This window comes from Sporanaerobacter sp. PP17-6a, from assembly GCF_900095615.1.
In the GTDB taxonomy this organism is placed as follows: Bacteria; Bacillota; Clostridia; order Tissierellales; family Acidilutibacteraceae; genus Acidilutibacter; species Acidilutibacter cellobiosedens.
The window spans coordinates 1-57,671 of record NZ_FMIF01000013.1 but is presented as its reverse complement, the minus strand read 5'-3'; the positions used below and the strand labels follow the sequence as shown (position 1 = coordinate 57,671).

The 57,671-nt window shown below is 32.4% G+C and carries 53 protein-coding genes and 1 riboswitch (1 of these 54 running past the window's edge); of the genes, 12 read left to right on the top strand and 41 right to left on the bottom strand.

The annotated features are described in order from the left end of the window. The 14 genes from PP176A_RS06550 to PP176A_RS06485 all read right to left on the bottom strand — a co-directional run. Nucleotides 1–426, bottom strand: partial view of a hypothetical protein gene (locus PP176A_RS06550; RefSeq protein WP_071139664.1) — the 5' portion only. The gene continues 483 nt to the left of window position 1, outside the view; the window shows 426 of its 909 coding nt (coding positions 1–426); it begins with the start codon at nucleotides 424–426; its stop codon lies beyond the left edge, outside the window. Further along, nucleotides 423–1,220, bottom strand: coding sequence for a hypothetical protein (locus PP176A_RS06545; protein WP_071139663.1), 798 nt, complete (start codon nucleotides 1,218–1,220; stop codon nucleotides 423–425). Before PP176A_RS06545 ends, PP176A_RS06550 begins: the two co-directional genes overlap by 4 nt. Before the next feature lie 15 nt (nucleotides 1,221–1,235). Further along, nucleotides 1,236–1,709, bottom strand: coding sequence for a hypothetical protein (locus PP176A_RS06540; protein ID WP_071139662.1), 474 nt, complete (start codon nucleotides 1,707–1,709; stop codon nucleotides 1,236–1,238). Next, complete coding sequence (locus tag PP176A_RS06535) at nucleotides 1,696–2,253, bottom strand: RNA polymerase sigma factor (protein WP_083381834.1); 558 nt, start codon at nucleotides 2,251–2,253, stop codon at nucleotides 1,696–1,698. Before PP176A_RS06535 ends, PP176A_RS06540 begins: the two co-directional genes overlap by 14 nt. Before the next feature lie 80 nt (nucleotides 2,254–2,333). Then, nucleotides 2,334–2,981 carry a hypothetical protein gene (locus tag PP176A_RS06530; RefSeq protein WP_071139661.1) on the bottom strand — a complete coding sequence of 216 codons (648 nt, stop codon included), beginning with the start codon at nucleotides 2,979–2,981 and terminating at the stop codon, nucleotides 2,334–2,336. A gap of 325 nt (nucleotides 2,982–3,306) precedes the next feature. Then, on the bottom strand, nucleotides 3,307–4,254 hold the full coding sequence (locus PP176A_RS06525; RefSeq protein ID WP_071139660.1) for a sugar-binding transcriptional regulator: 948 nt from the start codon (nucleotides 4,252–4,254) through the stop codon (nucleotides 3,307–3,309). A gap of 237 nt (nucleotides 4,255–4,491) precedes the next feature. After that, entirely contained in the window at nucleotides 4,492–6,120 is a 1,629-nt protein-coding gene (gene groL, locus PP176A_RS06520) for a chaperonin GroEL (RefSeq protein ID WP_071139659.1), read from the bottom strand. Between the two features lie 33 nt (nucleotides 6,121–6,153). Beyond that, a complete protein-coding gene (locus tag PP176A_RS06515; protein ID WP_071139658.1) occupies nucleotides 6,154–6,435 on the bottom strand; it encodes a co-chaperone GroES in 282 nt (93 codons plus the stop codon). A gap of 317 nt (nucleotides 6,436–6,752) precedes the next feature. Next, nucleotides 6,753–7,451: a DUF554 domain-containing protein gene (locus tag PP176A_RS06510; RefSeq protein ID WP_071139657.1), complete on the bottom strand. Its 699-nt coding sequence runs from the start codon at nucleotides 7,449–7,451 to the stop codon at nucleotides 6,753–6,755. A gap of 20 nt (nucleotides 7,452–7,471) precedes the next feature. Further along, entirely contained in the window at nucleotides 7,472–8,374 is a 903-nt protein-coding gene (locus PP176A_RS06505; RefSeq protein ID WP_071139656.1) for a DNA-3-methyladenine glycosylase family protein, read from the bottom strand. Nucleotides 8,375–8,570: 196 nt separating this feature from the next. Beyond that, nucleotides 8,571–9,617: an electron transfer flavoprotein subunit alpha/FixB family protein gene (locus tag PP176A_RS06500; RefSeq protein WP_071139655.1), complete on the bottom strand. Its 1,047-nt coding sequence runs from the start codon at nucleotides 9,615–9,617 to the stop codon at nucleotides 8,571–8,573. A gap of 17 nt (nucleotides 9,618–9,634) precedes the next feature. Further along, nucleotides 9,635–10,426: an electron transfer flavoprotein subunit beta/FixA family protein gene (locus PP176A_RS06495; protein ID WP_071139654.1), complete on the bottom strand. Its 792-nt coding sequence runs from the start codon at nucleotides 10,424–10,426 to the stop codon at nucleotides 9,635–9,637. An 18-nt stretch (nucleotides 10,427–10,444) separates the two neighbouring features. Then, on the bottom strand, nucleotides 10,445–11,584 hold the full coding sequence (locus tag PP176A_RS06490; protein WP_071139653.1) for an acyl-CoA dehydrogenase: 1,140 nt from the start codon (nucleotides 11,582–11,584) through the stop codon (nucleotides 10,445–10,447). A 190-nt stretch (nucleotides 11,585–11,774) separates the two neighbouring features. Continuing rightward, on the bottom strand, nucleotides 11,775–12,416 hold the full coding sequence (locus tag PP176A_RS06485) for a redox-sensing transcriptional repressor Rex (RefSeq protein WP_071139652.1): 642 nt from the start codon (nucleotides 12,414–12,416) through the stop codon (nucleotides 11,775–11,777). Nucleotides 12,417–12,644: 228 nt separating this feature from the next. On the opposite strand from PP176A_RS06485, the gene PP176A_RS06480 reads away from it, so the two are divergent. Together PP176A_RS06480 and PP176A_RS06475 are read left to right on the top strand one after the other, a co-directional pair. After that, nucleotides 12,645–12,857, top strand: coding sequence for a hypothetical protein (locus tag PP176A_RS06480; protein ID WP_071139651.1), 213 nt, complete (start codon nucleotides 12,645–12,647; stop codon nucleotides 12,855–12,857). Nucleotides 12,858–12,921: 64 nt separating this feature from the next. After that, nucleotides 12,922–14,835 carry an ABC-F family ATP-binding cassette domain-containing protein gene (locus tag PP176A_RS06475; RefSeq protein WP_071139650.1) on the top strand — a complete coding sequence of 638 codons (1,914 nt, stop codon included), beginning with the start codon at nucleotides 12,922–12,924 and terminating at the stop codon, nucleotides 14,833–14,835. 169 nt (nucleotides 14,836–15,004) lie between these two features. Here PP176A_RS06475 and tsaD read toward each other — a convergent pair whose 3' ends face one another. The 17 genes from tsaD to PP176A_RS06390 all read right to left on the bottom strand — a co-directional run bounded on the left by tsaD (nucleotide 15,005) and on the right by PP176A_RS06390 (nucleotide 35,851). Continuing rightward, on the bottom strand, nucleotides 15,005–16,027 hold the full coding sequence (tsaD, locus tag PP176A_RS06470) for a tRNA (adenosine(37)-N6)-threonylcarbamoyltransferase complex transferase subunit TsaD (RefSeq protein WP_071139649.1): 1,023 nt from the start codon (nucleotides 16,025–16,027) through the stop codon (nucleotides 15,005–15,007). A 14-nt stretch (nucleotides 16,028–16,041) separates the two neighbouring features. Beyond that, a complete protein-coding gene (gene rimI, locus PP176A_RS16390) occupies nucleotides 16,042–16,491 on the bottom strand; it encodes a ribosomal protein S18-alanine N-acetyltransferase (protein ID WP_071139765.1) in 450 nt (149 codons plus the stop codon). Between the two features lie 5 nt (nucleotides 16,492–16,496). Continuing rightward, on the bottom strand, nucleotides 16,497–17,195 hold the full coding sequence (gene tsaB / locus PP176A_RS06460) for a tRNA (adenosine(37)-N6)-threonylcarbamoyltransferase complex dimerization subunit type 1 TsaB (protein WP_071139648.1): 699 nt from the start codon (nucleotides 17,193–17,195) through the stop codon (nucleotides 16,497–16,499). Beyond that, nucleotides 17,176–17,652: a tRNA (adenosine(37)-N6)-threonylcarbamoyltransferase complex ATPase subunit type 1 TsaE gene (gene tsaE / locus PP176A_RS06455; protein ID WP_071139647.1), complete on the bottom strand. Its 477-nt coding sequence runs from the start codon at nucleotides 17,650–17,652 to the stop codon at nucleotides 17,176–17,178. The genes tsaB and tsaE overlap by 20 nt, the downstream gene beginning before the upstream one ends. Before the next feature lie 116 nt (nucleotides 17,653–17,768). Beyond that, nucleotides 17,769–18,371: an ECF transporter S component gene (locus PP176A_RS06450; RefSeq protein WP_071139646.1), complete on the bottom strand. Its 603-nt coding sequence runs from the start codon at nucleotides 18,369–18,371 to the stop codon at nucleotides 17,769–17,771. Nucleotides 18,372–18,469: 98 nt separating this feature from the next. Beyond that, nucleotides 18,470–18,591, bottom strand: a riboswitch (FMN riboswitch). A 47-nt stretch (nucleotides 18,592–18,638) separates the two neighbouring features. Beyond that, nucleotides 18,639–20,102 (bottom strand): aminotransferase class I/II-fold pyridoxal phosphate-dependent enzyme, encoded by a 1,464-nt coding sequence (locus PP176A_RS06445; protein WP_071139645.1) that lies wholly within the window; start codon nucleotides 20,100–20,102, stop codon nucleotides 18,639–18,641. 300 nt (nucleotides 20,103–20,402) lie between these two features. After that, nucleotides 20,403–22,151 carry an ATP-binding response regulator gene (locus PP176A_RS06440; protein WP_071139644.1) on the bottom strand — a complete coding sequence of 583 codons (1,749 nt, stop codon included), beginning with the start codon at nucleotides 22,149–22,151 and terminating at the stop codon, nucleotides 20,403–20,405. Nucleotides 22,152–22,654: 503 nt separating this feature from the next. Then, entirely contained in the window at nucleotides 22,655–24,739 is a 2,085-nt protein-coding gene (locus PP176A_RS06435; RefSeq protein WP_071139643.1) for a methyl-accepting chemotaxis protein, read from the bottom strand. A gap of 175 nt (nucleotides 24,740–24,914) precedes the next feature. Next, nucleotides 24,915–26,022, bottom strand: a protein-coding gene (gene prfB, locus PP176A_RS06430) for a peptide chain release factor 2 (protein WP_200796063.1) whose coding sequence is annotated in 2 segments (ribosomal slippage) — nucleotides 24,915–25,946 and nucleotides 25,948–26,022 — 1,107 coding nt in all. Because the reading frame shifts where the segments join, the coding sequence is not laid out codon by codon here. Nucleotides 26,023–26,038: 16 nt separating this feature from the next. After that, nucleotides 26,039–28,777: a preprotein translocase subunit SecA gene (secA, locus tag PP176A_RS06425; protein ID WP_071139642.1), complete on the bottom strand. Its 2,739-nt coding sequence runs from the start codon at nucleotides 28,775–28,777 to the stop codon at nucleotides 26,039–26,041. Nucleotides 28,778–28,997: 220 nt separating this feature from the next. Then, complete coding sequence (gene hpf, locus PP176A_RS06420; RefSeq protein ID WP_071139641.1) at nucleotides 28,998–29,525, bottom strand: ribosome hibernation-promoting factor, HPF/YfiA family; 528 nt, start codon at nucleotides 29,523–29,525, stop codon at nucleotides 28,998–29,000. 544 nt (nucleotides 29,526–30,069) lie between these two features. After that, nucleotides 30,070–30,540, bottom strand: coding sequence for a flagellar export chaperone FlgN (flgN, locus tag PP176A_RS06415; protein WP_071139640.1), 471 nt, complete (start codon nucleotides 30,538–30,540; stop codon nucleotides 30,070–30,072). Further along, complete coding sequence (fliS, locus tag PP176A_RS06410; protein ID WP_071139639.1) at nucleotides 30,537–30,938, bottom strand: flagellar export chaperone FliS; 402 nt, start codon at nucleotides 30,936–30,938, stop codon at nucleotides 30,537–30,539. Before fliS ends, flgN begins: the two co-directional genes overlap by 4 nt. Nucleotides 30,939–30,953: 15 nt before the next feature. After that, a complete protein-coding gene (fliD, locus tag PP176A_RS06405; RefSeq protein WP_071139638.1) occupies nucleotides 30,954–32,807 on the bottom strand; it encodes a flagellar filament capping protein FliD in 1,854 nt (617 codons plus the stop codon). A gap of 12 nt (nucleotides 32,808–32,819) precedes the next feature. After that, the gene (locus tag PP176A_RS06400) at nucleotides 32,820–33,185 is read right to left on the bottom strand and encodes a flagellar protein FlaG (protein WP_071139637.1); all 366 of its coding nucleotides are present in this window, start codon (nucleotides 33,183–33,185) and stop codon (nucleotides 32,820–32,822) included. Between the two features lie 48 nt (nucleotides 33,186–33,233). Beyond that, nucleotides 33,234–33,914, bottom strand: coding sequence for a TVP38/TMEM64 family protein (locus tag PP176A_RS06395; protein WP_071139636.1), 681 nt, complete (start codon nucleotides 33,912–33,914; stop codon nucleotides 33,234–33,236). A 242-nt stretch (nucleotides 33,915–34,156) separates the two neighbouring features. Continuing rightward, complete coding sequence (locus tag PP176A_RS06390) at nucleotides 34,157–35,851, bottom strand: M3 family oligoendopeptidase (RefSeq protein ID WP_071139635.1); 1,695 nt, start codon at nucleotides 35,849–35,851, stop codon at nucleotides 34,157–34,159. A gap of 151 nt (nucleotides 35,852–36,002) precedes the next feature. Between PP176A_RS06390 and PP176A_RS06385 the strand changes: the two genes are divergently transcribed. Continuing rightward, entirely contained in the window at nucleotides 36,003–37,700 is a 1,698-nt protein-coding gene (locus tag PP176A_RS06385; RefSeq protein ID WP_071139634.1) for a hypothetical protein, read from the top strand. 89 nt (nucleotides 37,701–37,789) lie between these two features. Here the strand turns inward: PP176A_RS06385 and PP176A_RS06380 are convergent, their stop codons facing one another. From PP176A_RS06380 to PP176A_RS06370, 3 genes are read right to left on the bottom strand one after another with little or no spacing between them, the layout of a single operon-like run. Next, nucleotides 37,790–38,545: an ABC transporter permease gene (locus PP176A_RS06380; RefSeq protein ID WP_071139633.1), complete on the bottom strand. Its 756-nt coding sequence runs from the start codon at nucleotides 38,543–38,545 to the stop codon at nucleotides 37,790–37,792. Further along, nucleotides 38,545–39,495, bottom strand: coding sequence for an ABC transporter ATP-binding protein (locus PP176A_RS06375; protein ID WP_071139632.1), 951 nt, complete (start codon nucleotides 39,493–39,495; stop codon nucleotides 38,545–38,547). The genes PP176A_RS06380 and PP176A_RS06375 overlap by 1 nt, the downstream gene beginning before the upstream one ends. An 18-nt stretch (nucleotides 39,496–39,513) precedes the next feature. Continuing rightward, complete coding sequence (locus PP176A_RS06370; RefSeq protein WP_071139631.1) at nucleotides 39,514–40,374, bottom strand: AraC family transcriptional regulator; 861 nt, start codon at nucleotides 40,372–40,374, stop codon at nucleotides 39,514–39,516. 440 nt (nucleotides 40,375–40,814) lie between these two features. Between PP176A_RS06370 and PP176A_RS06365 the strand changes: the two genes are divergently transcribed. From PP176A_RS06365 to PP176A_RS06355, 3 genes are all read left to right on the top strand, one after another. After that, complete coding sequence (locus PP176A_RS06365) at nucleotides 40,815–41,246, top strand: Fur family transcriptional regulator (protein ID WP_071139630.1); 432 nt, start codon at nucleotides 40,815–40,817, stop codon at nucleotides 41,244–41,246. A 47-nt stretch (nucleotides 41,247–41,293) separates the two neighbouring features. Further along, on the top strand, nucleotides 41,294–41,839 hold the full coding sequence (locus PP176A_RS06360) for a rubrerythrin family protein (protein WP_071139629.1): 546 nt from the start codon (nucleotides 41,294–41,296) through the stop codon (nucleotides 41,837–41,839). A gap of 351 nt (nucleotides 41,840–42,190) precedes the next feature. Beyond that, nucleotides 42,191–42,742, top strand: a complete 552-nt coding sequence (locus tag PP176A_RS06355) for a helix-turn-helix domain-containing protein (protein WP_200796061.1) — start codon at nucleotides 42,191–42,193, stop codon at nucleotides 42,740–42,742. A 48-nt stretch (nucleotides 42,743–42,790) separates the two neighbouring features. Here the strand turns inward: PP176A_RS06355 and PP176A_RS06350 are convergent, their stop codons facing one another. From PP176A_RS06350 to PP176A_RS06325, 6 genes are all read right to left on the bottom strand, one after another. After that, entirely contained in the window at nucleotides 42,791–44,005 is a 1,215-nt protein-coding gene (locus PP176A_RS06350; protein ID WP_071139628.1) for a serine hydrolase, read from the bottom strand. Between the two features lie 15 nt (nucleotides 44,006–44,020). After that, nucleotides 44,021–44,587: a Fe-S-containing hydro-lyase gene (locus PP176A_RS06345; protein ID WP_071139627.1), complete on the bottom strand. Its 567-nt coding sequence runs from the start codon at nucleotides 44,585–44,587 to the stop codon at nucleotides 44,021–44,023. 14 nt (nucleotides 44,588–44,601) lie between these two features. Beyond that, a complete protein-coding gene (locus PP176A_RS06340) occupies nucleotides 44,602–45,444 on the bottom strand; it encodes a fumarate hydratase (protein WP_071139626.1) in 843 nt (280 codons plus the stop codon). A 22-nt stretch (nucleotides 45,445–45,466) separates the two neighbouring features. Beyond that, nucleotides 45,467–46,693, bottom strand: a complete 1,227-nt coding sequence (locus tag PP176A_RS06335) for an NAD(P)-dependent malic enzyme (protein WP_200796088.1) — start codon at nucleotides 46,691–46,693, stop codon at nucleotides 45,467–45,469. Between the two features lie 92 nt (nucleotides 46,694–46,785). After that, complete coding sequence (nagA, locus tag PP176A_RS06330) at nucleotides 46,786–47,949, bottom strand: N-acetylglucosamine-6-phosphate deacetylase (RefSeq protein ID WP_071139624.1); 1,164 nt, start codon at nucleotides 47,947–47,949, stop codon at nucleotides 46,786–46,788. 45 nt (nucleotides 47,950–47,994) lie between these two features. After that, the gene (locus PP176A_RS06325; RefSeq protein WP_071139623.1) at nucleotides 47,995–50,658 is read right to left on the bottom strand and encodes a sigma 54-interacting transcriptional regulator; all 2,664 of its coding nucleotides are present in this window, start codon (nucleotides 50,656–50,658) and stop codon (nucleotides 47,995–47,997) included. A gap of 330 nt (nucleotides 50,659–50,988) precedes the next feature. Between PP176A_RS06325 and PP176A_RS06320 the strand changes: the two genes are divergently transcribed. The 6 genes from PP176A_RS06320 to PP176A_RS06295 all read left to right on the top strand — a co-directional run bounded on the left by PP176A_RS06320 (nucleotide 50,989) and on the right by PP176A_RS06295 (nucleotide 56,282). Then, nucleotides 50,989–51,366 (top strand): PTS lactose/cellobiose transporter subunit IIA, encoded by a 378-nt coding sequence (locus PP176A_RS06320; protein ID WP_071139622.1) that lies wholly within the window; start codon nucleotides 50,989–50,991, stop codon nucleotides 51,364–51,366. Next, a complete protein-coding gene (locus tag PP176A_RS06315; protein WP_071139621.1) occupies nucleotides 51,366–51,896 on the top strand; it encodes a glycine/betaine/sarcosine/D-proline family reductase selenoprotein B in 531 nt (176 codons plus the stop codon). The genes PP176A_RS06320 and PP176A_RS06315 overlap by 1 nt, the downstream gene beginning before the upstream one ends. 69 nt (nucleotides 51,897–51,965) lie before the next feature. Continuing rightward, nucleotides 51,966–52,277, top strand: coding sequence for a PTS sugar transporter subunit IIB (locus tag PP176A_RS06310; protein ID WP_071139620.1), 312 nt, complete (start codon nucleotides 51,966–51,968; stop codon nucleotides 52,275–52,277). An 18-nt stretch (nucleotides 52,278–52,295) separates the two neighbouring features. After that, complete coding sequence (gene celB, locus PP176A_RS06305) at nucleotides 52,296–53,627, top strand: PTS cellobiose transporter subunit IIC (RefSeq protein ID WP_071139619.1); 1,332 nt, start codon at nucleotides 52,296–52,298, stop codon at nucleotides 53,625–53,627. A 137-nt stretch (nucleotides 53,628–53,764) separates the two neighbouring features. Beyond that, a complete protein-coding gene (locus PP176A_RS06300) occupies nucleotides 53,765–54,847 on the top strand; it encodes a DUF871 domain-containing protein (protein WP_071139618.1) in 1,083 nt (360 codons plus the stop codon). A 37-nt stretch (nucleotides 54,848–54,884) separates the two neighbouring features. Beyond that, nucleotides 54,885–56,282 (top strand): glycoside hydrolase family 1 protein, encoded by a 1,398-nt coding sequence (locus tag PP176A_RS06295; protein ID WP_071139617.1) that lies wholly within the window; start codon nucleotides 54,885–54,887, stop codon nucleotides 56,280–56,282. Between the two features lie 44 nt (nucleotides 56,283–56,326). On the opposite strand, the gene PP176A_RS06290 is transcribed toward PP176A_RS06295, so the two are convergent. Further along, nucleotides 56,327–57,358, bottom strand: a complete 1,032-nt coding sequence (locus tag PP176A_RS06290; RefSeq protein WP_071139616.1) for a D-alanine--D-alanine ligase family protein — start codon at nucleotides 57,356–57,358, stop codon at nucleotides 56,327–56,329. Between the last annotated feature and the right edge of the window lie 313 nt (nucleotides 57,359–57,671).

Genomic DNA, 57,671 nt, shown 5'->3' with positions numbered 1-57,671 from the left:
CCCTTCATCTGTTCGTATATTTAAATTATAATAAGGCCCAGGACCGCTTATAACTATTTTTCTAATTTCGTCCTTTACATTGGCTCCATCCTTAGAAATATCAAAACTATAATTTTCGTTTAAAATCATCCTGTTAACCTTAGACATAGCTCCTGATTCAATAAATCCATAAATACCTAAATTTACAATAACTATAACAAAAATCATTAGTATACTGAAAACATCATATTTAACATTCCCATCTTCCTTGTTGCCCTTATAGCTGTACCACAATATTTCTCCTCCCAAAAGGAAAAGTATGGCAGGCCAAAACTTCATCGCTAATTCTACTGCCGAAAGCTTATTCACCTGAGCAACGAATATTATAATTCCAAGGCCAATCAAAACAATTGCCAAGGAAATAACTCCAACCTTTCTCTTTTTCATTTCTGGTCTTCCCCCTTATTGCCATCATCAATTTCTTCATCGGATTTATCTTCCATTCTCTTTTCTCCGATTAATAATTTTATTCCTACTACAATAAATATTAACGATACAATTCCCGTCTGGACATAATTTTTGACTTGATAGGATATGTTTAAAATAGGATATAATACACGTTCAATAACTACCAATACGCCCATTACTATAAGGCACCATCCTATCCATTCAGGTTTTATCTTAGGAAGGGCAAAAGAAATTTCTTCATCTTCAACATTTTTTCCGTCAACGGAATGAAGAGCGTCGAAAAAACTGTAAAACCATAATACAGGAAGTACGAATAAAAACATATTTAAATTCGTCCAGCCTATAAAAAACAGCACAAAGAAAAAAGCAGTCATCATAATGAGTCCCTTTTTCTGATATCCTAAATACATATGTCCTGCACCGGGCACGATTGAAAATGCCAATGCAATAGCTTTTTTATTTGATTCTTTCATATCCCCAATATTCTCCTCCTTCTCATCCATCGATATATTAGCTTGTTCTTCCATAAAATATTTCTTTCTTATGGAAAAAGCATCTATTAACGCTACTAACCATATTATACATAGCATAAAAAATAATATTGCCGCAAATCCATCATTGTTGAAGACAACAGTCAAACCAACCATGGATAAAATCGAACCTAAAAATACTATAAGAAATATTGTTCCTCTTTCCTTAAATCCCAAATAAAAATGGGACAATCCGGGAATAAAGGATAATATAAATGTTATAAAACCACTTTTGCCCTTCATTCTAACTCCTCCTCGCTATTTTAATATCTGAAAATTTTTAATAAAATCGGATGTTCTCCCCGCTATTTTTTCCGACAGATTAAATATCACATTTGGAAGATTACTTTGCTTTCTTTCAACAGTAAAGTTTGCAACTTGAGGTAGCATATCCACCAGCTCTCCATAAAATCCTCCAAAGGTTAAAATAATTGCTACCGCCGCTGCAGCTACATAATAACCGAACATAGTTCTAAATTCGCTTCTGTATTTCTTCTTCTTTTTTTTCTGTACTCCATATTTTAAACTTCTCACATTATTAACCACATTCTCAGTAAAATTTTTAGAAATCATTTTCTCTGAATTCGTTACTTCTTTTTCATCTATGAGAGAAAGAAAAATGTCCATACACTTCTCGCATTTATAAAGATGCTCTTCCATCTCTCTGTTTTTTTCTTCAGAAAAAACTTTTTCTTTATAAAAGAACCATTCTAAATAATCATAATGTTTCATTTTCCTCCCTCCATTTCTCTTTTAATATATTTCTTCCTCTATAAAGCCGAGAAGCTATTGTCTTTACGGTGGTTCCTTCCTCGTGGGCAATTTCTTCATAGCTTTTTTCTTCAAAATAGAATTTTATAATTACATCTTTATAAATACTGGGGATGCTATTGCATAATTTATAAATTATCTCTCTGCTCTCCTTTTGTATCAACATATCCTCGGGGGTTTTACAATAATTAAGTTCCTTTATGTTATCCATTTCTTCACTATTTCCTATTCTTTCCTCAATATATATTTTAGCATTTTTTCTTTTCCAATCTATTGATTTATTTACTGCAATTCTGCCAATCCACCCTTTAAAATTTTCAATCTTAAAATCAGGAAGAGAAATATAAACCTGTAAGAAAACCTCCTGTGCTACATTCTCTACTTCATCATAATCTTTTATAAAATTTAAAATAATGGCAAATACATAATTTTTATACTCGTCTACAACTTGGGAAAATGCATTATCATCTCCGGATAAGATCTTCTTTATCAGTTTTTTATTCAAGTCATAATCCCCCCTCCTTTCCTCCGTACATTAATTATAACGAAATAAATGTTAAAAATACTGCATAAAAATATAATTATTTAAGAAATTTTTTTATCTAATGATTCCCCTATCCTAATATCGGAAAGTTCCTCATAATTTACTTTATAATCATTCAATCTTCCTTCATAAATTAATGTCATCTTCGAGCAGTATCTAAAATCCTTAGGAGATACAAGAGAGGCAGGTTTATTAAAAATATGTATTCCGCTATAATCCAATAATGTAGCTACAAATTGAGAACAAAAAAATTTATATTTTCTCTTTATGGGAGTGTTTAAAATTACTCCTAATAACCCCAATAAATTATAGCCATATCTCTCTCTATTTATTTCGAATTTATAAAGTAAATTCCTTAAATTGTTATATTGTATCTCATTTATCTTAAGAGAATATACGGCACATGTCGTATTTTTAAATTTCCCATACACCCCTTTATTAATACTTTCTTCAACAAATCCCCCGATAAAAGGATTTTTATAATATTTTCTTCCAAAACTATACATATTATTTAACTTAACATTTAATGAAACAGATACGTGACTATACGGTTCCCCTGTATAAGTCTTTATACATCTTGAAAGAAATGTCCCACTATAAGTAAGAACTATATATATTTTATAACTTTCCTGCCTGTAAAATTTGCTACTTTTTATATTATTCCAATCTTTTTTTCTAATTTTTCTCATCTCCTATCATCAGTTAAATCTTTAATATAATAGTAAATATCAATAAGTGCCATATAAAAATTAAAATATCATATCTAAATTAGAACACCATTAAAGCACTATTAAAGCTACATTAATTTTATATAAGTACTAATAATAACGAACAAGAAATTAATAGTACTGCAAAATAAATCAAGGAGGTCTTTTTTGAATCAAGAAAAATTAGAATTTTCCTCTGGTGGGCTATAAAATATATTTAGTTAAATATTAAAAAGCATGATATTTCAACATTAATATTGAAATATCATGCTTTTGACGATTACATGAAATTATCGCATAGGTTGTCCTAATCATTTTCCAACAAATATCTGCATACGTTTTCATCGGTTATTAATACATCAACCCAATTACCTTTAAGTGCTGATTTAATCACATTTTCCTTCTTTTCAGTTCCCGCTATTAATACTATTTTGGATTTTCTCCTCAGTTTATCAAAACTTACTCCAACTATCCTTTTATTTATATCCACATCAGGAAATTTCCCGTTTTCATCAAAAAACCAACTTCCTATATCTCCTACTATCCCTTTTTTCTTTAAATTTTCTGCTTCTTCTTTTTTTATATTTCCAATCCTTACAAGGGTAGACGAATTTACATTTCCGGTTCCTACAAAGATGATATCCGCTTCCAAAGTTTTTTCAAATACCCTTTTTACTAAGAGATCTTTCATAAATGCTTTCTTGTTATCTTCATTTTCTGCTATCGCCGGAGCATATATAGGATAAGAAACCCCTCCGTAAGCTTCCGCTACTTTTCTGCATATCTCATTTGAGTGAAACTGAGGTTCAATATACCCGGTTCCTCCAACTATAGGCACAACACTGTATTTAAACCTTTTATTCAAATTCTGATCACTTAATGCTTTTGCCATTTCGTTTAACGTTTTCCCAATTGATAATCCAATGATCATTCCGTCTTTAATATTCTCATAAAAATAATTTGCTCCAGCCTCTCCCAACTTTTTGGTTATACTCTCTTCCTGAGTGGAAAATACAGGAATAACGATTGCCTCCTCCAGATTATACCTGTTCAATAATTTCTTTTCCAAATCATAGTTCCTGGAAACAGGAGAATTAACTGTAATTTCTATAATTCCTTTATCTCTTGCTTCAGCTAATGCCCGAGAAATAGTCGGCCTGGAAATATCCAACATATCAGCAATCTCTTGTTGAGATAAATCATCCATATAATACATAGAAGCTACCTTAGCTAAAAAAATTGATCTTCCCTTCATATTTCTACCTCCATTACCAATTCTGTATTAGAAATTATGTTCATATTCTTTTATAAAAGTTAATTTAAATAAATTATAACAGAAAAAATTTTATTTGTATAGAATTTTAAGAAATAATACCGTAAATAATGAGATATAAAATCATTTAAATAAAAAAATTGTCAACGAAAATTACCTATAATGGCAAACCGTTGACAATTTTTATTAACTTATCATAGGGATAACATATAAAAGGATTTACATCATTGGCATTCCGCCGCCTGCTCCTGCCGGCATCTGATTATCTTTTTCTTCCTCTATATCTGCTACAGAAGCTTCAGTAGTCAAAACCATTGCAGCTACTGATGCAGCATTTTGTAATGCTGAACGAGTAACTTTTGTCGGGTCAACTATTCCTGCTTCTATCATATCTACATATCTTTCTTTTGCAGCATCAAATCCAACTCCGATTTTTTGCTCTTTTATCTTTTCTACTATTACGGAACCTTCAAGACCTGCATTTATAGCTATTTGTCTTACCGGTTCCTCTAAAGCTCTAAGTACTATTCTGACTCCTGTCTTTTCGTCTCCATCTACTTTATCCACTAATTTTTGAACTACAGGTATGCAATTAATAAGTACTGTTCCTCCTCCAGGAATTATACCTTCTTCTACTGCAGCTCTTGTAGCGGATAATGCATCTTCTATTCTCAATTTTCTTTCTTTAAGTTCTGTTTCAGTAGCAGCTCCAACTTGAATTACTGCAACTCCTCCTGATAGTTTTGCAAGTCTTTCCTGCAATTTTTCTTTATCAAAATCTGAAGTAGTGTCTTCAATCTGAACTTTTATCTGTTTGATTCTGTTCTTAATTTCCGATTGACTTCCTTCTCCGTCAACAATAGTTGTATTTTCCTTATCAACTTTAACTTTCTTTGCTCTTCCAAGCATATCAAGTGTAGCATCTTTTAACTCATATCCTAATTCTGAGGATATTACCTTTCCTCCCGTCAATATTGCAATATCCTGAAGCATTTCTTTCCTTCTGTCTCCAAATCCAGGAGCTTTTACAGCTACACAATTAATTGTCCCTCTCAATTTATTAAGAACTAAAGTTGTAAGAGCTTCCCCTTCTACATCTTCAGCAATAATTAAAAGAGGCCTTCCTTGTTGTACTATCTTTTCAAGAATTGGAAGCAATTCTTGGATATTGGAAATTTTCTTATCCGTAATTAAAATATATGGTTCCTCTAATTCCGCTTGCATTTTATCAGTATCTGTTACCATATAAGCAGATACATATCCTCTGTCAAATTGCATACCTTCAACTACATCTAAAACTGTCCCCATTGATTTTGATTCTTCAACAGTTATAACTCCATCATTTCCTACTTTTTCCATAGCTTCAGATATTAGTTTACCTATTTCTTCATCGCCTGCTGATACTGACGCAACCTGAGCTATTGCATCCTTTGATTCAACTTTCTTTGAAAATCTTCTGATTTCCTCAACGGCAGCATCTACAGCTTTACGTATACCTTTTTGAACAATCATTGGATTTGCTCCTGCTGCAACATTTTTAAGTCCTTCTCTGATAATCGCTTGAGCTAATAATGTTGCTGTAGTAGTTCCGTCTCCAGCTACATCATTTGTTTTAGTTGCTACTTCCTTAACAAGCTGAGCGCCCATATTTTCATAAGGATCTTTAAACTCAATTTCGCGAGCAATAGTTACTCCATCATTTGTAATTAACGGAGAACCAAATTTTTTATCTAATACAACATTTCTTCCCTTTGGTCCTAATGTTACTTTAACAGTATTAGCAAGTTTATTTATGCCTTTTTCCATTGAGCGTCGAGCTTCTTCGCCAAATTTAATTTCTTTTGCCATATTGTTTCACTCTCCTTTATAATCATTCAATAATTATTCAACTACAGCTAAAACATCACTAAATTTAAGAATGGTATATTCTATTCCATCTTCTTTTATTTCTGTTCCTGCATACTTAGAGAATATAACCTTATCTCCAACTTTAAGTTGATCTTTTTTCTTTTCATCTTTGTCAATTTCAGATCCAATAGCCACAACTTCAGCCATTTGAGGTTGTTCTTTAGCTGTACTTGGAAGAACTATCCCACTTTTGGTTTTTTCTTCATTTTCAATTTTCTTAATAACTACTCTGTCACCTAATGGTTTAATACTCATATATTAGCCCTCCTTATATATAATAATATATTGATTATTTTTTTCAATTTATTAGCACTCGGTAATGACGAGTGCTAATATCTACAATTAATATGTTACTTAATATGTTTTGGGTTTTCAAGGTTTAAAATAACATATTTTAAACTCATATTTAAGCTATTTATAACATATATCAATAATATAAAAATATTGCATTAAATTTCGCAGTTTATCTTAATTTTTCTTAATATATCATAATTCTCTTAACTTCTCATATCCTTTAAACTCCTTTAAATAGCCAATATCTATAATTTCTTTTCTAATAATGTCAATCTCGGCTAAAACCTTAGTCCTGTAAATATAATGGATAAAATATGATATATAAGAGGGACAAATATTGCAGGAAGCATATTTCCAACTCGTATCTTTTTAATTTCCATCATATTTAAACCTATGGCAAATACAAGTAATCCTCCCACTGCAGACATCTCCCTTATAACATCGTTAGTAAGGTACCCTTTGATTCCGGAAGCAAGAACTGTTATTATACCTTGATACAGAAATACACAGACAGATGAAAAAGCAACCCCTATACCCATAGTAGATGCAAATATTATGGAAGAGATACCATCTATAACTGATTTAGCAAAGAGAGTCTTATAATTGCCTTGAAGTCCGCTTTCTAAAGCTCCTACTATTGCCATAGCACCTATACAAAACACCAGAGAAGAAGTAACAAAACCTTCGGCAAAAGATGAATTGTTTTTCCCAAGTTTATTTTCTAATATAGACCCCAACTTGTCCAATTTTTCTTCTATATTTACTTTCTCTCCGATTATACTTCCTAATGCCAGACTTATTATAACCAGTAAAATATTCTTTGATTCCACTGCTCCCATTATTCCTATGAGCATTACTACCAAACTCATTCCTTGCATGATTGTTTCCTTGTATCTTCCTTTAATCCCTTCCTTAAGAAATACCCCTAAGACACTTCCTACGATAATTGATACGGAATTTACTACAGTCCCTAACATTTTTTACCTCCTAATATCTGTTATTTCCTGTTGTTTTGTTTCTTCTCTTTCCCTATCCCCAATTCTCTGGCATAATAAAATAAATACTGTTGTGCAAAACCCTTATATCGTCCAAATTTATTATCAGCGAATGAAAGAATTTCCTTAGGTTTTGTATCCTTCCTTAAATAAAAATATTCCATTACTCTTTTTACCCACACATCTATGGGAAAAGCATCTCCTTTTCTCATAGAAAAAAGTGCTATGCAGCTTGAAACCTTATCTCCGATACCTTTAATCTTCATCAGTTTTTCTTTTACATTCTCAGTAGGAAGAGATTTTATTTCGTCAAGATCAATTTGTCTATTTAATATATTGTCAGTTCCATCAAGAATATATTTCCCTCTGAATCCCACTTTACATTCTTTTAATTCTTCTACAGTCGCAACGGATAATTCTGCTGGAGAAGGGAAAGCGAAATATTTTTTCCCACGAAATTCTTCAATATATTTTCCATATCTCTGACTGATAAGTTCAATAGATCTTTTAATTCTTGGTATTGCATTATTTGCAGATATGATAAATGAAATAAGTGTTTCAAAAGGATCTTGATTAAGAATTCTGATTCCTTCTCCAAATTTAATTCCTTCACGAAGTACAGGATCTTTTGACAATACATCTTTGATTTCTCCATAATCTCTTTCTAAATCAAAATAATCAAACCATACATTATTAAAGTCTTCCATATTGGTATTAGTGAATATTATTCTACCTTCCTCTTCTTTTACATTTAACACTTTACCAAAAGCTACTCCTGTGTAGCTTCTGTCCTCTTCTCTGTTCCACCTGAAACACTGACCGCAATCAAATATGTGAACGGGATTAAAATCCTTCAAATTATCAATTATTATTCCGTCTTCGTATTCTTTTATATTACATTTCATATAATAAACTCTCCTTTATTTTGACTAAATAAAATATAACAATATTATAATACCCAAAATAAAATAATAAAAGTAATTTTAAAAAAATACTTCCCTATTATAAGCAGATCTTTATCATTTAATCTGCTTATAATAGGGAGGCATATCATTCCTAAATAAATATTCAGTTCTTTCTAATATATTTACGTTTTTTCATTTAAGCTCTAAAGGCATCCATTATATCATCCACATGATCCAATGCATCAATTAACTCTGGTAATATTTCGTAAATATCTCCAACTATACCATAGTCTGCAATTTTAAATATAGGAGCATCCGGATTTTTATTTATAGCTACAATACAGTCGGATTCCTGCATACCTGCTAAATGCTGAATAGCTCCGGAAATTCCACATGCTATATAGAGTTTCGGTCTCACGGTTTTCCCTGTCTGACCTACTTGATGAGCTTGCTCAATCCAACCCGCATCTACCGTCGCACGGCTTGCTCCCACTTCGGCTCCAAGTTTCTTAGCCAACTTTTCTATAAGTTTAAATCCTTCGGGAGTCCCCAATCCTCTTCCTCCTGATACTATTATAGGAGCCTCTTCCAATGGTACTTCCGCTTTGCTGCTTTTAACAAATTCTATAACCTTAGCTTTAATATCTTCTTCTTTTAGATAGGGATGGATCTTTTCAACGATTCCCTTATGGTTTTCATTGTATTTTGCTTTTTCCATAACTCCAGGTCTAACGGTTGACATTTGAGGTCTGTAATTAGGACACACAATTGTCGCCATAAGATTTCCCCCGAAAGCCGGACGAGTCATCATAAGTCTCCTATTCTCCAAGTCGACATTAAGCCTTGTACAGTCAGCAGTAAGACCTGTATGAATTCTTGCAGATAATCTTGGCCCTAAATCTCTTCCTATATTAGTGGCACCTATTAAAAATATCTCCGGTTTTCTTTCTTCTACCAGTTCATAAATAACTTTACTATAAGCATCTGTTGTATAAGTACTTAACAAATCATCTTCGACATACAATACCTTATCAGCACCATATTTAATTAATTTTTCCGCTATATCGTCTATATTCTTTCCAAGAAGTACTGCAGTCAATTCAGTATTTAATTCATCAGATATTTTTCTTCCTTCGCCTAATAGTTCAATTGCAACATTAAGAAGATTTCCATCTCTTTGTTCTGCGAAGGTCCAAACTCCCCTGTATTCATCTACATTTACAACAGCATTTTTATCTGCCATGATTAACCCTCCTTCTATTAAATGATATTCTTCTCTTTCAATCTAACTATTAAGGCTCTGACCGAATCCTTAGTTGAACCCTCTAAGATTTCTCCTACGGACTTTCTTTTGTCTGGAGTAAAGGATTTATTAACCTGAGTCGGAGAAGCTTTAAGTCCTACGTCTTCTTGTGTCAATCCCACATCTTTTCCACTCCATACTTTAACTTTTTCTTCTTTATAAGCTTTATATATGCCCTTTATAGATGGATACCTTGGAGCATTTAATTCCTTTATTGCCGTAAGCAATACAGGCATATCGGATTCTACTACAAAATATCCATTTTCTAACGCTCTTCTTGCTCTTACTTTTCCGTCCAATATCTCAAGTTTTTCCACATAAGTAATCTGAGGAATTCCTAAATGCTCGGCAATTTGAGGTCCAACTTGAGCAGTATCCCCATCTATTGCCTGCCTTCCACAGAATATAATATCAAAATCTCCTATAGTTTTAATGCCCGCAGCAACTGCCGTCGAAGTAGCCCAGGTATCTGAACCTGCAAATATTCTATCACTTAAAAGTATTCCTTCATCTGCTCCCATGGCTACTGCTTCTTTTAACGCGACATCTGCCTGAGGTGGTCCCATGCTTAATACAGTTACCTTTGTATCCGGAAATTGATCTTTTATTTTTAATGATTCCTCCAATGCATTCCTATCATCAGGATTTATAATACTTGGCACCCCTTCTCTGATTAGAGTCCCTTTTACAGGATCAATTCTTACTTCATTTGTATCGGGCACTTGCTTTAAACATACTATAATATTCATGATTTCATCCTCCTTCTATTACTTTAATAAGTTAGCCGCAATAACCATTTGTTGTACTTGAGAAGTACCCTCATATATTTCAGTAATTTTAGCATCTCTCATCATTCTTTCTAAAGGATAATCCTTAGTATATCCGTAACCGCCATGTAACTGAACACATTTAGTTGTTACATTCATAGCTGTAGTTGCTGCAAATAATTTAGCTATAGCTGCTTCCTTATTATAAGGGAGTCCATTTGCTTTATTAAAAGCTGCCCTATAGACCAACAGCCTCGATGCTTCTATTGCCGTTTCAATATCTGCTATTATCCATTGAAGTCCTTGAAACTTAGACAAGGGTCTTCCAAATTGTTCTCTTTCTTTAACATATTTAACTGTTTCATCTAATGCTCCTTGAGCAATACCAAGAGCCTGAGCAGCGATACCTATTCTGCCTCCATCTAATGTAGACATAGCAATTCCAAACCCTTTTCCTTCTTTTCCAAGTAAATTTTCCTTTGGTACTATACAATCTTGAAAAATAAGTTCGGCAGTAGAAGAACCTCTGATACCCATTTTATCTTCAATTTTACCAATACTAAATCCTGGAAAATCTTTTTCCACTATAAAGGAACTTATTCCTCTTGTCCCTTGAGATTTATCAGTCATTGCAAATATTATATAAACGTCCGCTTGTCCGCCATTAGTTATAAATATTTTAGAACCGTTGACTATATAATTATCTCCATCCAGCACAGCCGTCGTCTGTTGTCCTGCTGCATCAGTACCAGCTCCGGGTTCGGTCAGACCAAAGGCTCCCAGCTTTTCTCCTTTTACTAATGGAACTAAGTATTTTTGTTTTTGCTCTTCTGTACCATATTTATATATTGGCCAACAACCTAATGATGTATGGGCTGAAAGTATAACCCCTGTAGTCGCACACACCCTCGAAATTTCTTCGACTGCTATTGCATAAGCAATTTCATCTCCGCCGGCTCCTCCATATTGTTCTGGAAAAGGTATCCCTAACATATTATACTTAGCCATTTTTTCCACAGTTTCTCTCGGGAATCTTTCCGTCTCATCAATCTCTGCCGCAAGAGGCTTAACTTCATTTTCTGCAAATTCTTTCATTACATTTCTTACCATTTCTTGCTCTTTAGTCAAAGTAAAATCCATATTATTTTCCCTCCTTATATTATCAAGTCATATTATAATTTATTTATAAATTAACTGCTATAGTGTTTGTGAAAATTTTATCTTTTATTTTTACCTTCTTAAACCATTTTTCTGTCTATTATCTCCTTAAATGTCAAAATTGCAAAAAATAATAAACTACTATATATAGTTACTATTTAAAATGCCTAAATTAATGAGAATTTCCGCCTAAATTTCTTTTCAAAAAATATGAAAGTATAAACAAACTTTCATTCAAATGAACATTTTCTACAACAATATTTTCCGGTACTTTCAAATCTGCAGGTGCAAAATTCCAGATTCCTCTCAATCCACTCTTTGCATAGGTATTTGCAATATCCTGTGCATTCTCCTTAGGAGTAGTTATTATACCTATTTCCACATTATTTTCCTTGATAAAATTCTCCATCAGATCTACATCTCTTATTTCAATATCTCTTATTTTTAAACCTATAATTTTAGGGTTTTTATCAAATAATGATAATACCTTAAACCCAGCATCCTCAAATCCTCTATAGTTTGCCACTGCCTGGCCTAAATTTCCGGCTCCCGCTATTACTGCGTTATAAACTTTATCCAACCCTAATATTTTTCCGAGTTCCCTATAAAGTTCACTAACATTGTATCCATAGCCTTGTTGCCCAAATCCGCCAAAATTATTTAAATCCTGTCTAATTTGGGATGCTGTAAAACCTGTTAAAGTACTTAATTCTTGAGATGATATTCTTGCAATTCCTTTATTTAATAATTCACCTAAATATCTATAATATTTTGGAAGTCTTCTAATTACCGTAATTGATACTTTATTACCCATACAGATCCCTCTCTTATAATTCTTTTTATACCAATTTATAAATATTATAGCATCTTGTTATTTATATGTCAAACTTCTAATCCTCATTCCATCAAAAATCCTTGCAACACGCGGGGACGGTTCTTTTGTGCTGCAGCACAAAAGAACCGTCCCCGCGTGTTATGCATATTTTGTTTATATAATAGAAATAATAATTTTAAAATATACGATTATGAAAGGAGTATTTAAATGGCAAATAATGAACAATTGCAAAAAGTTGCACTCTATTGTGATGAATATAGACAAAATGAAAATCCTTCCTTTCAGTCTTCTGTCGATGCTTTTGGAGGAGAGATTAAAAGCTGTAAAAATTGTGCTCATTTTACTTCAGATGAAAAATGCGATATTGATTTAGTTGATAAAGTACTTTCCAGTATGGCAATGGAATTAGACCTCAAATAGCCCTGTTTATGGGCTGTTTTTTTTTGATAAAATAATATATAGTAATAAGGTAGGAGGAATTCATATGATAGTATTATCCTGTAAAGATATACAAAAAACTTATGGTATTAAAAAAGTCCTTGAAAATATCACATTTACAGTAGAAGACGGAGAAAAAATAGGAATAGTCGGGCTTAATGGTTCCGGTAAATCTACTCTTTTTAATATATTGTCCGGTGAAACTTCCAAAGATATAGGAGATATATATATTCAGAAGGGTTTAAGAATAGGATATTTAAAACAAAATATAAATATTAATAGCAATAAAACATTATTTGATGAATGCAGCAGTGTATTTGAAGATTTAATTCAGACAGAAAAAAAATTAAGAATGATGGAAGAAGAAATAAGTAATAATAGCCAAAATAAGGAGTCAAATTATCTTCATAAATTAATGGAAGAATATTCTTTTTTGTTGGAAGAATTCTCAAATCACAATGGCTATGGCTTTAAAAATGAAATCCGAAGAGTTTTAGACGGGCTGGGATTTTCCCATGAAGATATGGATAAAGAGGTCAATAAATTAAGCGGAGGACAAAAGGCAAGGCTTTCCCTTGCTAAACTTCTCCTTGAAAAACCTGATATTTTATTATTAGATGAACCGACCAATCATTTGGATATAGAAGCGATAGATTGGTTGGAAAAATTTCTAAAGGAATATAAAGGCGCTGCTCTCATCATATCTCATGATAGATATTTTCTTGATAATGTGATAGATAAAATATTTCTTCTTGAAAACTTAAAGATAGATATTTATAAGGGTAATTATACGGAATTTATGAAAAAAAGAATTAAGGATTTAGAACTGCTTAAAAAGAATTATGAAGATCAGAAAAAGGAAATAGAAAGGCAGGAAGAAATTATACGGAGATTTATGAGTTATGGAGGAAAAAGATATATAAGGCAGGCTCAAAGCAGACAAAAAATATTAGAGAAAATTAAAAAAATGCCTAAACCCAAAACAGATGCAAAAAAAGCAAGGATTACTTTTGTGCCGAAGATAATTAGCGGAAGAGAAGTGCTAAAAGTAGAGAATTTAAAAAAATCTTTTAGCGAAAATGTTATCTTTGAAAATATAAACTTTAATGTTTACAGAGGAGAAAAGGTAGGCCTTATCGGTCCCAACGGAGTCGGGAAAACCACCTTATTTAAAACAATCCTTGGAGAAATTCCCCACGACGAAGGAGAAATCATTCTTGGACATCATGTAAATATCGGTTATTTTGATCAAGAACAACAAAAATTAAATACAGAAAAAAGTATAATAGATGAAATATGGGATGAACATCCGGATTTAGATCATTGGCAGATAAGAACTCTCTTAGGTCAATTCTTATTTATAGGGGACGATATTTTTAAAGAAATCAACGAATTAAGCGGGGGAGAAAGAAGCAGATTGGCAATATTAAAACTTATGTTATCTAAATCCAACTTCTTGATGATGGACGAGCCTACAAATCATTTGGATATTGATTCAAAGGAAGTTTTGGAAGAAGCATTAATAAATTATGAAGGAACTTTGTTTGTTATATCCCATGACAGATATTTTCTAAATAAAACCGTCAACAAAATATTGCAATTATCCGAAAAAGGCATTGCCGAATATTTAGGAAACTTTGATTACTATATTCAAAAGAAAAAAGAAAAAAACACTGATGAGGACAAATATAATATTATCAACAAAACACAAATTAAAATCCAAAGGAAAAAAGAAAGAGGAAAAAAAGAAAGAGAAAGAGAAAAAAAGTGTCAGCTCCTGCAAATTGAAGAGATGATTAGCAATGAGGAAGAAAAAATCAATCTAATAGATCAAGAGATGTGTAAAGTTGAAATATATGAAAACCCCAACAAAATTGTAGAATTAACTAAAGCAAGAGAAGCTGCAAAACTAAAATCAGAAAAATTATATGAACAATTGATAAATTTAACAGAGGAATAAAATAAAAATATATTTTCCCCAAATAATCCACAAGTTATTCACATTATCCACAACATTATCCACAATTATTTTTGGTTAAAATAAATATATTTTTATCATTTCCACATTGTCCACAGTAAGTAAAATTTTTTTTGTCAAACTATGTGGAAAAAACGCATTTTTTTGTTGATTATTTATATCCCAATTCCAAATTCGGAACTACGTTCATATCTAAAGGAGACAAATGTCCCTCAATATAATTAAAATATGCAGCAGATCCTATCATTGCACCATTATCTGTACACAATATTTTAGAAGGATATTTCAATTCTATTCCCTCTTCTTTACATCTTTTTCCCATCAAACTTCTGAGGCCTTCATTAGCTGCCACTCCCCCTGCCATAACTATAGTTGAACTTTTTCTTTCCTTTGCTAATCTTATGGATTTTTTCACAAGGACTTCAATTACAGCTTGCTGAAAACTTGCGGCCACATCTTCAATTACTATTTCTTCCTCAAGTTGCTCTTTATGGTGTAAATAATTAATTACCGCTGTTTTTAATCCGCTAAAACTAAAGTCATAAGTTTTATCATCTAAATAAACTCTCGGAAAATCACAAGCGGCTTTATCTCCTTTCATTGCAAGTTTATCTATTAAAGGTCCTCCCGGATAATCAAGACCCAATGCTCTCGCCACTTTGTCGAACGCTTCTCCGGCAGCATCATCTCTTGTTCTTCCTACTATTTCATATTCCGTATAAGAATCAGCCTGAGCCAAATAAGTGTGCCCTCCCGAGACTACCAAACAAGTAAAAGGAGGCTCTAAATCTTTATGTTCTATATAGTTAGCACATATATGCCCTTCTATATGATTAACACCTATGAAAGGTTTGTCCAACGCATATGCTATTGCTTTTGCACTCGATATGCCCACAAGCAATGCTCCTACAAGACCCGGACCTTTAGTCACTCCAACTAAATCCACATCTTCAAAACCGATTCTGGCTTCATTTAACGCTTCTTCTACAATAATATCTATATTTTCAATATGTTTTCTTGATGCAATCTCCGGTACTACTCCCCCAAAAGGTCTATGAATTTCTATCTGGGATGATATGATATTGGAAAGAACTTCCCTACCATTTTTAACAACTGCACATGACGTTTCGTCACATGACGTTTCTATGGATAATGTAATAATATCTTTTGTCATTTCTTCACCTCTAATTAATCTTCTATGCTTTTCCACATTATTATCGCATCTTCATTATTATCTGAATAATATCTGGAACGAATGCCATAACCTTTAAATCCGTATTTTTTATATAAATTTTGCGCTATATTATTAGATTTTCTCACTTCCAAAGTTATTGATCTTATATTTCTGTCTGCACATATTTTTATAATACCTTCTACTATTTTATTCCCTATTCCCAATCCTCTGTAATCCTTAGCAACGGCTATATTTGTCACATGTCCTTCATCTATTATAAGCCATATTCCTCCATACCCTACTGTTTTTCCATCTAATTCAGCTACTATATACTTTGCAAGCATATTCTTTGTAACTTCCAAAACAAAAGAATCTCTTGACCAAGGAACAGAAAAAGACTCTTTTTCTATTTTCAGTACACTGTCTATATCCTTCTCTTCCATATTTCTAACCTTTATATCCATATCATTCAATACCCTCTTTTAATAAGATCCATTTGAGCCTGAGCTTCTCTTAAATATTTAGGAACTAAACTATAACAATCAACCGCTTTTCCTTCATTTATTTTAACCATTGCCAATTCTCCTATTCCGGAAGCTCTCGGCATATTCAAATTTATTGGAGAAAAAATTGCTCTCTCCTTAAGTATATTCATTATTTTTTCTTTATATTTTAAAGCACCATCTCCATTAAAAACTATTTTTTCAAAACCTATATCAAGATTTCTTAAAAAATCATCAATATCTATAATTGTTTCATTTCCCATACTTAAAAGTTTACCCTTTTCCCAACCATATATACCTGTATATACCCTGTTTCTTCTTCCATCTATCATCGGAATAATTATCTTTGCATAGGGAACATTAAAGGCCAAGCCTTCTAAAGTGGATACTCCTATTACTTTTTTTTTCGTCACATGAGCAAAGCCCTTAATAGTTGCAATTCCTATTCTAATCCCGGTAAAGGAACCTGGTCCTACCGCACCTGCAAAAAAATCTATATCCTTAATATTTAAATTCAAACCATCCATCATTTCTTTAATCATAGGAATAAGATTTTCAGAATGGGTTACTTGCTGATTTAAAGAAAACTCTCCCAATACTTTTTCTTCATCTAATATAGCACAAGTAGCTACTACAGTGGATGTATCAATAGATAATATTTTCAATTCTTTTCAGCTCCTCTTCCATTTCAATATACCTTTTCCCTTTCCCGTTAATAAATATTTTTCTTTCATTATCATTTATTCCTACATCCATATATATATCAAGCCTTTCTTTAGGGAGCATATCTACTATATTATTTCCCCATTCTATTATGGTGACTCCATCGGAATAAAAATATTCTTCATATCCAAGATCAAACATTTCTTCAGGACTTTTAAGCCTGTATACATCAAAATGGTATAATCGAAGTCTTCCATTATACTCATTAATTAAATTAAAAGTAGGACTTGTAATATACTCTGATACTCCAAGACCTTTACCTATACTTTTAGTTAAAGTTGTTTTTCCTGTCCCCAAGTCTCCGGAAAGATTTATAAAATCTCCCTTTTTAAGTATCTTACCTAATTTTAACCCTAATTTTTCTGTATCCTTCAAATCATGTGATATATATTTAATCATAATACCAGCCTTTCTACTATAATAAACCATAATAATTATAACATTAACTATTTTTTTAAGCTATATAAAAAAAATAATAGAGATAGTTTTAATATCTCCATTATTTTCTAAGCCACCTATTTATGAAGTATCGGCGACACTCGTTTATACAAGAGTACAGTTATAAGTGTAACTACAGCCCCTTTGAATAAATTAAAGGGAACTATAGAATATGCAATAAGAGATTTAAAATCGGTTATGTTGCTATTTAATGCGGTGCCCATAGATACAATACTATCTAAATTCATTCCATATAATTTAGCATAGAAAGGTATCATCACATAATAATTTGCTATGGACATAAAAACAGTCATAGCTATTGTCCCCAAAATCATGCCTATTATTGCATTCTTTCTACTTTTATTTTTAACATATACGATTCCGGATATATAAACAAATATACTCCCTACCATAAAATTTGCAATTTCTCCTACCATCATGCTGTTACTTCCTCTGATAGCAATAAATAGGACATTCTTCATAAATTCTATCAGGATTCCTGCCACAGGACCCAGAGCAAAGGCTCCCAACAAAGCAGGAATTTCACTTAGATCCATTTTCAAAAATCCAGGCGCAAACCACAAGGGGAATTCCGCTATCATTAACAAAAAAGAAATCGCCGATAGTATCCCGACTTTTACTAAAACCTTCGTATTGATTTTTTGTTTTTTAATCTCCATAATTAAATTCCTCCATAGATTTATATTTCTTCAGGAATTTAAAAAACCCTGAAGATAAATCCTCAGGGTAAATAAATCTAATTAAAATATTAGATAAAATTGATCTTCTTCCATCCAGACTCTAACTGTCGGCCTCGGACTTTCACCAAGTCAGCCAAAAAATTTCGGCGCGTGGGCTGTAACCACCGGTAAGGACTCACACCTTGCCCTGAAGACTAATATCCAATTCAAGAAACATTATATATCCAATTATAATCAGTGTCAATATCAAACATTCAATATTCTTATATAATTAACATCCGGATCTTCCGTTCCCTGTACATAAAGTCCGGCATCTTTCATATCCTCTACATAGTCTATAATATCAGGTGTTATCACTTCTCCTGGGCAAAGTACCGGTATCCCAGGAGGATAAGCCATTAAGAATTCCCCGCTTATACAGCCTATACTTTCACGTAATGGCAGCGGAGTCTTATCTCCCATAAAAGCTTCTCTCGGAGCAACTATCTGTTTAGGAATGTCTGGTATATCCAGCATTCTTCTGTTCTCCTTAGGTAAATCCTTGTATTCATCGCTAATTTCTTTTAAAGCGGAAATCAATGCATCAAAACCTTCCTTTGAATCCCCAAAACTTCCTACAGCCAAGGCGTTGAACAAATTTGAAAGCTCCAGTTGAATATGGTATTTTTCCGCTAATATTCTTTCCAATTTATTCCCGGTTATCCCCATTTCTCTACAAGAAATAGTAAGTTTTGTCGGATCAAGAGCATAAACTCCCTTCTTTTTAAGTATTTCATCTCCAAAACAATAAAGTCCCGGAATTTTGTTTATTTCCCTTCGTGCATATTCTGCTAAATCTATAGCCCTATCCAAAAGTTCTTTGCCCTTAGTTGCAATTTGCATCCTTGCCACATCCAAAGAAGCCATAAGTATATATGAAGGACTTGTAGTTTGCAGAAGGTTCATAACTTGTTGAACCTTATTCACATCAACCCTTTTTTCCATGACTTGAAGTAGAGAACTTTGGGTTAAAGAACCTATTATCTTATGAGTACTTTGAGCACTCATATCTGCACCTGCCGATATTGCAGACATCGGCAATCTATTATTAAAGCCTAAATGTGCTCCGTGAGCTTCATCTACTATTAAAGGTATATCATAAGAATGGACTATGTCTGCTATCCTTTTAATATCAGCTGCTACCCCATAATAGGTGGGATTTATAATCAATACTGCCTTAGCATCCGGATTATTCTTTAAAGCTTCCTCAACAGTTTCAGGAGTAACCCCTAAAGCTAATCCGACTTTTCTATCAACTTCCGGTTTAATATAAATGGGTACAGCACCACTCAAGATTATCCCTGCCGTTACTGATTTATGGACGTTTCTTGGTATTATAATCTTATCTCCATGGGACACTACACTTAAAATCATAGCCTGTATTGCACCTGAAGTACCATTAATCGAAAAAAATGCTCTGTCTGCGCCATATGCATCGGCTGCAAGCTCTTGAGCTTTTTTTATAGGCCCTTCGGGGTGATGAAGACTATCAACCAATTTAAATACAGTAACATCAATAGACAATACATTGTTCCCCACAAAATTTTTAAACTTATTATCCATTCCCATTCCTTTTTTATGTCCGGGTACATGAAATGGAATTGTCTTATTATTTACATATTCCATAAGGGCATCAAATAAAGGAGTTTGAGTTTGATCTAATTTATACACCTTGATAAACACCTTCTTTCAACTATTTTCAGATAAAAAGCCTGAAACTTCGTTGCATTAGTTTCAGGCTTTTGCAAAGCGATTCAAGCTTTTTTATTCATTCAAATAAACAATTTTATTATAGTAGATATAATTACAAAATACAATAATAAATTATATTTTTTTTTAATTATTTAAAATCCAGCTTTTATTAATTTTTCCAATTTAATATTTCTTTATTCAGCAATATATTAATTGTTGATTGTTAATATACTTTCAGCCTTTAATCTTATACACTGTAAGTAGTACAAACATAATATTCTATGAAATGTTACAAATATTATGTTCGTTATGTTCATTATTTTTATTGGTTTTTAAACATTTTCTGATAATTTCGGCTAATTCTTCCGTAGTAAAAGGCCTACGCAGAATAAAATCCACCGTTCTCAAATATTTTTCATTTATTATTTCAGAATTTTCCATTAATAATACAAATGGAATGTCGGGAAATTTTTCTTTAATTTCTTCTGAAATCTCTAAAGGATTTAAATTAGATAAATTAAAATTACATATTACCAGTTCATACTTATTTTCTGATAATTCTTTTAATATTAAGTTTTTGTCGATTTCAATCTTTCCATTTATATTAAGTATAGATAAATATTTTAACAATTCTCTCCCTATAATATCGGAATCCTCTATTATCAAAACTTTTGTGTTCCCTTTATAGAAAGCATTACTTTCAGCTAACATTTGGCCTGCTTCCTGTGTGAAGGTTATAGTAAACCTACTTCCATTCCCTAATTTACTTTCAACTTTAATTGTAGCATCGTGTTCTTCTAATATTTGTTTTGATATATTCAATCCCAATCCATTTCCCTTATCTCCTTTTGTAGTAAAATAAGGTTCGAATATTCTGCCCAATGTTAATTTATCCATTCCAACTCCCGTATCTTCTACTCTTAGACATGTGTTACCTCCACTGTTATAGGTGCTTACCGTAACTACTCCTTCTTCCTCTATGGAATCTATAGAATTGAGAAGAAGATTTAAAACCACCTGCCTTATTTCATGTTCATTACAATATACTAAATTGTCCGAATTTAACCTTGATTTTATCACTATTTTTTTAGATTTAATCCTATACCTTGCCATGGATATACTGGTTTCAACTATATTATTTATATTGTAAAAACCTTTTCTGTTATCCGTAATACCTCTTATATAGCTTTGTACTTTATTTAGTATTGCTTTTCCGTCTAATGAAGTTTTATATATAGTATTAAAATACTCATTCAAACCTTCCTTCGGACTCTTTAACATACATATCTGAGACACGCCGATAATTGTAGAGAGTAAATTATTAAAATCATGAATTATTCCCTGAAAAAGTTGCCCCATATTTTTTAAATTTTCTACTTTTTTCAATTCCTTTATATTTTGTTCCTCATAGTTTTGTTTTATAAACAAATTTTCTAAAGCATTTTTAATTAGTTCAGAATAATTATAAACTTTTAAATCATTACGCCCATCTATTATAAAATAATCGCTTAAAGATATTAAGTTAATAAAAATCCTTTCAGAAAGATCATCTACTATATATTTAACCAATGCCATTACTCTTTCTTTATTAATTATTGTTTTTAATATATTCAGAATATTATAAGTTTCTTCTTCCGATATCTTGAAGGCACAATATCTGTCTTGCATCATATAAACAATTATTTTTTCAAAGTTAGATTTTTTTAAGGCTTTTACTTTATTGCTATAAAACTTTTCAATCATTTCCATATTTACAGTCTTATTACATAATAATTGATCCTCAAGACATAAAAAAATTAGCTGCCCTTTTTTCTCATACAATTCCGAATTAATTTCCCAATATCTTTCAAAATATTCTTTATCGGGTTTTTTATTTGTCTTATTATAAACATATATAAGGGCCCCACCACTTTTTAAATATTTTTCTATAAAATTTCCGAAAGGAGCACAATACCCATTAGCAAGGTTGGAACTCATTATCCCACAAAGTATTCCTTCCTCATACTGAAGTTCTCTTAAACCATACATAATCCCACCCCTTTTCTTTATTATGGTTTTATATATACTTATACTTAAAAAATTCTACTTCTTTCTAAATTTCTAAATCATTACAGACCATTTCACTTTAATAACCGAAATTTGCCATTTCCCACTTCACTGTTAAAATATCCTCTATCATTGTTTCTACTTGTTAACTCCCCATCTCCTTTCCAATATATAATTTATGTCAAATCTCAAATAGTATTTTCTTTAACAATGATAGATGTACTCATCCCCCTGTTCCCTGAATTATTTTAAAAGTGAACTATTCCCATTTTACAGGAAATTTACACTAAGGTATATTATGTTCCCTATGGGTTATAAAAGACGGGAGAACTCTTGCTAAAAAGTTAAATATTCTGTTTTCACTTTCCAAGTAAGTTCTCCCTATACTTTATAATCTTAATTACTCTTTCTGACCGTTTTTTAATGTTTTAAATAATTAAGTTCTTTATATAATTTTTCACCACATCAATTAACATTTCCGTTCTTTACTCCATTTTGAATTTTAAGAGTATCTGAGCCAAGTCCTCACTCATGGACTTAAGGTTTTCCACAGATTCCTTAATTGAATGAAGATATGCTTCTTGTTCTTCCGTACTTGCCAAAACAGTTTCCGTTCCTGCAGAAGTTTCTTCAGCAATTTTGCTTACTTCTCTAATTGATGAATTTACATTCTCAATTCCTTCGGAAAGTTTTTCCAATATCTTCTTAAAATTCTCCACTGTAACAGTAACATACTCCGTTCCTTTCATAATTGATTCAAAGGTAGAGGAAGTTCTCTTTATAATTTTGTTTCCTTTTTCTACTTCCGTTACTCCATCCACCATAGACTTAATTACATTGTCAGTTTCATATTGTATTTTATTTGTCACATTTACTATATTCTTTGACGCTTTATCCGTTTCTTCCGAAAGTTTTCTAACTTCTTCAGCCACAACTGTAAACCCCTTTCCGGCTTCTCCTGCCCTTGCGGCTTCTATTGCTGCATTCAAAGCAAGTAAGTTGGTTTGCTTCGAAATATTATTTATAAGTGATACAGTGTTATTGATATCATTGGTATATTCTTTTAAAACATTCATTTTTTGGGCAGAGTCAACTACTTTTTGGGATATTGAGTTCATGGAAGTTATAGTCTCCTGGACATCCGAAGAACCTTTCTTAGCATTTCCGTAGGCATTATTTGAACTATTCAATATATATGAAAAGTTCTTTTCAATATCCTTTACTATTGAAGATATTTCTAAAAACTCCTTTGTAGTGTTATCTACTTTCTTAATCTGATCTTCCGTACCTTTTGATACTTCCTCTATAACCCCTGTTATTTCCGATGCTGCGGATATAACCATATCCGCATTTTCTAAAAGCTCATTGGATGATGTTTTCACATTCTGAGAAGTATCCATAGCACTTAATACTACGTCATATAAGGAATCTACCATCGCATTAAATGATCTTTCAAGCTGTCCGATTTCGTTTTCGGAATCCACCTTAACTTTTTCTCTTAGATCCCCTTCTCCTATTTTGCCTGCCACCACTGCAAGTTTTTCTACTGGATCGGAAAGTTTTTTTGCCTCATAGGCGGATATCGCTATTACTATAAATAATATTATTATAGTTGAATAAATCGTACCTTTGAACCCGCTCATAACAATTCCGTTTATTTCTTCCTTGTCTTGTTCCAATATAATTCCCCAGCCTGTTGAAGAAATTTTTGTAAAACATCCCAGAACCTCTTTTCCCTTTTCATTTAAATAAAAATCATTATTTTTATTTTTTTCGTTTAAAACATCTATTGCTCCTTGAAGTTTATGACTTATTCCGTTATATCTCTCTATAACTTTTTCTTTATAATCTGGATGAGCTATGATTGTTCCTTTACTGTCTACTATATATGTAATTCCCGTTTCTCCGATTTTCTGCTTTTGAACTATGTCCGTAAGTCCTTTAAGATTTATATTAGCTATTATAATTCCGTCTTGGACATTTACTGAATTTTTTAAAGGTGATACTAAAGATACTACCGGAACTTTACCTTCAAGATAAGAATCAGTAACACACCTTTTCCCATTTTTAGCCGTATCAAACCATGATTCACCTTTTATATTTTTAACCTTGTCTACTCCTAATGTAGACATTATTGGGTTTCCGTCCATATCATAAATATGAATACTAAGTATATTTTCCGTTCTTTTTATTATAGAATTAAGTTTTATTTCCCCCTCTGTTTTATCCATACTAATGAAGTCATTTGTTTCTGCACTGCTCTCGATTACATTAAAAGTATTTTCTATAAAACTATCAATCTGATCTGACAAGGAAGATACAAGTCTGACATTAGAATCTTTTATATTTTCTATAACATTATTACTTATAAAATAATAGCTTAAAATTGCATTCATAATTACCGGTACTATTGTAAATATTAAAAACAAAAATACAATCTGATTTTTTATACTTTTTTTCCTTAAATTTTTAAATTTTTTTCCCATTCCTCCAGCCAGTTTAATATTATTATTTTTATGATTTGTTTTTATCTTTTTTGTTTCTTCTTTCCTCCTCATCCTTATTTTCAAAAATCATCACTCCCTTTTCAAAAAATCACGTATGATTAAATATTCTACAAATTTTATATAATTCCTCTAAATAAATTTATTTAAAGCCTATATTCGGTAAATTATTTTATATTAAAAAGTACTCTCACCGCAGATTATATGCAGTTCAAGTACTTAATATATTCTTTGAAATATTTTATTTAATGACTTTCATTTTCAAATACTCATTCATAAAAAAATCCAAATCTCCATCCATTACTCTGCTTGCATCTCCCACTTCTGCATTTGTTCTGTGATCCTTTACAAGAGTATATGGATGAAATATATAAGATCTTATTTGAGAACCCCAGGCTATTTGAGTATATTTCCCCTGTAAATCCTCAATTTTTTCTTTCTGTTCTTCCTTTGCCAATTGAGTAAGTTTGGCCTTTAACATTTTCATAGCGGTTAATCTATTGCTATGTTGAGACCTCTCATTTTGACACTGAACTGTAATTCCAGTAGGTATATGGGTGATCCTAACGGCAGAATCCGTTGTATTTACATATTGACCTCCTGCTCCGCTGGATCTATAGGTATCAATTTTTAAATCATCAGGATTTATATCTATGGAAATACTTTCATCTATATCGGGAAAAACATCTACGCTGGCAAAAGAAGTATGCCTTCTTCCTGATGAATCAAAGGGAGAAATCCTTACAAGCCTGTGAACTCCTTTTTCTGATTTCAAATATCCGTAAACATTAAAACCTCTCACCATCAAAGTAACACTTTTTATTCCTCCTTCTGTATCCGGAAGAATATCAAGTATATCTACCTTAAATTCCTTTCTTTCTGCCCATCTTTTATACATCCTCAAAAGCATCTCAGCCCAATCCTGAGCTTCCAATCCTCCTGCCCCCGGATGTATAGACATAATAGCATCATTTTTATCAAATTCACCATTGAAGAAAGTTGAAAGCTTCAGGTCCTCTATTCCTTTTTCCGATGTTTTCAAAAATTCTTCTGCTTCCTTTATCAGACTTTCATCCTCTTCCTCATTATAGAGCTCCAGCAATACTGAAATATCTTCCAATCCTTTTTTTAACTTTTCATATTCCTCTATTTTGTTTTTAATGTTTTTTAATTCTTGAAGTATTCTCTGAGCCTTATCGGTGTCTTCCCAAAAATTTCCACCGTAAGTTTTACTTTGAAGCTCCTTTTCTTTATTTTTTAAATTTTCCAAGTCAAAGAGAAACACTCAGTTCTTTTAAAGTCTTTGTTAATTTATCTAATTTTTCTACGTATAAATAAATATCTTCCATTAAATCACTCCTTCAATTATTCGTTTCTTCCACAACATTTTTTATACTTCTTGCCACTGCCGCAGGGACATGGATCATTTCTTCCGATTTTCTTCCCTTTTACTATGGTCTTTCCTTTTTTATCTCCTCCGTCAATATTAGTCGAAGTAGCTTTCGCTATTCTCTTCCTCTCCATCTTGTCGGGAGATTCAATATGGAATAAAAATTTAACAGTATCCTCCTGAATATTCTTAGTCATTTCTTCAAACATATCAAATCCCTCTGTCTGATATGCCATTACAGGATCCTGCTGACCATAAGCTCTAAGACCTATCCCCTGTTTTAATTGATCCATGGCGTCTATATGATCCATCCATCTTCTGTCCACTACTTGAAGGAGAATTATTCTTTCAATTTCTCTGAATCTTTCCTCTCCTATTTCTTTTTCCTTCTTATTATATAATTCCTCAGCGGTATTATATAGTTTTTCAACGAACTTTTCCTTATCCAATTCTAAAGTTTCCGATTCATCAGCTATCTTTAGAGGAAATATAGTTTCAAGGTAATTTTTCATACCTTCCAAATTCCAATCCTTTGCCAATTTATTCCCATCGGAATACATATCTACAGAACTTTCTATTATAGTTTTAATCATAGATAAGATATAACTTTTAAGATTTTCTCCATACAAAACCTTTCTTCTTTCTCCATACATCACTTCTCTTTGTTTATTCATAACATCATCATATTGAAGAACATGCTTTCTTATTCCAAAATTGTTTCCTTCCACTTTCTTCTGAGCATTTTCTATGGACTTTGTAAGAATTTTGTGTTCAAGAGGTTCATCATCAGGCATATTTAAGCTTTCTACCATGCTTTTTATCCTCTCGCCTCCGAATAGCCTCATAAGATCATCTTCAAGAGAAATATAAAATCTTGATGAACCTGGGTCCCCTTGCCTTCCTGAACGACCTCTCAACTGATTATCAATTCTTCTTGACTCATGTCTTTCCGTTCCTATAATATGAAGCCCTCCGACTTTAACTACCTCCTGATGTTCCTTATCCGTTTGTTCTTTATATTTCTTCAAAATATCATTATATGCCTTCTTAGCTTCTATTATTTCTGGATCATCCGTTTCCGCAAAGCTGTCAACCAAGGATATAACGTGATCGCTGTACCCCTTCTTTTTCATCTCGATTTTCGAAAGATATTCAGGATTACCGCCTAAAACAATATCAGTACCACGCCCTGCCATATTTGTTGCAATAGTAACCGAATTCAATCTTCCTGCTTGAGATACTATTTCCGCTTCTTTTTCATGATATTTAGCATTTAATACTTGATGAGGAATTCTTTCCTTAGCCAACATTTTGCTAAGGCGCTCACTCTTCTCTATTGATATGGTTCCCACCAGCACAGGTTGACCTTTGGAATGTCTTTCTTCTATATCTTTTACTACAGCATTAAATTTAGCCTCTTCAGTTTTATATATAACATCATGAAGATCTTCTCTTATAACAGGCATATTAGTAGGTATCTCCACTACATCAATATTATATATTTCTCTAAATTCGTCCTCTTCGGTTTTAGCGGTACCTGTCATACCTGCAAGTTTTTTATACATTCTAAAATAATTCTGAAATGTAATGGTGGCAAGAGTTTTTGACTCGCTTTTTACTTCCAGTTTTTCTTTTGCTTCAATTGCTTGGTGAAGGCCATCGCTATATCTTCTCCCATACATAAGCCTTCCTGTAAACTCATCTACGATTATAACTTCTCCGTCTTTAACTACATAGTCGATATCCCTCTTCATTAAATATTTTGCCTTTAAAGCCTGATTTATATGATGAGCAATTTCCATATTTTCAACATCCGCTAAATTTTCCAGCCCGAAGAAATTTTCAGCTTTTTTAGTTCCCTTTTCCGTCAGATTTACTGTCCTTGATTTTTCATCTACAACATAGTCTACTGTCTCTTCCTTTATCTCTCTCTCAAAGATATCCGTTCTGCCCTCATCAGGACTTATTATCCTGCCTTCAAGGAGACCGACAAAATTATCCGCTACATAATACAATTTCGTGGATTTATCTCCAGTTCCCGAAATAATCAACGGTGTTCTTGCTTCATCTATAAGTATGCTGTCCACTTCATCCACTATAGAATAATTTAGTCCTCTTTGAACCATCTCTTCTTTATATATGACCATGTTATCTCTTAAATAATCAAACCCAAATTCATTGTTGGTTCCGTAAGTAATATCACAATTATAAGCATTTCTTCTTTCTTTATTGTCCATATCATGGAGAATACATCCCACAGAAAGTCCTAAAAATTCATAAACCTTTCCCATCCACTGTCTGTCTCTTTTTGCCAAATAATCATTTACTGTCACGATATGAACCCCTTCACCGGTCAACCCATTTAAATAAGCAGGAAGAGTGGCAACAAGAGTTTTTCCTTCACCGGTTTTCATCTCAGCTATTCTACCTTGATGAAGAATAATTCCTCCATACAGCTGTACTCTAAAATGTTTCAATCCAAGAACTCTCTTAGAAGCTTCCCTTACTACAGCAAAAGCTTCAGGTAACAAACTATCAATACTTTCTCCCTTTTTATATCTATCTTTAAATTCTTCTGTTTTCCCTTTAAGTTCTCCATCCGAAAGTCTTTCCGTATCTTTATCGAAAGATTCTATTTTGTCTACTATAGGTGTAATCTTTTTCAGTTCCTTGTCGCTATAAAAATTAGCAATTTTTTTAAAAAAACTTGTCATGTTTTTAATCACCTCTTAAAATTAACTGTTGCCTATTTTCTAATTTTATCACTTATGTGATTTCTTATCAATACAAATAAGTATTATGTCTAAATCAGTAAATTTAACGATTTCACTATTATATCTTTTTTAAAAAATATTGTTTTCCAAATATATATAAATAGACTAAAAATTGCAAGATTTAAATCTTGCAATTTTTAGTCTATTTTAATTAACATTATTAAATCTCTGGCTCAATTAAGCCATAATCGCCGTCTTTCCTTTTATAAACAACATTTACTTCATCTGTTTCCGAATTCCTAAACATAAAGAAATTGTGTCTCAGAAGCTCCATTTGAAGTACAGCCTCTTCCTCATCCATAGGCTTCATAGGAAATTTTTTAGTCTTCACTATTTTAGGTTTGTTCTCCTCATGGTTTAATGGTTGAATATTTTCAAATCTAATAGTAGCACCATTCTGATATCTCTTTTGGAGTTTAGTTTTATATTTTCTGATTTGCCCATCTAAAATATCTACGGCCCTATCAATCGATACGTACATATCATCGCCTGATTCTTCGGCTCTAAGAATATTTCCGGGAAGATTTATTGTTACCTCAATTATTTTCCTATTTTTTTCTACGCTATAAGTAACAAAAACTTCCACATCTTTTTGAAAATACTTATCTAATCTTCCTATTTTTTTCAAGGTAGTATCCCTTAAAGATTCGGTTACATCGATATTCTTGCCTTTAATATTTATCTTCATAAACTCCAACTCCCTTCCACACAAGATAAATTCTCTTATGTTTAATGTATTTATTTTATTATACCCACAAAAAATCTAATATTAACAACTAATATATTTTTTTTAATAAAATATTATGCATCATCTCTGTATAAATATTTATTACTCTTTTTTTTAAAAAATGTGGATAAAATAATAAAATTTCTGTGGATAATGTGCATAATTCTGTGGAAAACTGTTTATACTATAAAATTTATGTGGATAAGTTTCTTAATAAAAGGTGGACAATTATATCAATATATTTTTTATACAATTTATTATATAATCTGTAATTATTTTATAATAATACTTATGCTTTTAATTGCGCAATCAGATGTATCATGATACTACATATTGAATGTAAAAATGTTTCTGCTAAAACATTAATATATTAAGGTAAATCAGGGCTTTTCTTGAAACTCATTTACGGAAAGTTCTTTTTACCAATATTTATAAGTAAGAATTTTCCTATTCGTTATAAAAAAAATATTTATATAGGATTTCAAAATCCTATATAAATATTTTTCTATCTCTTTTCGTCAATTAGTATACTTCCTTTAACCTTTTTGTTATATCCCTTATATGCTCTGTATCCATCTTTAACCTTCTTTAAATTTTCTTTAACATCTTCCAGCTTATCCTTTATTTCTAAATTATTTTCTTTATCTATTATGGAAATAGCCATAAGGGTAGAAGTAATTTTAGTTATAACATCCTTCAAATTTTTCAATTCAGGCTTATCTCGTACATCTATCTTATCTATACTTTCAACTTTGTTTTCCAATTTGTATCTGGAAAACTTAAGAATAAAGATTTTATCCAGTTTGTCAATTTCATCTATTATTTTGTCTTTCTTGTCAATTATCTCATTTAAATTGCCTTGTTTTTCTTGAGATATTACAGTTCTTTGTTTCTTTGTAAGAAGAAGCATCTCATCTAATAAGCCTAATTTTTTTTCACTTATTTCAATAAGTTCTGAAACTAAATCTTCCTTCATATCTTCACCTGCTTATTTCCATACCTCATCTTTTTTATTTCCCTTGTAAGTTCTTTCCAAGTGTCCCTAATTTCATTTAAAAGCTCTAAAGACTCGTCTAACGGAGCAATATCCTTTTTTAGATTCGCTGCAATAAGTCGGTTCAAAATAAACTTATATATCTCATCTAAATTTTTCGATATTTCGTATTTCATATCCAAAGAAGAATCCAATTCCACAATTATATCTTGAGCTCTTAATATTGCAGAATTTGCTTTTTCTATTTCTCCATTTTCAATATGAATTTTCCCAAGGTTGACAAATTTAATCGCTCCGTCAAAAAGCATCAAAGTTAATTCTTCCGGAGCTGCCGTTAAGATGGAATTTTGTTTATATTGATTGAGCACACTTAATGACATTCTTCCCCATCCTTTCTATTGTTGGCTAAATTGTTGTGTAAGCCAACTGCTTTGACTGCTCATACTTGCAATGGCCTTCTCCATAGCCGTAAATTTCGTATAATAGCTTTCCTCCTTATCCGACAAGTATTGATTTAAGTCATAAATCTTTTGATCCAAGTCCAATACATCTTCATCAATAGTGCTTATACTTCCATACTTCGTTACAAAATCTATAAGCATATTTGATTTTACCTTTCTGTAAAGGTCCGCTTCATCTCCTGTACCTGATTTAAGGACAATATCTCCCATTCCTTGAATCAAGCTGTCATAAACTCTTGTAACTATACCGCTTTGTTTTCTCTTAGCCTCAATCTGTTCTTTCGTCATTTGGCTTTCCTGCATATAGGCATTTGTCCCCTTCAATGCTTCCGAAGAATAATCGGGCTCCTTAAACAATACCTCCAATACTCCGTTGGTATCTTTTCTTAAGGCATCTTTCAGCTTTGTTTCATCAATAGTAAGCTTGCCTCCTACGCTGCCCTGAGAATAACTTTCTGTGGTTATTCCTATATCAGCTATGAAATCAAAACTTCCCGATACCCCTTCTATTGTATTATATAACCAGCCTCTCATATTGCTCATTGTGCTCTCAAGGGTTCCATCGCTGCGCAATAATCCGCTTTTAGCCTTGTCTTCCCACAGTTTTATATCATCCTCTTTCATATCACTCTTCTGATCATCAGTAAGAGGTTGATAATCCCTGTATTTTTTTTCAGTAAGAAGGTTACTTGTCTTTTCTACTAATTCATTATAACTGTCCACAAATTTTTGAATCTTTTCATATACGCTGTCCACATCTGTATCAACGGTTACAGTAAATGAACCTTCATCAATTAAATTAAAATCTATACCATTTATGGTAAATTGGTTGGATGACAATAAAATATTCTCTGCACCGTTAAAACTTATCTCTGCATCTTTACCCTCTCTTTTAATTCCATTACTAAGATAAAATGTTTGATTATCTTCATCTTTTCCGGCTACTTTAAGAAGATTTTCGCTTCCTACGAAAAGATTTTTGCCTGTCCCATCTACAACTGTGATTTTTCCATCTTCTCCAACTTCTACTGTTGCCTCTTCTACCTTTAAAAAATTTTTGCTTCCCGTATCGGAAGTTTGAAAGAAAAACCTGTCTATAGTGGAATCATAATTTGCTTTCACTCCCAAAGATTTCTGATCTTTTCCATCTTCACTATAAACCTTGGCATCACTTACGGCCTTTGCCAAATCACTTAAATTGGCCTCGTTTATATTTATGGACACAATATTATTATCTTTATCAACTTTTACCTTTTCTCCCGAATTAACAAATTTAAAAGTCACCGACCCATTACTTGTCGTAACTGTTACTCTTTTCTCTTCATTCTCTCCTATATTCACTCCAAGCTGTTTTAAATTCGTCACATCTCTCTTAATGCCATTTTCATCCTTTGAAATTTCTCCCGTACTTACTAAGCTTACTCCTTCGGCAAGATTTTTCACATTTACATTATAAATCCCATTCACTGATTTTGCCGTAGCAGAAACTTTGGCAATATTTTCATTTGAAGAAATTGCTTTCTTCACCCATGTTAAATTATCATAGGAATTTGAAACATAAGAACCCGTTGATGTAGTACTTACAAGACCCAAGTCTTTTTTAGTATTTAATATAAAATTGGCATAATCTTTATTTAAACTATTATATATTTCCTGCTTCCATACCAATAACTGTTTTTCTTGTTGTACTTCATCAAGTTTTACCCTCTCTGCTTTCATCAGATCGTTAATTATGGTTTCAGTATCTATTCCTGATGCCAAACCTGTTATTCTTGAACTACTGTTCATACAATCACCACCTTAAATTTTTTCATCTACTATAATTCCGGCAATTTCCCATATAGCAGCTACCAAGTCTAATATCTTTTCAGGAGGTATTTCCCGTATTACTTCATTTGTATTTACATCTATTACTTTAACCATTATTTCTTTGGTTTTTTCATGAATCGAAAATTCAAACTTTCTATCATAAGCAATAAATTTTTTATTTGCAGATTCTACAGCGTCAATTATTTCTCCCTCGGGCTTTTCCTCAATCTCCGTTTTTTCTCTCTCTATAACGGTATTATTTTTCCCCAATTCAATATTACGATTTCCCTCCCTTTGATTATTAACAAAAACAAAATCATTATTTACGGAATAAGTTGATAAACTGCTTATTTCCATGCATATCCCCCCTTAGATATTCTACGTAATATATCGGCTTTTAAAAAATTATTCTTTAGTTCTATATTTACTTTTCTTATACCACATAATCACCGCGAAGACATAGATAAGTTTTATTCCCACTCCCCATACTGCTCCCATAGGGTTATATTTTATATTTACCGCTTTTACTAAGAAATAAGATGTAGTAAAAAGCCCCGGCCCCATTCCGAAAATGGTTCCCAAAATGTAATCCTTAAATTTAACAGATGTAACCCCGGATATGCAATTAACTACGCTGTAGGGTATAAAGGGCATACTCCTTAAAAAAAATATATATCCTATTCCAAATTTATTTATTTTTTTTGAAATTTCATCTAAATTTACCTTTCTGGGCTTTCTGTCATAAACCTTATGTACAATTTTCATCACATCATCTCGAAATATTTTAGAAATATAAAAAACTCCTATTGATCCAATTATACAAGCTAAAAAAACATATATAAATCCCTTCAGGCCAAAGAAAAAGCTGCCGAGAACGCTGAACCATGTCACAGGCACAAAGAATGTTATAAATAAAGTAGTCAGTAAAATAAAAAACAGAGTAAAATTCCGATTTTTATCAGCGTTTGAAAAAAAATCAGTTATACTTTCTTTATTATAAATATCTAAATTTTTTACTAAATAAATCATAACAATAAGAAAGCCAAGTATAATTAAAACTTTAAGCATCTTTCTGTTTTTCTTCAAATTAAGCACCTCTACATTATTTAAATATAAATTACATTTATAGTTTTACCCGATTGAATTAAAAAAAATCATTCTCTATTGCCGTATCAATAAACTATTTCCTTCAAATTTTAAAAAATTTTCCAAAACCATCTGCATCAGGTAAAGAACATTCCTTTTCTCTCTAAAATAAAATTATCTCCTATCATAGCTTTATTTTTCTGCAATGGGAGATAATTTCATTTTAAACTCATTCCTTAATTTTAAAATTTACTGTCGTCTATTCCATCTAACCATTCCTTTATAGGTTTTACCACTTCTTTTATGCATCCATCCTCAAAAGGATTTCTGATATTTCCAATCTTTACAAGCTCCAGGAAGGATTTGCTTCCCCCGGCTTTGCATAGCTTCAGATAATCATTCCATGCTTTGTTCCTATCTTCTCTATATTTTATCCAGAACTGAAATGCACAAACTTGAGCTAAAGTATAATCGATATAATAAAATGGAACCTCAAATATATGGCTTTGTTTGAACCAAAATCCTCCCCTGTTTAGAAAATCATTATCTTCATAATCTCTGAAGGGAAGATATTTCTTTTCAATCTCTCTCCATTTGGATTTTCTTTCTCTGGGAGTAGCCTCCGGATTTTCATAGACAAAATGTTGAAATTCATCTACAGTCACTCCGTAAGGAATGAAATTTACCGCACCGCTTAAATGGCTGAATTTATATTTATCCTCTTCATCTTCAAAGAAGAGGTTCATCCAAGGCCATGTCAGAAATTCCATACTCATTGAATGTATCTCCGCTGCTTCAGACGTCGGAAATACATATTCCGGCACATCCATGTCCTTACTTTCATAGCACTGAAAGGCATGACCTCCTTCATGAGTTAAAACATCCACATCTCCGCTTGTTCCGTTAAAATTGGAAAAGATAAACGGAGATTTATATTTGTTAATATAGGTACAATATCCTCCGCTCATTTTCCCTTTTTTGCTTACTAAATCCATAAGTTCTCTATCTATCATAAAGTTAAAAAATTCTTTTGTTTCTTCTGAAAGTTCCCCGAACATCTTTTTGCCGTTTTTTAATATCCAGTCGGGGTCTCCCTTTGGAGTAGCATTCCCCGTTACAAATTCCAAAGGTTCATCATAATATTTTAATGACGGAAGTCCCAATCTCTTCCTCTGTCTCTCTTTTAATTCTGCAACGATGGGAACTAAATACTTCTTTACTTGTTCTCTGTAATTTGCAACCATTTCCGCATTATAATCTGTTCTCGACATCCTGGCATATCCTAATTCCACAAAATTCTTGTATCCCAATTTTTTAGCCATCTTATCTCTAAGTTTAACTAATTCATCATATATCTGATCAAATTTTTCTTCATTTTCCTTAAAGAAATTAGAATGGGCTTCATAAGCTCTTTTTCTTACTTCTCTATCTTTTGATTCCATAAAAGGCTGCAGTTGAGACAGGTTTCTTTCTTCTCCTTCAAACACTATCTTTGCTGAAGAAATAAGTTTTTCATATTCTGTAATAAGTTTATTCTCCTTTACCATATCTTCTATGATTTCAGGAGAAAAAGTTTTAAGCTGAATTTCCGCCAGCTCAAATAAATGAGTTCCCCATTTTCTCTCTAATTCTTTCCTGAATTTTGAATTAACCAATGCTCTGTAATAATTAATTACCACATCTTGATATTCGGGAACCTTTTCATCAAAAAAGCTTTTTTCATCCGCATAGAATTTATCCGTTGTATCTATGGAGTTCCTTATGCTAACAAGAGTTGACATTGTTTCCACTTCTGACCTTAAAGAGTTGATTTCTTGGATAATACTATTTTGTTCTTCAACTTCAACGGATTTGTTAAACTTTTCAATTAAAGAAGAAAAATCCTTCTTTATTTTTTCCATGTCCGGCCTTATGTACTTATAATCTTTAAATTTCATTTTTTGCTCCCCCTTACTATTATATTAAATAATAACAAATTTTATAAAAAAACTCCAGTTAAAAAATATTAATATATATTTCTATGAGAAACTATCCATTTAGTGTATAATATATTATACTACTTATATATTTAAATTGTCGGAGGAAATTATGGATAAATTAGAATATGGAAAAATAATGGCTATACAAGAAAGTGCTACAAAGAAACTTTTAAATTATATAGGAAACTTTTTAAAAAAAGAAAAATTTCTTACCAATATTGATTTTGATTATCCTGAAATTGATGAAGAAAGAACTATGATAGCCTTCAATATATGGTTAAGCCTTGATTATAAAACCAAAGACGGTAAGAATTTTATAGAACACCTTTTGGAAGAAAAATCCGATACTCTGACAAACCTTGAAAAGGAAGTACTCATAGAAAGAAATAAATGCCACATAAGTATATATAAAATTAACAGCATAAAGGGAGATCTAATATATATAGAAGATGTTATTCTTAAAGAAAAATGCGTATTAGACGAACCTGAACTGTCAAAATTGGTGAATCCGTCAGATTTAGTATTTGGAAGAGTAGCAACAGTATTATCCTATAAAAAATTTATAGGTGACATAAGTTTTCTTCCAAAGTTTGTAGAAGATGATATAGTTGAAGATATATATAATGATTATTATAAAATGAAAATACATGATAAAAAACTTTCAATGGAAAAATATTTAAAAAAATACAGCAGTAATGTATACAAAATATATACTGATTATATATACAATATCATAGACCAAGATGACGAAGACGATATTCTTTCGGAGGAATTAGACGATTTTGAAGAATACCTATATGACCATTTCTCTGAGAAATATACTGAAAGGCATATTAATAATCTCGTCGATATATACGATTATTATCTCTCGGGTAAAAATATGACAATATCGGATTTAAAAGACGTTGATATGAATTTATTCATTAAAGATGCAATTAAGGATGGCTTTATAAGAACAAAGACCGAATTAAATTCATATATATCAACACTAAAAAAATATTTTGGATTTCTAAAAGGTATGGACCCTAATTTTAATAATTCTTATGAAAACATATTAAAAATTCAAAATAAAAAAAATGATTATATGAAGGATGAAAACACACTGACTTTTCCTTTACAATGGAATAATGAAATTCAATTGGTATTAAAAGATAATATAAGTGAAAAAAGTACGATTTTCATAAAAGATTATGAGATATTTTTAGATTATATAAAAAATAACGATGTAAAATTAACCTCCGTAAGAAAACATATAAACAGAGATAATCTATTTAAGTTAAACCTTCTATTTAAAAACAAACGTTCAATGAATCCTCTGTTCAATCAAACAGATTATCCTCTCATAAACTTATATTACTACTTTTCTTTGTGCTATAATTTTGCCAAAATAGAAAAAAACAGGATATATCCAACCAAAGATGTAAAGAGGTTTCATAGCTTAAAGCAAGAAGAAAAACTCGCATTATTTATAGAATATCTATGGAATATATTCCCTTGGGATCGTGAATATGAAACTAAAAATTTTGTATTAGAAACAATTTCTAAATACAAAGCGGGAATTACTTACGATTTCGACAAATTTCTTAAAGATGTTTTATATGATTTTCCTTTTATAAGAAATACAATAATGGCCTGTTTTGATTATATGGGATTAGTAAAAATAAATAGGGGAATCCACACCATCGTCATTCTTCCTCAGGGAAAACAAATATTTTCTTTATTGGAATATGAAAGTAAAAAATTAAATAATGTTAAGAATATAGGAAAATTAATATATATAAAAAAATATGAAGAAAAAAATAAATAAGGAGCTTTAATTTCTGCAACGCTGTAGTCTCCATCTCTACAAGTCAATGTAATTCTTTGCTGCAGTAATAAAGCTCTTAATGTTAACCTTTACTGTACTGTTTCCTTTTTCAGCCTCCAAAGTGCTAATCCAAAGCTACCACAGCACATTATAATGAATAATATAGTCACGGGGAGAATATCTTTTGACAAAATTATTTCGTCAAATAACAGGCTACGCATGGCATTAATAATATGAGTAAAAGGGTTAAGGTTCACTGCTACTGCCAATCTCCCCGATAAACTTTCGACAGGAAATAAGGCTGTACTCAAAAAAAATATAGGTAATACAATGGCATTCATAGCCGTTTCATAAACAGCTTCATTTGGTAAGGAAAGACTAATAGCATAAGTCAATCCAGCCATAAAGAATGCTGTCATAAATACAAACAAAGCCATTAAAATCAACCCTATAAATCCCGAAGATATTTTAACCGAGAAGATCATGCTGATAATGCACATAATGGCAACTTCAAAAAAAGTACACAAAACTGCTTCTAATATCTGACCGAGTATAATGGAGCTTCTTTGAATCGGAGCAATTAATATTCGGTAAAAGCTGCCATCCCTTTTCATGATATAATTCATAATGCCGCTACTGCTGCAAGCTCCAAAACTTACCAATACAATAAGCCCAGGAAGAATAAATGCCGTATAGTTTTCAATTCCTATATCCTTCATGGACTGTCCGGCAACAGCACTATATAAAACCAACCAAAGCATAGGCTGTAAAATGGTAATCATAATTGTAAAAGCATTGTGGAATCGCCACTTTATATTGCGCCAAAGAATAATAAAAACGTTCATTAACATACCTCCCTTCCATTTTCACCTGTCAGTCTGATAAAAACATCTTCTAAGGTAGGCTGTATAATTTCTATACCCAAGAAAGGAATATCATGATCTAACAACCAACGATTTACCTCTTCCAAATCAGCATGACCATTTTTTAAATTGGTAATAATCCTATCATGATGTAAATCCGTCTCTTTCAAGGCAATAACAGCTTTTAACGGTTCAAAACATTTTCTTGCTGTTTCTTCTGATGTAAAGTTAATCTTTAGCATATCCTGTCTCAGATATTCACGGAGAACATAGGGTGTCCCTTGAATAACTTCTTTACCGTTTTTCATAATACAGATGGTATCACTCAATTGGTCAATTTCTTCTAAATGGTGGGTTGTTAAAAAAATAGTCGTTCCAAACTCATTTTTGATCTTCTTCATCATATTCCACATCACCATGCGGGATTGAATATCCATGCCAATGGTGGGTTCGTCTAAAAACAATATTTTAGGATTTGACATCATATTAAGCGCAATATCAAGCCGCCTTTTTACCCCACCTGAATAGGAGGAAACAGGATATTTCAAATATTGTTTTAATTCAAAACTATCAATTAACATTTCCATGCGTTTTTGTGCTTCAACTTTTGGTACTTTGTAGAGCTTACTTTGAAACATCATATTTTCCGTAACTGACAGATACATATCAATAGATGTATTCTGTGCAACGCAAGAGATATGAGGACGTATTGCAGCGGCTTCATGATAAATATCTTTGCCCAGCATAATTACACTACCAGATGTTGGGTACAGATAAGTAGTCAATACCTTAATAAGGGTTGATTTTCCTGCTCCATTTTGTCCTAAGAGAGAAAATATCTCTCCCTCATTTACAGTTAAAGAAAGACCATCCAAGGCCTGCACACCATTCTTATATTTTTTTACTAATTTTTCAACGCAGATAGAAACCATCTTATCTCTCCTTAAAGTTCAACTTTCTTTTTTTATTGCAATCCATACTTCTGAATAACCCTCCTGCGGTCTCTCTTTGCTGATTGGATAAACCTCAATATCCGGTAGCTCAGCATAAGTATATCCGGAAAATGGGAGCCATTCTGTTAGAAACCGTTTAAAAACGTTCTGTACAGACTCTTTGAAATGTCCATTACACTCAAATATTACCCATGTAGCAGCAGGAATTTCATACTCAAACATCTTCTCAGGAACAGGTTTATCTGTTGCAACTGCAATATAATAATAAATTTCATTGGAACTTTGATAAGCAGTAATCCCTAATACTCCATGAGGAAATTGATTTGACAGCTCACAGATTTCCGGAAATTTACCGTCTTGTAATACCCTATTCCAAAATGGAGGAACAAGTTTTTTATTTTCTTCCATATCCCCTGTTAAAGGAATACGAGTACCTACAATCCGCATAACTTCTTTCTCTTCAATCCGATATGGCAGAGCACTACCTCCTGTAACTTGTATTGAAAATTTAATGGGGGGATACGCATTAAGTACTCTCCCTTGGGACTTTGCAGCAGCCGGTGAAATTCCATGAACGTTCTGAAACGCCCGATTAAATGATGTGGGAGAAGTATAACCATATTTTAATGCAACATCTAATACTCTTGTATCTGTGGACTGTAATTCAAAGGCAGCTTGTGTCATTCTCCGACGGCGAATATATTCAGACAATGAAATACCGGCCACGTAGGAAAACATCCGCTGAAAATAATAGGTCGAACAACACGCAATTTTAGCAGCTTCTTCATAGGAAATCTCTCCATCTAAGTTACTTTCGATATAATCAATAGCATTGCTTAATTTTTTCAACCACTCCATTTCCTCATCTCCTTGTAAAAATTATACTATATAAAATAAATTCGTTCCTCTCTTTTGATGCTCGGTTTTGTAAACTTCACTTATATCATTTACCAATTTTTAAAGGAACTCTTATTTAAAAATTCATACATTCTTTGATATCTATAAAATTGTAAATTATAACGTTCGTTAGAAACAAATTATAAGAAAAGCTTTTATTAAAATATTATAAGGTAGATTTTCTTGAAACTCATTTACGGAAAGCTCTTTTAATCAATATTTCTTAAGTGAAAACTTTTCTATTCACTATAAAAAATAATATTCTTTAAAAAAATTTTAAAAATGGTATTGACAATTTTGTTTTTCAACACTATAATAATATTGTAATCAATACAAATTTGAAATCAGTTCAATATTAAAAGATTCCACGAATAATTTTCCCAAGAAGGGAGATTGTCCAAATGAAACAAAATACGGAACAAATAAAAAAATATTTAAAAGAGCATAATATTAAACCTTCTACAATTAGAATTAAGGTTTTTGACTTTTTATTAAACAACAGAATTCATCCGACTATTGACGAAATTTATAATAATCTTATTAATGAAATACCTACTTTATCAAAAACAAGCATATATAACACAATGGAATTGTTTTTAAAAAACAATATAGTAAAACTTATAAAAATTGACGAAAAGGAAACAAGATATGATATAGATACTTCTCTTCACGGCCATTTCAAATGCGAAAGTTGTGGAAAAATATATGATTTTAAAATTGAAGGGAAGGATTTAAATGAAAAGGGAATTGAAGGATTTAAAATAAATAGCAAAAATATTTATTACTATGGATTATGCAATAAATGCATTGAAGAAAAAAATAACAATAATTAGCCTATTCACTAAAATTTATATAAATAAAATTTAAGGGGGAATTTTAAATGCATGATATGACAGCTAAAAATTTAAGATCAGCCTTTGGCGGAGAAAGCCAGGCTCACATGAGATATTTAATTTGGGGTGAAAAAGCCGAAAAAGACGGATTCCCAAATGTAGCAAGGCTGTTCAGAGCAGTAGCTTCGGCAGAACAAATCCATGCCACTGCACATTTCAAAGCTTTAAAAAATGTAAAGGGTGACTTTGATGTAACTTCAGGAGCAGGCTTCGGATTTGGAACTACATCGGAAAATCTTGAAGCAGCAAAGAATGGAGAATTATTTGAAGTAAACGAAATGTATCCTGCTTACATTAATGTAGCAGAAATGCAGGAAGAAAAAGAAGCCATTAACTCTATGAAGTTTGCTATAGCAGCAGAAAAAGTTCATGCAAAATTATTCGAAGAGGCTAAAAAGGCAGTAGACTCTGGAAAAGATATTGAAGCAGATAAAATATATGTTTGTCCGTTCTGTGGTTTTGTGGAAATAGGCGGACCTGTTGACAAATGTCCAATCTGTGGTGCACCAAATAGCAAATTTAAAATATTTTAATGCCATCTAATATATATTAGGACTGTTATACTAATTATGATATGTTCCTCCTTTTGTTAAACAGTTTCATCTGTCTGCCACATTAAGGAGAGCATATTATTAATTAGTATACAGTCCTTTTTATTACATAAAAAATAAAAACCAATGGTTAGTTCGTTTCTAATACAACAACCCAAAAACATTATATATCTGGTTTAATAATTATAACAATTCAATAAGACGTTTTTCTCCTTAATATTCTATATTTTTTCACTTTTCTACTTATTTTAGCAAATTTTGTTGTATTTTTTTTCATTTCCTGATAATATAGAATATGTAAAATATTTTATGTTAATTTTGGGAGTGAATATTTTGGATATTGATATTGGAAAAAAAATAAAAAAACTAAGAAAAGAACAGAATATGAGTATTGCCGACCTGTCAGAAAAATCAGGAATAAGTTGCGGGCTTATAAGTCAGATCGAAAGAAATATGGGTAATCCTTCTATCTCATCTCTTTGGAGTATTGCCCAAAGTTTAGGTGTTCCCATAAGCTATTTCTTTCAAGAAAATAACGCAGTGCAGGCAAATCCAGTAGTTAAAAAGTCCAACAGAAAAAAAATTCTCATATCAAATTCCAATGCTATATATGAACTATTATCTTCTGATTTAAATCGAAAAATAGAATTTCTGTATATTACTATAAAGCCAGAGGACTGTTCAACCGAAAATTTAACTGCCCACGAGGGAGAAGAATGTGGAATAGTAATAGAAGGAAAACTGATGGTAGAAACGGCCGAAGGAAATCATATATTAGAAGAAGGGGACAGTATTTATTTTGAAAGCACTATTCCCCATAGATACGTTAATATCGGTGATAACGTATGCATATCTATATGGGCAATAACGCCAGCAAGTTTCTGATATCACTTAAATAAATATTCAGGTGGAAAACAACATCCACCTGAATTATTATATCTTTCCATCACCTATTAAGGAAATCAGCCTTGACGTTAATTCTGCTACTTTGTTTTCATCAATCAAATTAGCCGTATCATTTACCGTCACTGAAACAGAATATACGTCCTTATCCTTTTCTTTTTGCAAAACGTGGGTATAATTAATAACTCCCGGTTCCGAACCTCCTTTAAAGCCTACTATATTCCAATCTTGTTTTGTCGATACAAGACCCGGATTTATTTTAATTTCATCTGCATCCTTTAAATCATATATTACTCTGCACAATTCCTTGGTACTGAAAAACCACTCTATTTTATCGATATCAACTGGTTTGGCAGGTATACTAACTGCATTTATGTCAATTTTTTCTACATCTTTAAGGAGCTCTCTTCTTTTATTGGTATCTGCCTTTATATAGCTTTCCATTATCTCAGGATTATTTGCAGACTTTAATTTGAATACTTCACTTGTCTTTAAAAAAGGCTTATTCCTTTCTGAAAGAAACAAATTTTCTATTTTGTCCTTTCCAATATAATCTATTATATGATCTGTGGCAGTATTATCGCTGATAGAAATCATAAGGTTGGTTAAAGTTTTCAAGGTAACAGGGGTCCCTTCATTCCAGTCCTGAAGTATTCCGCTTGGAACAGATTTATTTTTATTATTGAGCAATACTATGTCCTTCCAGGAAATTTTCCCTGAACCAACTAAATCATAAACTGATTCCAAAACATAAAGCTTAAAGGCAGAACCCACCGCCATAGGTTTGTCACCATTATAGTCCAGCATAACATCTTTTCCGTTTTTAATAATCGAAACAGATACAGAGCCAGGAATTTTCTTAAATTCCGATAAAATCTTCTCCAATGTATCTTCATTTAAAGTGACATTTCCAAACCATAAGCCCACAATCTTCTTATTTGAGTCAAGAGATATCTGAGCAGGTGCGCTTCCTTTTTCAAACTGGAGAATATAGCCTCCGTCTGTCTTGGTTACCTGATTTAATTTTCCCAACTTATCTTTATATGATTTAATTACTTCAACAAGGGATTTTTCGGAAACCTGTTGAAGGAAAAGATCGCTGAACAAGTCCTTTGCATTACTATAGTCCCACGTAAAAACATTAAATAGCGTCTGAATATTTTCATCCGTTTCGGCGGCAAAGATAGCAGACGGCAGAAACAATGATATAATAATCATCATACATAAAATAGACTTTATTTTCATACATGATCACTCCCTTTATTTTATATCCTGTCCATTATGCAAATATTCTTTAGGCCCTATTTCATACAAGTTATTTCCTTCAGAATCTATAGCTACAATAACGGGCAAATCCTCAACTTCAAGCTTTCTTATTGCTTCCGAGTCCAGATCTTCATAGGCAACTATTCCCGATTTTTTTACACATTTTCCTAACAGCGCCCCTGCTCCTCCTATCGCGGCAAAGTATACCGCCGTATTCTTTTTCATGAACTCGATTACTTCATAAGATCTCGTCCCCTTCCCTATCATTCCCCTTAATCCTTTATCCAACAAAATCGGAGTATATTTATCCATCCTGCCGCTTGTAGTAGGCCCTGCAGAGCCTATAATCTGATTAGGTTTTGCGGGAGTGGGCCCTACATAATATATAATTTGATTTTCGATATCTATCGGAAGCTTTTCACCTTTTTTAAGCAAATCTACGAGCCTTTTATGGGCAGCATCTCTCCCGGTATAAACAATGCCTGAAATCAATACAATATCCCCTGCCTTCAACTCTCTGACTTTATCTTTCGTAAGGGGAGTTGTTATTGTCTTCTTCATATATTATCTCTCCTTTATATCTCCACTTCCACATGTCTTGTAACATGACAACTGATATTTACTGCTACGGGAAGTCCCGCTATATGAGTAGGATAAGTTTCGATATTCACTCCGAGAGCAGTAGTTTTTCCTCCAAATCCCTGAGGTCCTATACCCGTATCGTTAATCTTTTTCAATAACTCCGACTCCAAATCCGCATAATACCTATCCTTATTTCTTTGAGACAAAGGCCTTAAAAGTGCTTTTTTTGCCAGATAAGCCACTCTGTCAAAGGTTCCTCCGATCCCTACCCCTACTACTATAGGTGGGCACGGATTTCCTCCTCCTTCTCTTACCGTCTTAAGCACAAATTCTTTAACTCCCTCTACTCCATCGGCAGGCTTTAACATTTTGATCCGGCTCATATTTTCAGAGCCAAATCCCTTTGGAGATACAATTATTTTCAATTTATCTCCCGAAATTATATTATAGTTTATAACAGCAGGGGTATTATCTCCGGTATTTATTCTGTTCAAAGGATCTCTTACAACTGATTTTCTCAAATATCCTTCCTTATACCCCTGTCTTACTCCTTCATTAATGGCATCCTCAATACTTCCGTTTACAATATGGACTTCCTGGCCTATTTCAACAAATACACAAGCCATTCCCGTATCTTGACACAGAGGCACCTTTTCCCTTTCGGATATGTCTATATTTTTTATTATCTTATTCAATGAATCTCTTGCTATTTCCCAAGTTTCCTCTTCATAACTTCTTATAATTTCACCTTTCACATCATTTCCAAGGTAATAATTAGAATCCATACAAGCATTTTTTACAGCATTTACGATTAATTTTATATCTATATCTCTCATATCTCTCATCCTCTTGAAACAATTATTTAAGCAGATCTTTCGTGTGTTCTTCCACCATTTCGGGAGTAACATCTCTTTTACGTGCCACTCCTGTTTCAATAGCCGAACGGGCTACAGCAGATGCAACTTTTGGGGCTATTTTTAAATCAAAAGCCTGAGGTATAACAAATTCCGGCCTTAATTCATTCTCATCTACGATATCTGCTATCGCATAAGCAGCAGCTATCTTCATTTCATCATTTATCTCCGAAGCACGAATATCTAAAGCACCCCTAAATATTCCCGGAAAGGCCAATACATTGTTAACTTGATTCGGATAATCCGAACGGCCTGTACAAACAATCTTTGCTCCTCCTTCCATTGCTTCTTTTGGAAGTATTTCCGGATTGGGGTTCGCCATAGCCATAACAATAGGATCTCTGTTCATTGATTTGATCATATCCCTTGTAACACAATTTGCAGTAGATACTCCTATAAAAACATCGGCCCCCTTTAATGCATCTTTTAAATTTCCTTTAACTAAATTCTTATTACTTATTTCTGCCATTTCATCCTTATATTTATTCATGCCTATATTTCTTCCTTTAAATATTGCCCCTTTGCTGTCGCATAATATAAGGTCCTCAACCCCCATTTTCAAAAGCAATTTAGATATGGCAGTTCCAGCTGCTCCCGCTCCGTTTATTACTACCTTTATTCCCTTAAATGTTTTGCTAACAATTTTCAATCCGTTTATTAAGCAAGAAGTTGAAACAACTGCCGTACCATGTTGATCGTCATGAAAAACGGGAATATTGCAAACTTTTTTAAGACCTTCCTCTATTTCAAAACATTGGGGAGCCTTTATATCTTCTAAGTTGATTCCTCCAAAGGTAGGTTCCATAGTCTTTACTATTTCTATAATCTTCTTCGGATCATCAGTGTCTAAGCATATAGGAAAGGCATCTACTCCTGCAAAGGATTTAAACAATACGGATTTCCCCTCCATAACAGGAAGTCCCGCTCCGGCGCCTATATTTCCCAAACCTAATACGGCTGTTCCGTTAGTTACAACTGCAACCCAGTTTCCCTTTGAAGTATAATCGTATATACAATCATAATCCTTATATATTTCCATGCAAGGTTCTGCAACCCCCGGAGTATATGCAAGAGTTAAATCCTCTTTATTTCTTACAGGTACTTTACATTTCAAAGCTATCTTCCCATGATTATCTTTGTGAAACTTCAACGATCTTTCTCTTAAGTCCAAATCCATTTTACTCCTCCCAACCATTATCCTATAGAATTAATTTTTGTAACTTTTACATTTATTATATCATTAAATTCTGCTTTTCTATAGTTCTATTCGATGCTAAGCCCATGAATTATTACTTTCAAAATATTTAAATCATCGTTGAATATAATCAAATCAGCATCTTTACCTATTTCTATACTTCCCTTTCTATCCCCTACACCTATTGACTTGGCAGGATTTAAGCTTGCCATTCTTACCGCATCTTCAAGAGGAACCCCCACCATGTGAACCATATTCCAAACAGCCCTATTCAAAGTAAGAGTAGATCCTGCCAAGGTTCCGTCAGCTAACCGAGCAGCACCCTTCTTTACAAAAACATTCTGGCTTCCCAGCTTATATTCTCCGTCCTTAAGCCCTGTCGCCATCATTGCATCCGATACTAAAATAATTCCATCCTTCCCTTTTGCTTTTACTGCCAGCTTCATAGCTGCAGGATGAAGGTGAATACCATCACATATGATCTCACATGATACCCTTTCATCTGTTAATACAGCCCCTATAACTCCCGGTTCTCTGTGAGAAAAAGGCCTCATTCCGTTGTAAAGGTGAGTTGCCTGACTTATTCCCAGTTCAATGCCATATTTTACTTCATCGTATTTTCCGTCGGTATGACCTGCTGAAACAGTTATCCCTTTGTTTTTTAAGTATTTTATGGTTTCCTTTGCCCCCTTTAGTTCAGGCGCTAAAGCTACTACTTTGATATTGTCATTTGAAAGTTCTATAAGATTTTTGATTTCTTCCACATTAGGGTTCTTTATATACTGAGGAGGTTGAGCTCCCTTTCTTTCCATAGAAAAATAGGGACCTTCCAAATATATGCCTAAAACTTGGGATCTTACCTTAGGAGCCTTCTTTTCCTTTTCAATATATTTTCTTACGTTTTTTATTGCGCTCTCAATTTTATCCAAGGATTCAGTCATAGGAGTTGCCAAAAAAGACGTAACTCCATTTTTCATATGAAAATCGGCCATGCTTATAAGGGACTCAAAAGTTGCCTCCATGACATCATGTCCAAAATTTCCATGATTATGAATATCAATAAGTCCCGGAGCCAGATATTCATTTTCTCCGTCAATTATCTTATCATAATATTCCTCCGATGCATCTCCATCCAATATGTTAGATATAATTCCATCCTCTATTGATAAACTGCCATTCCTCTTTATTTCGTAAGGAGTAATTATATTAACATTTTTTATTAACATCTTCATTTATATAACACCTCCAATATTTTTTTGCTTTCCTACCTTCTATATTTACTCATATAAAAAGAACTTCATTACATAACAGATTTCATTGTCCGATATTTCCACGGAATATTTGTTGCATAGAAATATAAAACATTCTTTAATAATATTATAATAGTATATGTTTTCAGTTATAAACTCCTCTTTATCAGGATATTCAACAGGAATTTCTCCGCTTTTTAGCTTGCTTATCATAAAGGCAATATGCAGAATTACTCCGATAGTCTTTTCACTTTTTAGTTTAATCGACAGTTCATCTTCCACTCTGCTTAAAAAATAAACTATATCATTATAAAGTTCCTCCCCCTCAAGGTTTACTATATTTTCTTTCAGAATTACCGGCATCTTTATTAATGTAGTTTTTATATTTATACTTTCCTGTAACTCATCCATCACTCTCATATTTATCACATCATACATATTATACTGTTTAATATCCACGTCAACAGGAAATGAGGAAACAATAAATAAAATTTCTTTGTCTTTGCGTATTTCATTAATTTTCTGTTTAAAATAATTTTTATCCAAACAGTTAAGAACAATTATCTCAAATATATCCTTGTCATATTTAAGGTTGTTATTGAGAAAGCTCTTAATTGCTACGGCTCCTCCTTCTCCGCTTAAGCATGACGTAATCATTACCGCCCTTGGTTTATTATTTTGAGGTTCTTTTAATGGCCTATTCATTTCAAAATACGAATTTACCGCTAATACCCCTTTATAAATTTCATTTAAGGAAAGACCGAGTAGTGCCTTTCTGGCCGCCTCCAATGCATGTAAAGTCGAAACAAGGGGTACGACTTTCATGGAAACATCAAATTCTTTTTCTATAATATCTGCAAAAGTAGTAAGGGAACCCATGTCCACAAGTAAAATATAATCTTTTGTATTCTTGTTTTCCGACACGAATTTTCTGCATTCATCCAAAACCTTTAAAGGACTTAAATCAAGAGGTGCGTTTATGGCATGAATGCAGGGCTCTTCTAAAAGTTTATTTACAACATCAGCCATTGATGTAGCAGTAGAATCACCATGAGCAATAAGTATAACCTTAACTTTATTATTTCCGTTGTTAATTCGATCTTCGGGAAGAAGAAAAACAGTTAAATATGCCGCTTCATCCTCGACTATTTTATGATGTACGTAATTTTCTATAATATTTTTGGCTTTCAAGGCTATTTCAAATTCTTTGGGATACAATTCTTTTATTTTATTTAGCTGGGGATTGGTAATGGATTTATTACTATAAACCCTGTTAATTAAAGTATTTATATGTAAAGCCAAACATGTATACATATTGCTGCTGAAATTTCTTCCCAGCTCTGTAGCCATATAATAAATAACCTTGTCAATGCAGTTTAAATCATCTTCTCCTATGACACTCAACAAATTTTTTCTGTTTATTTCTTCAGAAACTCCGTTGATGTTCTTTTGAAAATATGATGAAATATCCTTACCTAAAATGTTTTCTATAGCTATATCCGATATCCCTTGAGATTTTAATCTCTCCAATTTTTGCTCAACAATCTCATATACTCCGTTATCCTCATTCCCGAATTGTTCCCGATTATGATCTGTAGAGCCTGAGAACCTAAAAAACTCTATTTCTTCGCCCACCAGCTTATTCCAAAGTGCTCTGTGCTCTTTCTCTTTATAAAGTCCTTCTTTGATATATAGAGGTAAATTGCTGCTTCTTATTCTCACGTCAGGCTTTATATTTGTAAGAAATTCCGAATATGCTTTGGCACATACAAGCTGAACGTCACTTTTCAACTGTCCCACATTATTGGGGCAATCATATGATAAAAACGCTCTCATCGTATTCAACGATACATATATCTCTCTGTTCAATCTTATGCTCTCCTGTTTAAAAAAGCTCTTAATCAAATAAAGTCTTTCTTCCAAAGATCTCTCTTTTAAAGAAGGAATTTTTATTATTATGGGAATTCTCCTTATAAAAGTTCTTAACAATGTGGAATTAGGATTTTCCGTAGTAGCCGAGATTATAAGTACATCGGACTTTCTCGTCTCCGAATCTCCGATTCGCCTAAAATATCCCGTGTCCAAAAATGTAAAAAGTATTTCCTGTCCCTCAGGAGGAAGCCTGTGAAGTTCATCTAAGAAAAGAACCCCTCCGTCGGCTTTTTCTATCAACCCGATCCTATCGGTTTCAGCGCCGGTAAAAGCTCCTTTTTTTACACCAAAAAGTTGAGAAGTAAGTAAATTAGGATTATTACTGTAATCGGCGCAGTTAAAAACTACAAATGGTGAATTTTCAGCCCTTATACCCATTTCTTTGGAATATTCGTACATCAACGAAGCAAACATTGATTTTCCCGTTCCCGTATCCCCCAAAAGAAGCGAAGGCAATCCTTTAGGCGGATATAATACTGCAGCCTTCATCTGTTCTACAACTTTTTTTAAACTTTTATTGTTCTTAGCTAATTGATCAAGTTTGCTTTCCTTTTTAGTTATGTCTTTGCTGTTAGAAGCAAAAAACAAAACAGGCCGTCCTGAAGATTTATATAATTTCCCTTCTCTTACCAAGTTGTTTAACTCATGGCTGACATTGGCCCTGCTCATATTAACAAGAGATGATAGTGTTTTAGCATCAATGCCTCTTTCAGCCCCAACTTCTAAAATTTTGTTATATATCATCTCCTTCTTATTCACGGCGGTTCCTCCTTTTTCTTTAAAATTGCCGGATAATTAGCCACTATCATATCACAAGATTTTATTATAAATATTTAAGAACATTATATCATAGTTTTTATTATTTCATAAAGTGTTTAAATTGTTTAAACACTAATTTATTTATATATTAAAATATCAAACACTAATGAGTTTTATCAAACATTATTTTTTAATATATACTTTATTACCGCCATTAGTGTTTTGGCATAACAAATGCATCTAATATATTTATAGATATTAATAAGTATATTAGAATATTTGTATATTTAATTAGTTGATATTAAATTTCATATAATGGAGGAGTTATTTATGGAGGAAAACGCTAATACTGTTGAAACTGGGTTTAATGAACAATATATATTCAAGTTAATAAGTCTCTCCGGTGATGCAAGAAGTGATATATATAAAGCATTTGAATTAGTTAGAAACAAAGAGTATGAAGAGGCAGAAAAATATTTAAAAAAAGCTGATGAATATATAATTAAAGCCCATAATTTACAAACTAATTTTATTCAAAAAGAAGCTCAGGGAATTCATATGGAGATAAATCTTTTAACTATTCATGCTCAGGATCATTTAATGACTACCCTTTTATCCAAGGACATGATTAAATACATGATAGATATGCAAAAAGAAATAAACGAACTAAAGGATAAATCAAATAATTGTAAAGGAGCTGAGTTCTAATGATAAAGGCCATACAATTTTTAAATCAAGTACAAGCGGGTTTTGGCGGAGATGAAAGAATGGATATAAAACCTCAGTTTCAAAATGGAGCTATAGGGACCGGTATGATTTTAAAATCCATGCTTCAAAGAGAAGGAGCTGATATAGTAGCTACGATAATATGCGGAGATAACTATTTTCTGCAAAATAAAGATCTTGCCATAGAAGAAATTCTAAATATTATTAAAAATTTCAAACCGGACGTAGTTATATGCGGACCTGCATTAAATTATAAAAGATATGGGGAATGCTGCGGATATCTTACTATAGCTATAGAAGAAAAACTTAATATATCTGCCTTTGCTGCAATGTCTGAGGATAGTACCGGCACCGAATTGTTCAGAAATAAAATTTATATTATAGAAACTCCAAACAGAGGAGGAACTGGACTAAATAATTCTCTAAGAAAAATTTCAAAATTTGCCATCAAGTTGGCAAATCATGAAACAATAGGTACTTCTCAGGAAGATGGGTATTTCCCTAAAGATTAATAAGCATATAACGTTGGTTTAATATGTTCAAACCAATGTCATATAAATTTAAAAAAGGGGGTGAGTCCAATGAAAAAAATTGTCTTGTTTTGTTCTGCCGGAATGTCAACAAGTCTGTTAGCAACAAAAATGCAAAAATCAGCAAAGGATAAGGGAATCGAAGTATCAATCGAAACTCTTCCTGAAGCCCAAATGGAAAAACGTATCGATGACGACGTGGATGTGGTACTATTGGGTCCGCAAATAAGATACGCCCTTAGAAGAGCCAAAAAATTATGTGACGAAAAGAAAATTCCCGTGGATGTAATAAACTCCGTAGACTATGGAATGGTAGACGGAGAAAAAGTACTGGAAAAGGCTATAAAAATGATGAAAAAATAAATATAAGGAGGATTTCATATGAGTAAAAGAATGGATTCATTGGAAAACAAGTTAATGCCGGTAGCGGACAAATTTGCCAACAACAGGTATTTACTTGCCATACGTGACGGATTCATGTTAACTATGCCTTTGCTTATAATCGGTTCCATATTCATGTTGCTTGCCTATTTGCCTATTACGGGATATGATGCATTTATGGCAAGAGTATTCGGAGAAAATTGGATGGATTTCTTTTCAGTAGCCTATAATACAACCATGTCCATAATGACCATATTTGTAATAATAGGTATCTCCGGAAGTCTGTCGGATTATTACAAGTTAGAAAGGTTAAACACTGCAGTCATATCTCTTGTAGCATTTTTTATATTGACACCTTTTGTTACAAGTTTTACACCCGAAGGAATGGATCAAACATTTAAAGTTACAGGCATCATTCCCACCGAATGGATAGGCGCAAAGGGATTATTTGCAGGAATGCTTACAGCTATACTCTCTACGGAAATAGTAAGGTGGGTAACTAAAAAAGGATGGGTAATTAAAATGCCGGCAGGAGTTCCCCCTACAGTGGGAAAAGCTTTTTCATCCTTAATTCCGGCTGCAATTACTATAATTATTTTTGATATAATAAGATTAATTTTTGCATTTACTCCTTTTGAAACTATACACAATTTTATATATTCCATTTTACAGGTACCTCTTACATCCTTGGGGGACACCTTAGGAGCTGCTTTGATTGCAAATTTCTTTGTGGGACTATTTTGGATATTCGGAATACATGGTGCGGATATTGTACAATCAGTAATGAATCCCATCTGGATAGCTCTGGCGACAGAAAATCTTGCTGCATATCAAGCTGGAAGCGAACTGCCCCATATTATAACTCAACAATTTAATCAGATATACTTATGGATGGGAGGAGGAGGCGCCACACTGGGATTATGCCTTGCAATGCTTTTTGTATGCAAATCACAGCAATGTAAAAAACTCGGCAAACTTTCAATTTTTCCGGGGATATTTAATATAAACGAACCTATAATATTCGGATTACCTGTAGTTTTAAATCCTATGATGATAATCCCATTTATAATAACTCCTTTAGTTCTATGTTTAGTATGCTACGGATCAATGGCTATAGGCCTCGTACCAAAACCAAACGGCGTACTGGTTCCATGGACTACTCCTCCGATAATAGGCGGTTTCCTTTGCGGAGGTATAAGAGGAGCCTTACTGCAAATTGTAGGACTGATTATATCATTTTTCATTTATCTTCCATTTATAAAAACTGTTGATAAGCAATATCTTGAACAAGAAAAATCCTATAATGCAACTCCGGAAGATAATATAAATTAGGAGAAACCAGTATTCAGGTGACTCCGCGAAAGTCGCCTGAATACCTTTAAAAGATTAACAAAATTAATCTCACATTTTATTATAATCAAAATTTAATTTTTTGTCGAATAAAATGGAACAAAAATGGAGGAATCATTATGAAAAAAATCGGATTTTCTGTATACCCGGCTCATGTAAAATTAGATGAAAATTTAGGATATATCGGCAAAGCGGCAAAATACGGTTTTAAAAGAGTATTCACATGCCTTCTTTCCGTCAAGGGAGATAAGGAAAAAATCCTTGATGAATTTAAAAAAACAATAGCTCACGCCAACAAATACGGAATTGAAGTCATTGCGGATATAAATCCGGAAGTGTTTAAGTATCTTGAAATAAGTTATGATGATTTAGGTATTTTTAAGGATATGGGCCTTTACGGCATAAGGTTGGACAACGGATTTTCAGGAATGGAAGAATCCGTAATGACCTTTAACAAATACGGACTAAAAATAGAATTAAATATGAGCGCGGGAACAAAATATGTGGACAACATATTCAGTTTCCAACCTAATTTGGAAAATATCTTAGGATGCCACAATTTCTATCCCCACAGATATTCGGGAATAGGATACAATCACTTTATGAAATGCAATGAACAATTTAAAAAATACAATATAAGAACGGCGGCTTTTGTCTCTTCAAAGAATGCCAAATATGGACCATGGCCTGTAAGTGAAGGATTATGCACATTGGAAGAACACAGAAACCTTCCTATAGATGTTCAGGCAAAACATCTGTTTTCTACAAATTTAATTGATGATGTGATAATTGCAAATGAATTTGCATCGGAAGAAGAACTGAAAGCTTTAAGTAATGTTAACCCCTATATGCTCAGTCTCAAAATTGAATTAAAAGACGGCATCCCTGATGCTCAAAAAGATATAGTCTTCAAAAATATTCATTTTAACAGAGGCGATATATCCGAATATATGATAAGATCAAGTAAATACAGAGTGTCTCCCGGTATTCCCGGCTTTGAACCCTTTAATACAACAGATGTCAAAAGAGGAGATATAACAATAGATAATTCTCTGTATCAAAATTATACGGGAGAACTTCACATTGCATTAAAGGATATGGATAATGACGGGAAAACAAATGTAGTAGGAAAAATAGCAGAAGATGAAGTATTTCTAATCGATTATATAAAACCATGGCAAAAATTTAGGTTCAATTTATAATTTTTATTTAAATGAATATGTTGTAGGAGGCAGTAATATGGAACATGAAAAGTTAAAAGACTTCAGTGAAGATTTTCTGTGGGGAGCATCCACTTCTGCTTATCAAGTGGAAGGAGGCTGGGATGAAGACGGAAAAAGTCCTTCGGTTCAAGATATGGCCGAGCATCCTGAAAATACCTCGGATTTTAAAATATCAATCGATCATTATCATCGTTACAAAGAAGATATAAAGCTGTTTGCGGAAATGGGGCTAAAAGCCTACCGTTTTTCTATAGCTTGGAGCAGAATTCTTCCAAAAGGGTTTGGGGAAATTAATCATAAAGGAATAGAATTCTACAATAATCTAATTAACGAATTATTGTCCTATAACATTGAACCCATCGTCACCATGTATCATTTTGATCTGCCCTATTCATTGGAGAAAAAAGGCGGCTGGTCTAATTATGATATAGTAGACTTATTTGAAAACTATGGAAAAATTCTTTTTTCCAATTTTGGAGATAGAGTAAAGTATTGGCTTACAATCAATGAACAAAACATTATGATATTAAATAATAAAGCTGTCGGAATCCCCAATTTAGGTACAGAAAATCCCCAAAAAGAACTATATCAACAAAATCATCATATGCTGTTGGCTCAGGCTAAAGTCATGAAATTATGCCACATTATGTGTCCTGATGCAAAGATTGGTCCCGCACCAAATATCGCCTATATCTACCCTGCAAGCTCAGATCCTGAAGACGTATTGGCAGCTCAAAATTTCTCATCAATAAGAAATTGGCTGTATTTAGATGCAGCCGTATTTGGAAGGTACAATAATACAGCTTGGAGTTATATGAAAGAAAAAAATATTACTCCAAATATCAAAAAAGGTGATGAAGAAATACTGTCCGAAGCTAAGCCGGATTTTATTGCGTTCAATTATTACTCAACAATAACGGCATCTAAAAAACCAAGCCTCGATTTCAATACAGATCAACAAGGAGCAACAGGGGAACAGGGAGTATACTATATAACTTCAAATCCAAATTTAGAAAAAACTGAATTCAATTGGGAAATAGATCCTATAGGATTCCGTATTACTTTACGGGAAATCAGCGACAGATATAATTTGCCTTTATTGGTTTCCGAAAACGGTCTGGGTGCTTTTGATAAATTAGAAAAAGGTGATGTCGTAAATGATGATTATCGTATCGATTATCTACGTAAACATATTGAACAGGCGAAACTTGCGGTTACCGACGGAGTTCAATTAATAGGATATTGTCCCTGGTCGGCCATTGATCTCGTAAGTACTCATCAGGGATTTAAAAAACGATATGGCTTTATTTATGTAAACAGAGATGAATTTGATTTAAAAGACTTAAGAAGAATCAGAAAAAAAAGTTTTTATTGGTATAAAAATGTTATTAAATCAAACGGAAAAATTTTATAATAAATTATTAAACCGCCCGACCGGCTACAGGTTAGGCGGTTTAATTAAGAAATCTTTTTATCCGATACTTTCTCTTCCATATATCTTTTATCTTTGTTTATCCTTCTTATGGATATCTCTACAATATTAAATATCAGTTCATCATAGGATAGCCCCGCTTTTAATGCCATCTTGGGCAGGTCACTGTATTGAGATTTCAATCCGGGCAAACTGTTTATTTCAAGTACATAAGGCTGATCTTCTTTCAATCTTACATCTACTCTTGCAAAATCTTTGCAGCCGAGAGCATCAAAGGCTCTTCCGGCACTATTTTTTATCTTTAGCTCTATATCTTTATTTATTGAAGCCGGACATATATATTTGGTTTTTTCACTAAGCTGAGATTTCACTTCAAATGTATAAAATTTACCGAATTTTTCGGGAACATCGTCAAAATTTATCTCCATTATCGGTAAAAAACGTTTTTCACTTCCATTGCCGATTATTCCTATTGTAAATTCCCTTCCCTTAATAAACTCCTCTGCCAAAACAGGAGGGCAATAACTTTTAAGTAGGCTCTTTATTTTTCCCATAAGATCTTGTTTATTGTAAACAACACTATCTTTGTGGATTCCAAAGCCAGATCCCTCACAGGAAGGCTTCACTATTAGCGGAAATTTTAAATTCATATTGAAATTTTCACCTGCAGTATTAAATATTTGAAATGAAGGCGTTAAAATATTATTATAAGCGAATATCTGTTTCGCTACAGCTTTATTTAAGGATAGAGAATGAGCCAAAATCCCTGAGCCAATGTAGGGTATTCTAAGCATCTCTAAAATCGCCGGAACCTGAGACTGCCTACTTTCACCGGAGATTCCGGTACATAGAGGGAATGCCAAATCGATTTTACTTTCGATTAAGTTTTTAATAATCCTATTATCAGCTATGATTTCTACTACATCATATTTCTTTTTTAAGACCTTATATATTTCTTTATTAGTTGACTTTTTCTGAATATCCGTATGTTTAGTTTCTGCAGTACAATTAGTTTCTCCTTGTGGTCTATCGGAAATCAGCCCAATTTTTAATCTCATATAAATTCCCCCTTATTGTTTTCCTTAGTTTTTAGTCAATAAAAATAAACGGCTAAGATCCTAATGAGTATTTAGCAAAAAATAACTAAAAGATTTTAATTATTCTGAATAACACCGGTATATAGAATTTTAACAGATATTATATATTACTAAGTGAACGATCTACAGAATTCTATAGGACTTAAAGAAATATATACGGTATGATAAACTAATAAAAACTGAATTTGTTAACTTTATAATATTATTATAGCATATAAACCATCGGATTGTAAAATTTTTATAATTTTCCCTGTTGATATGAAATTTGTAGACT

Coding starts and splice junctions, on each gene's coding strand:
- PP176A_RS06545 (WP_071139663.1), bottom strand. CDS start 1,220: ATGAAGGGCAAAAGTGGTTTTATAACATTTATATTATCCTTTATTCCC.
- PP176A_RS06540 (WP_071139662.1), bottom strand. CDS start 1,709: ATGAAACATTATGATTATTTAGAATGGTTCTTTTATAAAGAAAAAGTT.
- PP176A_RS06530 (WP_071139661.1), bottom strand. CDS start 2,981: ATGAGAAAAATTAGAAAAAAAGATTGGAATAATATAAAAAGTAGCAAA.
- PP176A_RS06525 (WP_071139660.1), bottom strand. CDS start 4,254: ATGAAGGGAAGATCAATTTTTTTAGCTAAGGTAGCTTCTATGTATTAT.
- groL (WP_071139659.1), bottom strand. CDS start 6,120: ATGGCAAAAGAAATTAAATTTGGCGAAGAAGCTCGACGCTCAATGGAA.
- PP176A_RS06515 (WP_071139658.1), bottom strand. CDS start 6,435: ATGAGTATTAAACCATTAGGTGACAGAGTAGTTATTAAGAAAATTGAA.
- PP176A_RS06510 (WP_071139657.1), bottom strand. CDS start 7,451: ATGTTAGGGACTGTAGTAAATTCCGTATCAATTATCGTAGGAAGTGTC.
- PP176A_RS06505 (WP_071139656.1), bottom strand. CDS start 8,374: ATGAAATGTAATATAAAAGAATACGAAGACGGAATAATAATTGATAAT.
- PP176A_RS06500 (WP_071139655.1), bottom strand. CDS start 9,617: ATGGCAGATAAAAATGCTGTTGTAAATGTAGATGAATACAGGGGAGTT.
- PP176A_RS06495 (WP_071139654.1), bottom strand. CDS start 10,426: ATGAATATTATAGTATGTTTAAAGCAAGTGCCCGATACAAATGAAGTA.
- PP176A_RS06490 (WP_071139653.1), bottom strand. CDS start 11,584: ATGGATTTTACTTTGACTAAAGAGCAAGAAATGGTAAGAAATGTAATG.
- PP176A_RS06485 (WP_071139652.1), bottom strand. CDS start 12,416: ATGGGTAATAAAGTATCAATTACGGTAATTAGAAGACTTCCAAAATAT.
- PP176A_RS06480 (WP_071139651.1), top strand. CDS start 12,645: ATGGCAAATAATGAACAATTGCAAAAAGTTGCACTCTATTGTGATGAA.
- PP176A_RS06475 (WP_071139650.1), top strand. CDS start 12,922: ATGATAGTATTATCCTGTAAAGATATACAAAAAACTTATGGTATTAAA.
- tsaD (WP_071139649.1), bottom strand. CDS start 16,027: ATGACAAAAGATATTATTACATTATCCATAGAAACGTCATGTGACGAA.
- rimI (WP_071139765.1), bottom strand. CDS start 16,491: ATGGATATAAAGGTTAGAAATATGGAAGAGAAGGATATAGACAGTGTA.
- tsaE (WP_071139647.1), bottom strand. CDS start 17,652: ATGATTAAATATATATCACATGATTTGAAGGATACAGAAAAATTAGGG.
- PP176A_RS06450 (WP_071139646.1), bottom strand. CDS start 18,371: ATGGAGATTAAAAAACAAAAAATCAATACGAAGGTTTTAGTAAAAGTC.
- PP176A_RS06440 (WP_071139644.1), bottom strand. CDS start 22,151: ATGTATGGTTTAAGAGAACTTCAGTATGAGGAAGGAATACTTTGTGGG.
- secA (WP_071139642.1), bottom strand. CDS start 28,777: ATGACAAGTTTTTTTAAAAAAATTGCTAATTTTTATAGCGACAAGGAA.
- hpf (WP_071139641.1), bottom strand. CDS start 29,525: ATGAAGATAAATATTAAAGGCAAGAATATCGATGTAACCGAATCTTTA.
- flgN (WP_071139640.1), bottom strand. CDS start 30,540: ATGAAGGAAGATTTAGTTTCAGAACTTATTGAAATAAGTGAAAAAAAA.
- fliS (WP_071139639.1), bottom strand. CDS start 30,938: ATGTCATTAAGTGTGCTCAATCAATATAAACAAAATTCCATCTTAACG.
- fliD (WP_071139638.1), bottom strand. CDS start 32,807: ATGAACAGTAGTTCAAGAATAACAGGTTTGGCATCAGGAATAGATACT.
- PP176A_RS06400 (WP_071139637.1), bottom strand. CDS start 33,185: ATGGAAATAAGCAGTTTATCAACTTATTCCGTAAATAATGATTTTGTT.
- PP176A_RS06390 (WP_071139635.1), bottom strand. CDS start 35,851: ATGAAATTTAAAGATTATAAGTACATAAGGCCGGACATGGAAAAAATA.
- PP176A_RS06385 (WP_071139634.1), top strand. CDS start 36,003: ATGGATAAATTAGAATATGGAAAAATAATGGCTATACAAGAAAGTGCT.
- PP176A_RS06380 (WP_071139633.1), bottom strand. CDS start 38,545: ATGAACGTTTTTATTATTCTTTGGCGCAATATAAAGTGGCGATTCCAC.
- PP176A_RS06375 (WP_071139632.1), bottom strand. CDS start 39,495: ATGGTTTCTATCTGCGTTGAAAAATTAGTAAAAAAATATAAGAATGGT.
- PP176A_RS06370 (WP_071139631.1), bottom strand. CDS start 40,374: ATGGAGTGGTTGAAAAAATTAAGCAATGCTATTGATTATATCGAAAGT.
- PP176A_RS06365 (WP_071139630.1), top strand. CDS start 40,815: ATGAAACAAAATACGGAACAAATAAAAAAATATTTAAAAGAGCATAAT.
- PP176A_RS06360 (WP_071139629.1), top strand. CDS start 41,294: ATGCATGATATGACAGCTAAAAATTTAAGATCAGCCTTTGGCGGAGAA.
- PP176A_RS06350 (WP_071139628.1), bottom strand. CDS start 44,005: ATGAAAATAAAGTCTATTTTATGTATGATGATTATTATATCATTGTTT.
- PP176A_RS06345 (WP_071139627.1), bottom strand. CDS start 44,587: ATGAAGAAGACAATAACAACTCCCCTTACGAAAGATAAAGTCAGAGAG.
- PP176A_RS06340 (WP_071139626.1), bottom strand. CDS start 45,444: ATGAGAGATATAGATATAAAATTAATCGTAAATGCTGTAAAAAATGCT.
- nagA (WP_071139624.1), bottom strand. CDS start 47,949: ATGAAGATGTTAATAAAAAATGTTAATATAATTACTCCTTACGAAATA.
- PP176A_RS06320 (WP_071139622.1), top strand. CDS start 50,989: ATGGAGGAAAACGCTAATACTGTTGAAACTGGGTTTAATGAACAATAT.
- PP176A_RS06315 (WP_071139621.1), top strand. CDS start 51,366: ATGATAAAGGCCATACAATTTTTAAATCAAGTACAAGCGGGTTTTGGC.
- PP176A_RS06310 (WP_071139620.1), top strand. CDS start 51,966: ATGAAAAAAATTGTCTTGTTTTGTTCTGCCGGAATGTCAACAAGTCTG.
- celB (WP_071139619.1), top strand. CDS start 52,296: ATGAGTAAAAGAATGGATTCATTGGAAAACAAGTTAATGCCGGTAGCG.
- PP176A_RS06300 (WP_071139618.1), top strand. CDS start 53,765: ATGAAAAAAATCGGATTTTCTGTATACCCGGCTCATGTAAAATTAGAT.
- PP176A_RS06295 (WP_071139617.1), top strand. CDS start 54,885: ATGGAACATGAAAAGTTAAAAGACTTCAGTGAAGATTTTCTGTGGGGA.
- PP176A_RS06290 (WP_071139616.1), bottom strand. CDS start 57,358: ATGAGATTAAAAATTGGGCTGATTTCCGATAGACCACAAGGAGAAACT.